The following is a 57,671-nucleotide window of genomic DNA, read 5'->3' on the forward strand; positions in this document are numbered from 1 at the left end:
GATTTAGCCGACGGAACAATAGATATCTTAGTTGGTACACACGCATTGTTACAACCGGATGTGATGTTTCATCACCTAGGTTTGGCAGTAATTGACGAACAACATCGATTTGGTGTTAATCAACGTGCAAAATTACGTGAAAATGGTGTAAACCCTGACATACTAGCGATGACGGCTACGCCGATTCCTAGAACATTATCTATCACTGCCTATGGAGAAATGGATGTATCAATAATCGATCAACTACCTAATGGCCGTAAGCAAATTCAGACACGAAAAATCAGTCATAATCAAATTGACTCGGCAATTGAATTTCTTAAACAACAACTCTCAGAGGGCGCACAAGCATACGTCGTGACGCCTTTAATTGAAGAGTCAGAAACATTAGATGTACAGAATGCTCAAGCAATGTACGAATCATTACAATTGGAGTTACCAAATAACGAAATTGGCTTACTTCATGGCCGGCTCTCGAACAACGAAAAAAAAGATTTGATGGCTAATTTTAAAAAAAATAAAATTCAGGTCTTAGTTGCTACTACAGTCATTGAAGTGGGGGTTGATGTACCCAACGCTAGTATTATGTTAATTATGGATGCGGATCGATTTGGATTGGCACAGTTACACCAATTACGTGGCCGAGTGGGTCGTGGTACGAGACAATCATACACAATTCTAGTTGCAGATCCAAAGACCGATTATGGTCGTGCTAGGCTTGATGCAATGGTTGAGACAACAGATGGTTTTCTTTTAGCACAAAGAGACTTAGAACTACGCGGTTCTGGCGATATACTAGGAACTAAACAGTCTGGTGTGCCTGAATTTGCAGTTGGCGATCCAATTAAAGACTTGAAGATGATGGAAGTTGCTCAGCAGGAAGCAATTAGCTTAGTTAGTACTGACGGCTGGGATAAATTCTCTGAAAATCAGAAACTAGTGGATTACTTATCAAGAACGATGGCGCATTATCGACACTTAGATTAAACAGTGTCAGCCAAAAAAGATTGAAAATAGAAAGGAACGTGTACAGCTAATCTCAGTTGCACACATTTAAAAAATATGAAAATCGCAATAGATGCAATGGGTGGTGATTACGCACCAATGGAAATAGTCAAAGGGGTAGAAATCGCTCGCGATCGTTATCCAGATATCGAATTTTTATTATTTGGAACAAGTGAACAGGTGAAGCCACTTGTGAAGAACTGGGCACATATTACCCTAATCCCCACAACTGAAATTATTGAGATGGGTGATGAGCCAGTTAAAGCAATGCGACATAAAAAAGATTCATCAATGGTTCGTGCCGCAAATGCTGTTAAAGCCGGCGAAGCCGATGCTTTATTTAGTGCCGGCAATACTGGAGCGCTACTATCAAGTGCTATTTTCTTAATTGGTCGTATCAAAGGTGTTGATCGTCCAGCCTTGGCCACCGCTATGCCAAGCTTTGCTGGTGAAAACGATCAATTTGTATTTATGGATTTGGGTGCAAATGCTGAAAGCAAAGCCTCACATTTGTATCAATACGGAATATTAGGGAGCTTTTATGCTTCTCATGTTTTAGGCATTCATGATGCACGCGTGCGTTTATTGAACAATGGTGCAGAAGAGGATAAAGGGGATGAGGTTCATAAAACAGCACATCAGCTGATGAAAAAATCACAATCTTTTAATTTTTTGGGTAATATTGAAGCACGTGAATTATTAGAAGGAACTGCAGATGTAGTTGTTGCTGATGGCTTTTCGGGTAATGCAGCATTGAAAGCTACGGAAGGTACTGCATTGATGATGTTGAAGCAAATTAAGCAAGCCATCATGGAAACAGGGATTCGCGGTAAGATGGGCGGTCTCTTGTTAAAACCAGCTTTTAAAGATATACAAAAGAAGTTGGACTATAATGAGGCTGGTGGGGCAGTAATCTTGGGTGTTAATGCGCCTGTCGTTAAAACGCATGGTTCTGCTAAAGCCAATGCAGTAGCTAATACAATGGGACAAATTAAAAAAATGTTTGAAAAAAATCTGGTGCCAGACATTCGAACATACATCTCAGATCATAAGGATGAGTTACAAGCTGCTAAGAATGAATTGCAATAATAAAGTGGTGAATAAGTTATGGTATAATAGTTCTTTAGATTAAAGATTCTGGGAGTAATTACTGATGGCAATTGAAAAAGAAGCAATTTATAATATGATGGCAGATGAAATTGCAGAACGATTTAATGTTAAAAGAGATACCGTTACGCCGGATTTGAATTTTTTGACAGATATCGATGCGGATTCTATTGACTTTGTTGAATTAGTATTAGAAGTAGAAGATATGTTTAATGTTGAAATTTCTGATGATGATGCTGAAAATTTGGTTACGTTGCAACAGACAGTCGACTACATTGTTGAACATCAAAATTAAATGTTTAAATACCTGTTTTCATTTATTGGACTAACAAACATTTACAATATAGATACGTTTTAATGATTACGAATATTGTTCTGAATCATGATATATTTTTGTTAAAGTAAGTCCTCACAAATTGTTATTTGCTTGGGGACTTTTTGTATGGTTATCCAAAATATTAATTGAAGCGATGTGTTAAAATGACAGATAATGAATTACAAAATCTTGTTGAGAAAATATCATATGATAGTTTTGATCGTCCATTTCAACACCATGCAACATTCAATAATCATTTACGAACAACAGGTGGTCGCTATTTTTTAAAAACTCATGACTTAGAGTTTAATCCTAAAATGGCTACTTTGGACGATTTTGACAAAATTATCAAGCATGAACTAGCGCACTATCATCTACATTTAAGTCATCAAGGGTATCAACATAAAGATAGCGACTTCAAACGGTTATTAGCACGTGTTGGTGGCATGCGATATGCACCCGATATTGGTAGAAAACAATCATCGCAGTATCAATGGTTATATCGTTGTGAAAATGGGCATAATATTATTCGAAGACGCCGCTTTAAATCAGAACGCTATCGGTGTGGTCAATGTCAAGGACGGATAAAATTTATTGGTAAATTATCGAATAAATGAACTGCTTTGTTATAATGAGTTTACAAATATAATTGGAGATTATAATGATAAAATTGATTCTTTCAGATTTAGATGAAACATTGCTCGATGATGATGGTACGATTAATGCTCAAAATGTGGCTGCTGTGCAAAATTTTGTAAAAAATGGGGGCTATTTTGTTCCTAATACTGGACGTTCTTATAAGTCTGTTTTTGGTACATTAAAAGATCTAGGCCTAAACAAACAAAACAAACAGTACGTAGTTTCATACAATGGTGGTGCAATAGTGGAAATCAATGAAGATGGTAGCGAAAAGATTATTGTCCAACACGGTATGGATTTAGAATTAGCCAAGAAAATTTTCTCTCTTGGTCAGATTCAATCAGACATTGATACGCACATCTACACGATAGATACATTATTCATTTATAATATTTCAAAAAATGATGAACAATACATGAAAGAACGCAGTGTACCGTATCAAGAAATGGCCGATGATAAGTTAGATTTTCTTTCGAATGAAAAAACGATAATGAAAGTAATTTTTGAACATAATGATCCGGATGTATTACAAAAAATCGCTAATACCGTTAATGAACAACTTGCTGATAAAGTATTGACAACATTCAGTTCCAATCGCTATGTTGAATTTAATCCCATGGGGAGTGACAAAGGCTCAGCTGGATTAGAATTAGCTGATATGTTGGGAATATCACGGAATGAAGTTGCTGCGTTGGGGGATAACTTGAATGATGCAGCTCAAATCAAAGCTGCAGGTGTAGGTGTGGCCGTGGCAAATGCTAAAACAGAAATCAAAGAAATGGCTGATTTAGTGTTGTCAAAGACAAATAATGAAGGCGCGGTTGCAGAATTCATTAATGAACATACAGGCAAATAAATGGGTAATTTAATTACGAGAGTCATACTATCGGTTGTTAGCTTTGTACTGTTTGTCTTAATATTTTTGTTGAGTGACCAGCAAAACTGGCCATTATGGGCAACGATAACGCTTGTTGCTATTTTGTTAATCGTATTTAACATTTGTTTTGTATGGTTATATTGGCAAAAGAAAAAATGCACACTAGATGAGGATGATGATGCTTGAAACGACAAATGAAGTGAAACCAAAATCTTTACTGCTCAGAATAATTAATGTTTCTCTTGTGCTGTTTTTAATTGTTGTGGCACCCATTCCTTTGATGCTTACTACCACAACAGACAATATATTTTTACAAATATTGTATGCTGAAATAATGTTCATTTTTTATATAGGTATTGGGTTCTATGCTTATAGGCTGCTCAGAAAAAATATTTCTGGTCCAGTCTTCACTAAACCAAATATTAGAAATTGGCGAGGTTTTTGGTGGCTAGTAGGTATGTGGTTCCTGATGATATTCATCGAGGTAATACTTGCTCAATTACGAGTCCGACTAACAGGGGTCACTACAACCGAAAATCAGGCAGCTATTAATGAGCTAACTTCAAATCTAAATGTGACGATGATTGCCATGGTAATATATGGTACATTTTTGGCGCCTGTAGTTGAGGAATTAGTTTTTCGTGGCCTTATTTTAAATTATTTTTTTCGCAAAAGTTGGTGGTGGGCAAATATTATTTTGTCGGGTTTAGTTTTTTCACTACCACACATGGATGCGCTTCCCACGAATATCGCAGACACCTTAAGTTTTATGATATATGCTAGCATGGGGATGGTGCTCGCCTATATTTATAAAAAAACTGGTGATTTGAAAAATAGTATTGCCGTTCATATGATGAATAATGGTATAACAATGATTCCGTTGCTGGTTATAGCAATTAGGAATGCTATACAATAAAAGACCAATGATTTGAGTCATTGGTCTTTTATTTATTTCAAAATTGTAGTAGTTCTTTGGTTGTGTGAGTATAAGGAATAAAACCTTCTTTACTCATATAACCACTGTCTTCAATACGGACACCAGCAACACCTGGAACGTAGATACCAGGTTCAATAGAAAATACCATGCCTTCTTCAATAACCATATCATTTCCCGCCATGATTGAGGGGAACTCATGCACTGATGAGCCTAATCCGTGTCCGAGTCGATGATTGAAGTATTGACCATAGCCAGATTTTGTAATGATATTTCGTGCTATAGTATCCAATTCGCTTGCTGTCATACCAATTTTAGCTTGTGATTGGGCTGTAAGTTGTGCTTCGAGCGTAATAGCATGTATTTTTTTTGCTTCATCGCTCACGTTTCCAAAAGCTACTGTCCTTGTAGCATCGGAAGCATACCCTTCAGTCATTGTTCCTAAATCAAACAGCGCCATTTCACCAGTATTGAGTGTATTTGTTGATGTTGAGCCATGTGGGTCAGCAGCATGTGCACCAAATTGAACGAGCGTTTCAAAACTCATACTAGATACGCCTGCTTTTTTGAGCTCATATTCTAATTCAGCAGCAACAGCTAACTCTGATATGCCGTTCTTTAGTGTATTAAAGCCAATTTCAAAAGCACGATCAGCATCACGACCAGCAGCCCTCATATGCGCTATTTCATCCGGTGTTTTGATTAGGCGGAGTTGATTAATTTGATCGGTAATATCAATAGAAAATTGTCCGTCAGGAAAAGCAGTTTGTAGTAAGTTAAGACGTGCAACTGTTAGGTTATCGGCCTCAATGGCAAATTTTTTTCCTGTGGTAAATGTTCTAATATGATTGGCTAATTTTAGCCAAGGATTCTCATGGTCTTCATAACCTAAAGCAGCATAGCGCCAGCCGCTTTCTTTCATACTGTTGACTTCCAGTGCTGGTCCAAACAAAAAAGGTTCACTATTTTCAAGTAGCACGAGTGCTAAAACACGTTCTATTGGATCAGATTCAAAACCGCTTAAATAGGCAACACTGTGATAATTTGTAATGATAGCGCCTGACAACTCTTGTTTGGTCAGCCAGCTCGTTAATGCACTGATTTTTTCTGCATTCATAACACTAACTCCTGTGAAATTTGATATAGGTAAATTGTATCACTTTCATCACGATGAATCTTTTCTTGTAACAGAGTGAAACAATAATGAAAACACTTATAATTAATGTTGTAAGCGTTTGCAATTTAATTCTAATTTGATATAATAGTGTAGATAACTTTTAAAAAAAATAATAATAAATGTATTAAAGAGGAATAAATTATGCAAAAAAAGCAAACGGCTACAATTTATGATGTTGCTAGCCGAGTTGGCGTATCTCTAGCTACAGTATCGCGAGTTGTGAATGGCAACAGTAATGTTCGTGAATCTACGAAACGTAAAGTATTGGATGCAATTGAAGAATTGGGTTACCACCCAAATGCTGTAGCACGCGGGCTAGCTTCGAAAAAAACAACTACCATTGGTGTTGTGATGCCAGACGTAACAGACATGTACTATTCAGAGTTAGCACGAGGAATTGATGATGTCGCTAATATGTACCATTACGATGTCTTGCTAACAAATACAGATGAAGATCCTGTGCGTGAAACGATGGCCATTAACAATCTTGCTAGCAAACAAGTTGATGGTATTATTTTTATGGGCAATGAATTAGATCGTGAAGTTTTAAAGACAATCTCATCTGTTGATGCACCAGTTGTTTTAGCTGGTTCTATTGATGCTGAAAAAGTGTTGCCAAGTGTTAACATTGACTATATTGCAGCTACTAAAGAAGCGGTTGAAATGGTAGTCAAAAATGGACATGAACGTGTGGCATTGGTTACTGGACCAATGGAGTATGCAATTAACAAACAACATCGTCTAGTTGGTTACCAAGAAGGCTTAGAAGCTGCCGGACAAGAGTTTAATGAGAAGTTGTTATTTGCCTCCCATCAGGACTATTCTGCTGGCTATCAAATCGCTGATAAAATTTTTGCTGCTAATGCAACAGCAGCTATCGTTTATGATGATGAAGTCGCATTGGGAATCATGAATTATATGCGTGATCAAGGAAAGTCAGTTCCTGAAGATTTTGAAATTATCACATCAAATGATACAAAATTTGCAATTGTGACGCGTCCAGCATTAACATCAATTGGTCAACCTAAGTACGACATTGGTGCAGTCGCAATGCGTATGTTAACTAAATTAATGAATAATGAAGTGGTCGATAATATGCAAGTCATGTTGCCACATACATTTGAAAAACGAGGAACAACAATTAGTTAAGAAATAATATTGAAACATTTGACATGTTACGTTAATAAAAGTAAAATAATAGAAATGATGTAAATTTCGTATATTTGAGATTATTGAGGGGACATAACGGTCAAAACTATGGAAAATCCAAAAAGACGTTATATCAGGGGATTTGATGGCTTACGTGCTTTAGCTGTCATTGGTGTTATTTTATTTCATTTGATGCCCACAAAATTTGTCGGTGGCTGGTTTGGTGTGCCACTTTTTTTTGTAATTTCAGGATATTTAATTACTGATCAATTAATACAAGAGTTTGATCGTAATCACAAGATTGCAATTTTTAAGTTTTACAAACGGAGAATTAAACGTTTGTATCCAGCCTTGGTAGTCATGTTGTTGATAGTGACTACGATAATTTTGCTTTTTGATCGTCAGTTAATCTACAATCTACGTCCCACTGTTGAGACTAATTTATTGTATATTTTTAACTTTTGGGCAGTTAATCATGGTTCATCCTATTTTCAACAATTTGGTGGAGCTTCACCTTTCACACATCTATGGTCACTTTCGATAGAAGGACAGTTTTATTTTATTTGGCCGCTAGTTGTTTGGGTTATTTTAAGATTAGCTTTGAAGCGAGAAAATATTGCTAGAGTACTCATACTGTTCTCATTACTTAGTGCGATATTAATGGCTGTTTTGTATGAGCCTACTGCTATTAATCGAGTATATTATGGAACTGACACACGACTATTTGCTATTCTATTAGGAACAGCCGTAGCATTTGTTTGGCCCTCTATTAAACTCACTAATTATGTTAGCAACAAGGTACGACGCTACCTTAATATTGCGGGACTCTGTTCGTTTTTACTTTGGATGTTGGGAACACTATGGTTGAATGGACAACAGCCTGCAACTTACTATGGATTGATGTACTTATTGACTATAGCAAGTACTATTTTAGTTGCTGTAACAGCTCATCCAGCTTCGCTTTTTTCCAAGGTATTGGATAATAAGATATTAAATTATTTAGGGAAGCGTTCTTACAGTATCTACTTGTATCAGTTGCCAGTTTTTGTTTTTTACGAAAAATTCATCCCACATTATCAACCTAATCTGTTGAATATACTGATTGAAATTGTCCTTGTATTGCTAGTCAGTGAAGTAAGCTACCGTTATGTTGAAAACTTTTTTCGGAATGGACAAAAGTTGCGACAGTATGGTCGGTGGATTGTGCAATCGCGAAATCGTTTTTTCTTGATTTTAACACCTACACTGATTTTTTTGCTTTTCATCGGTCATGGATTAGCAAGCCAAGATGCTGGACGCCCACAACCACAGACAGCATTACAGAAAAAATTACTTAAAAATAAATTGGCAGTAAGAAAAAGCAATAAAAAAGCACAACAAGCTAATAAACAAGCGCCCAAAAAATCAAATAATCAAAGTATGTCTACAGATGATAAAAAAATAGTTGCAACATATGATTTAAATGCCACACAATACATGAACTTCAAGAATATGTCATTTACAGCTATTGGCGATTCGGTTATGTTAGATTCAGCACCGTATCTTCAAGAGATTAATCCCAAGATATTTGTCGATGCAAAGGTCGGTCGACAAGCTTACGAAGCACCCGAGTTAGTGAAAAGTATGTCTAATAATAATGAGCTAGCACCAAACATCTTGGTAGGTTTAGGTACAAATGGTGAGATTAGAAGACAAGATTTAGATCGCATGATGAAAACCTTTGGTACAAAGCGACAGGTTTATTGGATTAATAATTTAGTACAAAGCAAACCTTGGCAAGAAGATAATAATGATATGCTGGCGAAAGCTAATAGTGATTATAAAAATCTGCATATTGTTGACTGGTATAGTCTGGCAAAAGAACATTCGGATTGGTTTGCTGATGATGGTGTCCACCAAGGCCCTCTGGGCGCACGGAACTATGTCAGATTGATTGTTGAAAAAACAGGTGAAGTGAATAAAATCAAATAAAAATTAATGTATACGGTGTTTTTCATGAAAATTTGTTCTTCAAAAGTTGAATTGCATGTTTATTTATATTAGAATGAATATAAATAATCTTTTGAGGAAAATTTATGTTTAAAAACATTAGAAAATTAACACCATTTTCACTTGCCTTATTATCGATTGCATTTATCATGTCGATTAGTCAGTCTACTATGACAACTGCTTATCCGATTCTAATGAAAAGTTTTAATGTTGATGCGAGCACCGTTCAGTGGTTAACAACGGGCTTTATGGTTGCAATGACACTTGTCATGCCACTAAGTCCTTGGCTTTTGGATAATGTGTCCTTACGTAAATTACTCAATGGTATTGTAGCCATTTTTTTACTAGGAACGTTTTTGGCTATGGTAACGCCAAGTTTTAACGGTATTATTATCGGGCGGTTGCTAGAAGGGTTAGCGGTGGGGGCTTTATTTCCGACATTTCAAAGTGTGATTATGGAAAATACTGATAAAACTCAACGTGGTGCAGCTATGGGCGTAGTTGGTTTAGTTATGGGTTCAGCATTAGCTGTTGGTCCGATTATTTCTGGTCTGGTTCTGCAGTGGATTTCTTGGCGTGCCTTATTTATGTTATTTTTTGTCATATTATTAATTTTGATTATTGTTTTACAAAATAAAATAGAAAACACGCATACTATGAAGCCATCTGAATTTGATTGGTTTTCAGCCATAACATTACTCGGATTTGGTGGTATTTTGTATGATATTTCAATCATTCCAACATCAGGAATTAACTTTTCGTGGTGGTTGATTTTAATAATTAGCATCGGCTTATTGGCCATATTCATTGTCCGTCAAATAAAATTACCGCAACCGTTTTTAGATCTAGCGGTACTCAAATATAGAGGCTATGTTCCAGCTATGTTTCTAACTGGATTATCGTACTCCGGATTGATTATTGCAACAGTTTTAATGCCTTTATTTTATCAAAAGGTTTTTCATTTCAGCCCATTGTGGTCAGGATTACTTATGGTGCCTGCGGCAATCTTTCTAAGTCAATTAAATCCAAAATCAGGGGTAATGCTCAACAGAATTGGATTAAAAAAATTAGTTTATATCGGTATGACAATGATGTTTGTAGGGTATGCAATTTTGGGTACTTTAGGGTCGATTTCATGGATAGCGTGCTTAATAGCAGCTATGTTACTTGAAGGAGGTAATGCATTCATTATGATGCCTTCAATTACTGCGGCAAATAATGCACTTCCTAAAAACCTAGTGAGTCATGGTACTGCAATTATTACCACAATGCGTCAAGTTATTGGCGCAGGTAGTGTTGTTGTTGCTTCTATTTTAATCACTGCAATTGATGTCAATTCGTCATTTGTAAATGCATTGCTAATGACAAGTCGTTGGTTTATTGTTGTGCCACTCATTGGATTATTACTGACAATCAGAATCAAGTCGGAGTAACTATTTGGTTTAAAATGTGCGATGGCGACTTGATTGCGTTCCAAAATAAAGCATGATAGTATTGAAAATAATAAATTATTAACGGTTGGGCGAAAGCTTCAAGAAGTTAACTGGTCGGGGAGCTAGTTAATTTTTTAAGCTTTTTCTTTTTGTTTGGGAGAAATAAATGATATGATAAACATTTTATTATTAATCACAATAACTCTATTGTTTGGGAAAGTGGCTATCAAGCTAGGTTTTGCAGAAGTCATAGGCCAGTTACTTGCTGGTATTGTTATAGGTATGAGCTTTTTAAACGTCGTTCATAGCACAAGTTTAGTTCATATGTTGTCTGAAATTGGTATTTTTATATTGATGCTAAGTTCTGGATTGGCGTCAGATATGAAAACAATGAAAAAATATGTCAAAGCTTCATCATTGATAGCAATCATGGGGGTTACTGTCCCGGTGATTGTATTTCCAATCGTATTTATTTTAATGGGATATAGTACATCAGTGTCTTTTTTTTCGGGTATAGTTTTTTCTGCCACATCAATATCAATTACATTAGCTGTTTTGGCTGAGCAAAAAAAGTTGGCATCAGTAGTTGGCGCAATAATATTGTCAGCTGCCATAATTGATGATGTCATCTCATTGGTAGCGGTCACTTTATTTTCGGTATTTATTGGTAATGGTGGCTTCAATATAAGTAGTCTGTTACCATTGCTTGCTTTTGTTATTGGCATTTTTCTTAGGAAAACATCGATTGCGGACCAAATATTCGAAAATACAAATCAGATTGGACAGTGGATTTTTTATCCTATTTTCTTTGGATCAATAGGCTTGAATGTTACGATAAGCCAGTTGAATAATAAAATTGTAGTGATTATCTTATTTATTTTGTTAGCGATTATCACAAAATTTATTGGCGCATGGATTGGAGCTAAAATGTCAGGATTGAAAAATACAGAAGCAAAAGCCATTGGTGCCGGTATGATATCGAGAGGGGAAATGGCGTTAGTGATTACACAGATAGGTTTATCATCACAAGTCATTAACGATACGGTATCAGGGGAGTTTATCTTGGTGATTATTTTTTCTACACTCATTGCACCAATTTTAATGAAACCATTATTTGCTAACATATAAAAGACTGAGTTTATATTTAAAAAATATAAAGACAAAATAGGTATACGAACCATTGATTAGGTTAGCCTAAATTATAATTAGTATTTGAAAGGGGTTAATTGGTATGAATAAGCAAGGTATAATTTATGGAGTTTTAAGCGCGACTTTATTTGGCATTAGTGGCATATTGGCAAGTATTTTATTTCATAATCAAAATATTAATCCGGAGTGGCTAGTTGGTGTCAGAATGATTTCGTCAGGGTTAATTTTGTTACTGTTATCATTTTGTTTTTTAGGTCGCCGGGTTTTTGAAATATGGCTGAACAAAAAAGATATTATTTTAATTATTTTATACGGCATTGTTGGTGTATTATTAGCACAATCTAGTTTCTTTTTATCTGTATACTTTGGTGATGCAGCAACAGCAACTATTTTGCAGTCACTTGGACCAACTATCATTGTTATTTTATTGAGCTTAGCAAAGAGAACGCTACCTTCACGCTTAGATACTTGGTCAATTCTGATTGCTTTAACTGGTGTATTTTTATTAATCACTAACGGTAATATTAATCAGTTAGTAGTCAATTATAAAGCCCTGTTTTGGGGTATACTATCTGCATTTGGTTTAGCTGCGTATACACTCATTCCAAAACCTTTGCTTAAAAAACGGTCACCTTTTGTTATAGTTGCTTGGGGATTATTGGTTGGCGGAATAGCTGAGAACTTTTTTCATCCTATTTGGTATATACCGTCTCAGGTAAGCACTGGAGACTGGATTATTATTATTTTTATTATTATAGCCGGTACATTACTATCTTATGCTTTATATGTGATGAGTTTGAGTCAATTAAAACCTACTACAGCAAGTTTACTATCTACCATTGAGCCGATGGTGGCGACCCTTTTGTCGGTGACACTTTTACATGTTCACTTAATGATGTTTCAAGTTGTAGGCATTATATTCATTATTTCAACAATATTTTTAATCAGCGTACCACTTGAGCGTATTTTTAAAAAAAGGATTAGTGATTCCAAAACAAATTAAGTGTTCGCTCAATATTCCTAGTTTATTTGCAATATCATACTGATAAACTTAAAATAATAGGTAAGAAGTGAGGCAAAACATGACAACAATATATCAACACGGTACATTAGCACAATTGGTAGCACGCCAAATGTCAGGGACAATAACAGTCGCTGAAATGTTGGAACATGGTGACACTGGCATCGGTACTTTTGAGGGGCTTAACGGTGAAGGTATTTTTCTAAATGGGGAAGCCTATCAAGCTGATAGCACAGGAAAAGTTCACCATATTACTGATAAACAAACAACATTACCTTTTGCATCGATTCATTTTGATCAACCTGAGGCAAGTCAAAAATTACCTTTTAAAAAAATAAAATACAGCAATTTGACCCAGAACTTGAAAGATGAACAACTATTTAACGTTTTTTCTGCCTTAAAATTTCATGGTGAGTTTGCTCACGTTCATGTTCGTATTGTAAAAAAACAACAGAAACCATACCCAAGTTTGTTACAAGTAGCTAAACAGCAACCAGAATTCAAAGCAGACAATATAACTGGTACATTGGTTGGCTATTATTCACCAAAAGTTTTTGGCGGCCCCACTGCACCAGGATGGCACTTACATTTTTTGTCAGATGATTTGACTTTTGCTGGTCATGTTTTGGACTTTGAAGCGACAGATGTGGATGGCACTTTAGAAGTATTTGATAACTTTTTGCAACATTTACCCATTGATGATGCTAACTTTAGAAGTATGAACCCCGATATAACTGATTTGGATAAAGCCATTGAAGCTAGTGAGGGTGGAAAGAATTAGTAGCATACTAGCATTTGTGGCGAATACTACGAAAAGTAATAATATCAAAAAAGGAGCTCATTGAGCTCCTTTTTAATGTGACCGTGTTTCTTCAATCACATCACGCATGGTATCAACCACACTCTGAGTATCTTGCGATAAATGTGAACCAACTAAAGTAAATAAGGTATCGATGATTGTAAGTTGTGCGATTAACGAACTCATGGATTCGCTTCGGAAATTAACTTCTTCTGCCAATGATAATAATACTAGATCCGCTAGTTTTGCTAACGGAGAATCTTTAAATGAAGTTACTGCGATGATTTTAACATGCTGTTCGTGTAATTTTTTTGCGATGAGCAGTGTGTCTTTATTTCGGCCGGAATGTGAAATAACAACAGCGGCATCACTTGAATTAAGTTTAACGGCTTGCATTAATTGAACATCGTAATCTGGGTGAGCGATGACGTCAATTGGCGTACGTAAGAACTTATGGTAAGCATTGAAAGCAACAATAGATGATCCACCGATACCAAAAAAGCCAACGCGACGAGCTGAAATTAAAGCTAATGTGGCTTCGTTTAATTGTGCTGCTGATAAGTTGCTAACGGTTGCTGCTAAAGCGTTTTCTGCACCACCAAAAACTTTTTGAGCAACCGCGATGGTATCATCTGTATCAGCTATTTCACCAAATAAATCGACGGATGTTGTCATTTGCGTTGCGGCACTAGCTAATGAAACGGAAAATTCACGAAATGATTCTAAACCAATTTTTTTGACAAATCGTGAAATGGTAGCGGTAGAAACACCAGAGAATTCAGACATTTCCTGAATATTAGCCTCGCTAGCTTCACTAACATGATTAACAATGAAATCAATTAATTTTTGTTCAGTTGTATTATATTGTTTACGTTGAGCCCGTAACTGGGCTATGATATTATTTGCCATTTTTAATGCTCCAATAAACTAATAATACAAGATTAGAAAACAATTTTCAATAATAAGGTTGCAATGTGTAAATTATTTTCATATAATAAAAGTGTATTAAAAACTCAAAAAACAAAGAGGTAAGTAGACATGAAGTTTGCAATGATCGGCCTTGGTAAGATGGGCTTGAACTTGGTAAAGAACGCCGTTGATAACGGTCACGAAGTTGTTGCGTTTGATTTAAACGCTGACTTTGTTAAGGAAGCAACTGACTATTCAGCATCAGTTGAAGCTGCTTCTGACATTGATGATATGTTGTCAAAGTTGCCATCTCCAAAGGCAGTTTGGGTTATGGTGCCAGCTGGTGTACCAACTAACTCAACAATCGATACATTGATTGAGAAGATGGACAAGGGTGACATCATTATTGATGGTGGTAACTCTAACTACAAGGATAACTTGGAACAAAACAAGCGTACATCTGCTGCTGGTATTAAGTTCTTTGATGCTGGTACTTCTGGTGGAATGAATGGTGCCCGTAACGGTGGTAACTTCATGATTGGTGGCGATGACGCCGAAGCTTGGAAGATTATCGAACCTTTGTTTAAGTCAATTTCTGAAGAAGATGGTTACTTGTACACAGGCCGTTTGGGTTCAGGTCACTACTTGAAGATGGTTCACAATGGTATCGAATACGGTATGATGCAAGCAATTGCTGAAGGATTCGAAGTATTGGAAGCTTCACAATTTGACTACGACTATGAAGCTGTTTCAAAGTTGTGGAACCATGGATCAGTTATTCGTTCATGGTTGATGGAGTTGGCTGAAGAACAATTCGCCAAGGATCCACATTTGGATGCTATCGCTGGTCGTATGCATTCTTCAGGTGAAGGTAAGTGGACAGTTCAAGAATCATTGGACTTGGACGTACCTGCACCAGTTATCTACCTATCATTAGCAATGCGTTACCGTTCATTGCAAGATGACACATTTACTGGTAAGGTTGTATCAGCTTTGCGTAACGGCTTCGGTGGTCACGCAATGGACGCAGCTAAGTAATTAATAGAAAATTTGTTCAGCTTAATGAACAAAGCTCCCGCTTAAGGGAGCTTTTTCTGTCTAGAATAGAAAATATTAAACGCATAACATCTATTGGAGGTAAATAAATGGAGTATATGATAGGCGTTGATGTCGGTACGACATCAACGAAGGCAGTGTTGTTCGATGATAAGAATGTTGTCGTAGCAAGTGCGAATAAAAGTTATACTTTGTACCGTGATTTGCCTGATATGGCTGAAGAGGATCTTGATGAACTTTTTGAGGCATTAGTTGCTGCGCTAGCAGAAGTGGTACGTGTAGCTGATTTGGATAAAGGTCATCAGATTACTGCTGTGTCATTTAGTTCAGCAATGCACTCATTAATTGCATTTGATGAAGATTGGAAACCATTGACACGTGCCATTACTTGGGCAGATACGCGTGCGGTGAAATATACCGAAGAATTAAAAGCTAATGGAATAGGTCAACAAATTTATAAAAATACAGGTACACCTATACATCCGATGGCACCATTGTCCAAATTATTATGGTTAAAATCAGAACATATTGATATTTATCAGAAAGCAGCACATTATTTGGGCATTAAGGAATACTTATTCCACCGACTTTTTGGCTCAAACAAAATGGATATTTCTATTGCTTCTGGAACTGGTTTGTTCAATATTTTTAATTTGGATTGGGATGAGCAGGCCTTGTCAGTAACCGGTGTTCAAAAAGAACAGTTGCCACAACCAGTTGAACCTTATGAGTACGAAACGAGTATGTTTGAAAAATATGCTGCGTTGATTGGGATTCCGGCCAATACACCGTTTGTTTACGGTGCAGGTGATGGGCCACTTTCAAATTTGGGTGTTAACGCAGTTAAACCAGGTGTTGCGGCTATTACAATTGGCACTTCAGGTGCTATTCGAGTTGTTTCAAAGCAACCTGTTATCGATCCTAAGGGACGTACGTTTACCTATGCTTTGGATAAAGACAATTGGGTTGTTGGTGGTCCTGTTAATAATGGCGGGGATGTGTTCCGATGGGCACGAGATAATATGTTTGATGCTGAAAAATCAACAGCTGCGCTACTTGGAAAAGATTCTTATGATTTGTTAACAGAAATTGCGGAGCGTATTCCGGCTGGATCCGAAGGCCTAATTTTCCATCCATACCTAGGCGGCGAACGTGCACCAATTTGGGATGCCAACGCTCGCGGATCATTCTTTGGTCTTAATCATGGGCATACGCGCGCGCATATGTTACGTGCAGTATTAGAGGGTATTACTTTTAATGTGTTCATGGTCAGCTTGGCACTCGAAGAGGTTGTGGGTGATTTGAAATCCATCCAAGCAACAGGTGGTTTTGCACGCTCACCATTGTGGCGGCAAATGTTTGCGGATATTTTTGAACAACCTGTCACAGTTCCGGAGGCATTTGAATCCGGTGCATTAGCTGCAGTTATTGTTGCACAAAAAGCACTGGGGAAAATTGATAGCTTATATGAAATTGAGAAATACATTGGAGCAGCTAACACGTATTTCCCCGAACCAAAAAACTTTGAAGCTTACCGAGAATTAGCACCAATCTTTATCCGATTATCTCGTCAATTGCAGACAGAATATCAAAATATTGCTAACTATCAAAGAAAGCATTCAAAATAGTTACTGAACATGAGCAGGGGAAGAATGTATTTGTAAATGAAAAGGAGATAACGGCCAGAGACCGTTAGTACAAGTAGATGGAATTTGTTATGTTAATTGTGTCAATTTTGATTTTGCTTATTTTGATTGCAAAACTAAAGTTAAACACATTTGTTTCATTAATTATTACTGCTTTTATTCTTGCCTTGTTGCTTGGCATGAAGCCCATGGAGATACCAAATGCCGTTCTTGGTAGTGAAGGAGTAGGAAATATTCTTGGTCCAAACTCGGTAATCTTTATTTTTGGTGGTATGATTGGCCGCTTAGTCGCTGATGCAGGTGGATCGTACCGTATTGCTAAAACATTGATTGATTGGTTTGGCGTTAAACGCCTACAATGGGCAGTATTAATTGCATCATTTATCATTGGTATTTCTATGATATTTGGTGTTGGTATGGTGTTGTTAATTCCAATCGTATTTGCCGTTGCTATTGAAGCTGGCGTGCCATTGCTTTACTTAGGAATCTCAATGACAGCTGCCTTAAGTTCGGCACAAGGATTTTTGCCACCACAGCCGGCACCAACAGCTGTTGCCTCAGCTTTAGGTGCTAATATTGGTATGATGTTGATTTTCGGTTTGATTGTATCAGTAATTACTGCCGTTGTTGCTGGTCCAGCATTTACAAAATTAGCACAAAAATATGCACCAGATGCTTTTCAGTTTAAAACAGAAATTGAAGCAGTTGGACCCGCAAAAAAGTATGACTTGAATGCAACACCAAATTTTGGTTTGTCCGTACTAACGTCTGTCTTTCCATTAGTATTCATGATCATTGCTACAATTTATAAGTTGATTTACACAGGTGGCGTTACGCCAAAGAACCCAAACACAGTTGATCAAATTGTTGAATTTGTAGCTAATCCAGCTGTAGCTATGACAATTGCATTAGTTTTTGCTATTTTTACAATGGGTATTTGGCAAAAGAAAACAATGGTTGAAGTAGGAAAATCATTGAATGAAGGCATGTCAGCCGTTGCTGGAATTTTGTTGATTGTTGGTGGTGGTGGTGCCTTGCGTGGTGTCTTGGTTACATCAGGATTATCTGACAAGATTGCAACAATTTTCCAAGCCGGTGGCGCCATGAGTCCGATTGCTATTGTCTTATTCGCTTGGGCTGTTGCTGCAGTCTTACGAATTTCGGTGGGTTCAGCTACTGTTGCTGGTATGACAGCAGCTGGTATTGTGACTGGAATTCTAGCAGCCAACCCTGGTAACACATTATTGCCAGTCTTCGTGGCGTTAGCTATTGGTGCTGGGTCATTAATCGCATCACACGTGAATGATGCAGGTTTTTGGATTTTTAAAGAATTTTTCGACTTATCAGTTAAGCAAACATTCCAAATTTGGACTGTTTTAGAAACAATTATTTCCGTGACTGGTTTGATTATTATTTTAATTTTGACATCTGTATTTGCTTAAATTCAAAATGCTATTCCGATTGGAGTAGCATTTTTTAATTTGGAAATTTCGTTAGAAATAACTATATTCTATGTAAACTATATCGAAGTGCTATTTTATTATTAAAATATCATGAAAATAATAATTTGATTGGCATAATCATTCCTTATATGGGAAACGTTGACAATAAAATTAGAAAATGTTAATATATTAAAGTAACTTTTATAGAGTTGAAGGGATAAACATATGTCAGAATCAAAAACAAGAACAGGATGGCTACATAAAGCGACTCCTGCTAGTTTTACTAATAGTGATCGACATCTACGTAAGACGTTAGGTGTTAAAGAAATGTTAGCTTTAGGTATTGGGACTATCGTATCTACAGCTATCTTTACCTTGCCAGGTATTGTGGCAGCTAACCATGCTGGACCAGCAGTGGCGATTTCATTCGTAATTGCGGCAATTGTTTCAGGACTTGCTGCGTTTGCCTATGCGGAGTTTGCTTCAGCATTACCATTTGCTGGATCTGCTTACTCTTGGGCCAACGTTGTCTTTGGTGAAGTATTTGGCTGGATTGCCGGTTGGGCACTTTTGGCGGAATATTTCATTGCTGTCGCTTTCGTGGCTTCCGGTTGGTCAGCAAACTTTAAGTTATTCCTTGGCTCACATAACTTAGTATTACCAAAGGCTTTGGCTGGTTCATTTGCCGCTGGAAATGGTGGCGTTATTGACATAGCTGCACTATTTGCGGTTTTGATTATTGCAGTATTATTATGGCGCGGAACAAACACCACGGCTCGTGTTGAAAATGTGTTGGTTATTGGTAAGGTATTAGTCATCTTAATCTTTATTGGGGTTGGATTAACAGCTATTCATCCTGGTAATTACGTACCATTTATTCCTGAATACAATGCTAAAACTGATTTTGGTGGTTGGCAAGGAATTTTTGCCGGTGCTTCACAAATTTTCTTAGCTTACATTGGGTTTGATTCTATTGCTGCTAGTTCAGCTGAAGCAAAGGATCCCAAGAAGACTATGCCACGTGGTATCATTGGTTCTTTAGTTATCGCAACAATTCTTTTCGTAACAGTAGCGCTTGTATTAGTTGGTATGTTCCACTATACAGAGTATAAAGACAACGCGGCTCCTGCTGCCTGGGCATTATTGCACTCAGGCCATGAATTTACATCTAATCTGTTATCAGTGGTTGCCCTAGTTGGTATGTTTACAGCAATTATTGGTATGATGTTGGCCGGTTCACGCCTGCTTTATGCTTTCGGTCGTGATGGTTTGTTGCCAAGTTTTCTAGGCAAAGTTAATGATAAAGGCTTGCCAAACAATGCTTTGTTAGTATTGTCAGTCATTGCCATCTTGATTGGATCAGTATTTAGCTTCACTGAATTAGCAGGTCTAATTTCTGCTGGGACATTGATTGCCTTTATCATTGTTTCTCTTGGTATTTATGCATTACGTCCTCGTGAAGGTAAGGATATTCAAGAACCCGGCTTCAAAATGCCATTTTATCCAGTGATGCCAGCATTGGCTGCATTGGGATCTGGATTTATTTTCTATGAGTTGGATAATCAAGCAAAAATTTATGCTTTTGGTTGGTTTGTACTCGGCATAATCATTTATGCTGTTTATGGTTCTAAGCATAGTAAGTTGTCTCAGAAATAAGCTAACAAAAAGTCCTGAATTTACAGGGCTTTTCTTGTATACAAATCTAAAATAAGTGTGAAAGCTGCTAAAAATGTCAAAAAATAAAAAAATTTTAGAAGAAGAAAAGATTTACTTGGCAAATGCAACACGGGTTAAATATTTTGATATTGTCATTGATCACGGAAAAGGTGCCATCATTACTGATGCAGATGGGCATGATTATATTGACCTATTAGCCAGTGCAAGCGCTACTAATACTGGTCATTCACATCCAAAAGTTGTGGAAGCAATTTCTAACCAAGCACAAAAGCTAATTCAGTATACGCCTGCATATTTTGCTAATACGGTAACTGCAAAATTAGCTGAACGTTTAGTAGATATGGCACCAGGAGACTTCCAAAAGCAAGTTGCTTTTGGTAATTCAGGATCGGATGCAAACGATGCGATTATCAAGTTTGCTCGTGGTTATACTGGGCGACAATATGTTGTTAGCTTTACTGGCGCTTATCATGGGTCCACATATGGTTCGCTTTCTATTTCAGGAGTTAGTTTGAATATGGCTCGAAAAATTGGACCACTCTTGCCAAACACGGTAAAGGCACCTTTTCCTGATCAGACACAGCGAATGGCCGGAGAAAGTGACTGTGATTTTTCCGAGCGTTTATTTAAACAGTTTAAATTACCATTTGAGACTTATTTACCAGCAGATGAAGTGGCGTTAGTTATTATTGAACCTATTCAAGGTGATGGTGGAATTATCAAAGCACCACAACGCTATGTTGAATTGGTTTATGAGTTCACACGCAAACATGGCATTGTTTTCGCGGTTGACGAGGTTAACCAGGGCCTTGGACGAACTGGTGAAATGTGGTCAATTGATCATTTTGGTATTGCTCCAGATTTAATGAGTATTGGTAAATCGATTGCTAGTGGATTACCTTTAAGTGCGGTTGTTGGACGTAAAGAAATTATGGATAGTTTGCAAGCACCAGCTAATGTTTACACGACTGCTGGGAATCCAGTAACCGCAGCAGCAGCACTGGCCACGCTCGACGTCATTGAAGAGGAAAAATTAGTCGAACGCTCTCGACAGCTAGGTGGTCGTGCTAAAGTATTTTTTGATTCTGCTGCTAAAAAGTATGATTTCATCGGTGACGTCCGTATATATGGCTTGAATGGTGGCATTGATATTATTAATGACAAAGGTGAACCCGATATCGAAGCAACCAATAAGTTAATCTATCGTATTTTTGAGTTAGGAGCGATAATGATTAGCTTAAGAGGGAACATATTACGCTTTCAACCGCCACTAGTCATTAAAGAAGAAGAACTACAGCACGCCTTTGAGATATTAGAACAAGCATTTTCTGATTTAGCATCGGATAAAATTTCATTACCAAAAACTGATAATCACATTGGTTGGTAATATGATATAATGATTAAGAATTCTGGACATACGAATTAGCCGTCCGTCAGCTAGAAATGTGCTGGGTGATGAAAAGCACACGTTGGTTTTTTTGTGCTACCAGACTTAATTGTGATTGAAAAATCACCGCTACTCAGCGTTATGAGAGATAAAGGTAAAGATTGTGTTTAAGATCATTACAAATTGCGGTGGTACCACGGTAGAGCGTCCGCACTTTGTTTTGGTCTTTTTATATTTTTTAAGGAGAAAAAGTTTTCATGAAAGAATTGAGTTCAGCAGAAATTCGCCAAATGTTTTTAGATTTTTTTGCTTCTAAGGGGCACGAAGTTGTACCTTCAAAAAATCTGATTCCGCAAGACGATCCAACGTTGTTATGGATTAATTCCGGTGTTGCGACTTTAAAAAAGTATTTTGATGGTACAGTAGTTCCCAATAATCCACGTATCACTAATTCTCAAAAGGCTATTCGTACTAATGATATTGAAAACGTTGGGAAAACAGCTCGGCATCATACACTTTTTGAAATGATGGGTAACTTTTCAATCGGTGATTATTTTAAAGAACAAGCAATTCCTTGGGCTTGGGAGTTATTGACTAGCCCGGATTGGTATGGCTTAGATGCTGAAAAATTGTATGTAACTGTGTATCCTAAAGATCAGGAAGCTAGAAAAATTTGGGAAGAGAAAACTAGCTTACCAGACGGCCACATCTATGAAGTTGAAGATAACTTTTGGGATATTGGTGAGGGACCTTCTGGCCCTGATTCTGAAATATTCTTTGATCGTGGTAGCGCCTTCCAAGATTTACCTGATGATGATCCAGAAATGTATCCGGGCGGTGAAAATGAACGTTATCTAGAAATTTGGAATCTTGTTTTCTCTCAGTTTAATCATTTGCCTGGACTAACGGATAATTCACAATATCCTGAGTTACCGCATAAAAACATTGATACTGGTATGGGACTTGAACGAGTTGTATCTGTTTTCCAAAATGGCCGTACTAACTTTGATACGGACTTGTTTTTACCTATCATCCGGGCTACAGAGAAATTGTCAAATCAATTTACCTATAATGATAGCGAAGATTCAGAGATTAATACGAGTTTCAAAGTAATTGCCGACCATATTCGTGCAATAACATTTGCAATTGGGGATGGTGCTTTGCCCTCAAATGAGGGACGTGGATATGTTATTCGCCGCTTGTTGCGTCGCGCAGTTTTGCATGGACAAAAATTAGGCATTAAAGGACAGTTTTTAACTAATTTGGTACCAATTGTTGGAGACATCATGGAAAGCTACTATCCAGAAGTCAAAGCCAACACTGCCAAGATTCAAAAGACTGTTGCTGCTGAAGAAAAACGCTTTAATGCAACATTAACAGGCGGACTAGCTTTGTTGAATGAGGTAATTAAAGAAGCTAAAAAAACGGGCCAGACACAAATTAGTGGTGCCGCTGCTTTCAAGTTATCTGATACTTATGGGTTCCCACTTGAATTGACGCAAGAGCAAGCTGAAGATGCTGGATTGACAGTAGATGTGGATGAATACAACGAGGAATTGCAAGCACAACGCGTTAGAGCTCGTGCTGCACGTGCTAATACTAAGTCAATGGGTGTTCAAAATGCCGTGTTAACCGATTTACATGTTGACTCAAAGTACGTTGGTTGGTCTCAAACTGAAGTCAATCATGCGGAAATCGTTGCTATTATTGGTCAAGATGAACAAGGTATTGATGCGTTATTGGATAATGTTGCTGTTAATACTACCGTACAAGTAGCTTTTGATGTAACACCCTTCTATGCCGAAATGGGTGGACAAGTGCCTGACTTTGGGGATGTTTTGAACACAAGTGGAGATGTGATTGCTCGTGTGACAGATGTTCAAATTGCTCCAAACGGACAACATATTCATACGGTTGATGTCATTTCAAGCTTTACCCTTGGAGACAAAGTCGATTTGAAGGTTGATATGGCACGTCATGTTGCTGTTTCCAAAAACCATACAGCAACGCACATGTTAGACCAATCATTGCGTAATGTACTTGGTGGAGATGTTCATCAGGCTGGTTCATTAGTAGAACCAGAATATTTAAGGTTTGATTTTAATAATGAGGGACCAGTTTCAAGTGAAGATCTTGATAAAATAGAGTCGATGATGAATCAAGAAATTACTAAGAATCTACCAGTTACTTGGCTAGAAACTGACATTGAGTCTGCAAAAAAATTAGGTGCAGTTGCCGTATTTGGTGAGAAATATGGTGATCAGGTCCGTATTGTATCAATTGGTGACTTTAACAAGGAGTTTGATGGTGGTACACATGCTAATTCTACTGCAGAGTTAGGTCTGTTTAAAATTGTTAGTGAATCAGGAATTGGTGCAGGGGTACGCCGTATTGAAGCTGTAACTGGTCTACAAGCACTTGCACAATATAAAGCTCAGGAACAAGCCTTGAAAGAAATTGCTACTGCTTTGAAGGCACAAAAGCTAACTGATGCGCCAGAGAAGGTATATGATTTGCAAACTGATTTGCGTACGGCGCAGCGAAAAGCGGAGTCCTTAGAAGCTAAGTTAGCGAATGCTACGGCAGGTGAAATTTTTAATGATGTAAAAACTATCAATGGGCATACTTATATTACTGCTCAGTTACAGGTTTCTGGCATGGATGGCTTACGACAAGTTGCGGATAACTGGAAAGAAAATTATCCATCAGATGTTTTGGTACTAGCAACCGTTGCTGATGAGAAAGTAAGTTTGATTGTTGCCGCTGCCCCAGATGCCAATCAAGCAGGTATTAAGGCCGGCGAACTCATTAAATCCATTGCCCCACACATAGGTGGTGGTGGTGGTGGACGCCCAGATATGGCTCAAGCTGGTGGAAAAAAGCCTGCAGGCATTTCAGATGCATTTGCTGCAGTTTCGGCGTTCTTATCAGATAAGTAACTTGTTTGTAACTTGATTGATGTGATTATGGCGTAGTATAATGGGTGAATAAACAAGGCAGTATGGAGATAATTTCTAGAGAAAGGAGCGTGTACTATGACAGTAGGAGATGAAACAGCAATATTTGATTTTGGTAATCAAATGCCAAAAGATATTCATGAAACACTTGAGATTGTGTATAGTTCATTGGAAGAAAAAGGGTATAATCCAATTAATCAAATAGTTGGTTACTTAATGTCTGGCGATCCGGCCTATATCCCACGTTTAAATGACGCACGAAATTTAATTAAACGTCATGAACGCGATGAAATCATTGAAGAACTTGTACACGCCTATTTGAAAAAATAATGCGCATATTAGGACTAGATGTTGGTAGTCGAACAGTTGGTGTATCGGTTAGTGATCCAATGGGATGGACAGCACAAGGTGTTGAAATCATCCGTATCAACGAGGAAGATAAAGAATTTGGTATTGAGCGTTTGGGAGAAATCATTAAAGAAAAAAACGCAACAGGTGTTGTTCTAGGTTTGCCAAAAAACATGAACAATAGTGAGGGACCACGTGCGGAAGCAGCCCGAAACTATGCCAAGTTGATTGAGGAAACATTTGGGTTACCAACTGACTTTCAAGACGAACGGTTAACTACGGTAGAAGCTGAACGTATGCTCATTGAAGAAGCTAACGTATCGCGTAAAAAGCGCAAAAAAGTTATCGATAAAATAGCTGCGGAATTTATTTTACAAAATTATTTAGATTCGAAAGGCAAGTTAACCAAGTAGAATAAAAGCCCTGTCCCTATACGGAACAAGGCTTTTATTGTATAATGAACTTATAATATTTGATAAGGAAAAGAAAATGAGCGAAAATAACTCAGAAGTACAAAAAATTACGTTAATTGATGAAAGTGGTGATGAAGCATTATATGAAGTGTTATTCACATTCCATTCAGATGAGTACAATAAAGATTATATTTTGTTAGTACCAGAAGGTATTGAAGACGATGAAGAAGTTGATATTCAAGCATATATCTTCAATCCGGATGAAAACGGCGACGCTACAGAGGAAGAATTAATTCAAATTGAAGATGATAAAGAATGGGATATGGTTGAAGAAGTTCTAAATACTTTCCTTGAAGATGATTCTAACTTCAACTAATACTATGTAGCAACAATAATTACTGATATTCATGATGTAACTATCATGGATATTTTTATTTTGTATTAAAATGGTCAAATCGCTTTCAACGTAGTTTATCAAGTGATAAACTAATAAAGGTAGAAACTACTTAATTTAGAGTTAGTTTAAATATTTAAGATAGACATGTCAAAAATTTAGTCGTGTCTTTTGGAGGAGCTATTATGGTTACGTTAGTGGGCATACTTGATTTAGCACGTTTTCAGTTTGCGATGACCACGATTTTTCATTTTTTCTTTGTACCGATGTCAATTGGTTTAGCCGTCGTCGTTGCATGTATGGAAACAATGTATGTGATTAAAAAAGAAGAAGTATATAAGAAAATGGCCCAATTCTGGAGCAAAATTTTCTTACTCAGTTTCGCTGTTGGTGTTGTAACTGGTATTATTCAAGAGTTCCAGTTCGGCATGAATTGGTCAGAGTATTCGCGGTATGTGGGGGACATATTTGGTGCACCATTAGCGATAGAAGCATTAGTTGCTTTTTTTGCTGAATCAACATTTATTGGCTTATGGTCATTCACATGGGATCGTTTCAAGCCGGCAGTTCATGTTCTTTTTATTTGGATTGTAGCGATTGCTTCTAGTTTATCAGCATTATGGATTTTAGCTGCTAATTCATTTATGCAAAATCCTGTTGGGTATGCTATTGATAATAATATGGGGCGGGCAGAGTTGACAAATATTTTTGCATTGTTGACTAATAAACAACTATGGATTGAATTTCCGCACGTCTTAATGGGCACTTTCGTAGCAGGTGGTTTTATCATTGCAGGAATGTCAGCATTTAAATTATTAAAGCTGAAAAAGAATGACGTGCAGGTTGACTTTTTCCGCAAATCAATAAATATTGCTTTGTTTGTTGGTTTAATAGGAGTTGGCGGAGCCTTATATACAGGTGATCAGCATGCTTTTGAATTGCAATCTATGCAGCCAATGAAATATGCAGCAATGGAAGGGGTTGATGAAACGATTGATTCGTCAAAGCGTGCTGACAAAGCACAACCATGGTCATTGATTTCCGTGACCAATCCAAAGACACATAAGGTGGTTGCAAGAATCGAAATACCATATGCTTTGTCTATTTTAGGAAACCATTCGTTGACAGGTGGTAAAACTGTCGGAACCACAGAGTTGAACAAAAAATTTGAAAAAAAATATGGTAAAACGCATGATGGCATTAAAAACTATTACGTTCCAGAGAATACATTGTTTTATGCCTTTCGCGTGATGGCGATGGGAGCCGGGTTACTGGGGTTGGTTGCTGTTGTAGCGCTTTGGTTCAATCGTAAAAAAACAAATTTAATTTTGACTCAGCGTTGGTTTTTATGGATTTTAGGAATTATGACGTTTTTCCCATTTGTTATAAATACCGCGGGGTGGTTAGTAACAGAATTAGGACGATATCCTTGGGTTGTTTATGGATTAATGACAATTGCTGATGCTGTATCACCTAATGTTTCGGCTGCTTCATTGCTTATTTCAAATATTATTTACTTCTTAACATTTGCAACACTCGGTGGTGTAATGATTTGGTTATCTCGTCGCGTATTACATGCAGGTCCTGATGCTGAAAAAGAAGCAGAATTATCACCAAGAGATCCATACGAGGATTTAGCAGGAAGTGAGGGAACAGCAAGATGAGTTTCTTACAAATTTTATGGTTTATTTTAATTGCCGTATTGTGGTCAGGTTTCTTCTTTCTAGAAGGATATGATTTTGGTATTGGTATGCAGTTTATTTTTAATTCTCGTAACCAGGATGATCGGGAAGCACTGTATGAATCTATTGGACCCCATTGGGATGCCAATGAGGTTTGGTTAATTACCGCTGGTGGTGCAATGTTTGCAGCTTTTCCTTACTGGTATGCATCGCTCTTTTCTGGCTTTTATCTACCATTGTTTATTGTATTGATGGCATTGATTTATCGTGGCGTTGCCTTTGAATTTCGTGAACATATGCCTACCATTCAAGGGTCACAATTGTGGGAACGATTTATCGCAATCAGCTCGTTTATCGCACCATTTTTCTTAGGAATGATTTTTACTGCCATGGTATCAGGTATGCCAATGGATGCTAAGGGAAATTTGTCGGCCGGATTGTTTGACTATGTCACACCATTTACACTTGTGGGCGGTATTGCCGTCACATTAATGAGTTATGTACATGGCTTAAACTACACACGCCTACGTATTATCGGTGATATTCGTACAAGGGCAATGACGCAATTGAAAGTATTTTATCCAATTTTGTTGGCTGGAGAAGCGTTATTTGCAATTCTACTGTTCTTCTACACGGATTTTTTCCAAACTAAATTGTTGTGGACATTAGTTATATTAGTGGCGATTGTCCTCTCCACTGTTATTGGCTGGTATTTAACGGTTAATCTGAAAAAAGAAGTTGTCCCATTTATTTTATCGGGTTTGACCTTGGTTGAAGTAGTTATCTTACTATTTGTTGGCCTATTCCCTCGTTTAATGGTAGCTGACAATCCATTACACAGTTTAAAAATTATTAATGCATCGTCATCGCCATATACATTAACAGTGATGTCATTTGTTGTATTAACAGCTTTACCATTGACATTAGGATACCAAATATGGAGTTTCTGGGTTTTCCGTAAGCGTATTATAGCTGATAAAGTGGTTGAATAATAAATCTAAAAACGTTTACAATTGATTGTAGGCGTTTTTTATTTTAAGGAGCATGTTTGGCAAGGTATTGTTATTTAGATGGCAATACTCTTGTTTAACAAATATAAAAATATGATAGACAAAAGACTTTTTTCGTTACCAGGTATCATTAGTACTTTAATAATCTTAGTTATTTTGACAGGAATTCAAGCATTTTCGATTATATTCCAAGGTGTTTTCTTGGCCCAATCAGTTACTGATTTATGGCAAGGTAAAAGTATTGATCAAACATTCATCAATGTGTTACTTTTTGCTTTTTCTTTTGTGATGAGACAATTATTGATTGTGTTAAAAAATAACTATATGTCGAAGTTTGCTGACCATACAGTGGAAAATTATCGTAAACAATTGTTAGCTAAGTATGCCGAAATTGGTCCTAGTATTATTAAACAGTCTGGTACAGGGAATGCAGTCACAACACTAGGAGCGGGGCTGGATAATGTTAAAAACTATTTCCAACTACTACTGATTAAAGTTTTTGATTTGGGTATTATTCCGTGGTTAATTTTGATATATATCGCTTATCTTAAGTGGGAACAGGGACTATTTTTGTTGCTCGTATTTCCGGTGGTGATTTTATTCTTCATCATTTTGGGTTTGGCAGCACAAAGTAAAGCTGATGCAGAGTTTGCAAATTTTAAGAATTTAAATAATCGATTTGTAGATGCTCTGCGCGGTCTGCCAACCTTGAAGCAATTAGGCCTGTCCCAGTCATATGGAGACGAAATTTATAGTATTTCAGAAGATTATCGAAAAACAACTATGCGAACACTAAAAATTGCGATTACATCAACGTTTGCACTTGATTTTTTCACAACATTATCAGTTGCAATAGTTGCTGTGTTTTTGGGGATGGATTTAATGAACGCCAGAATGACGCTTTTTCCGGCGTTGACTATCTTGATCTTAGCGCCAGAATATTTTCTTCCTTTGCGTAATTTTGCTGATGATTATCATGCCACTTTGAATGGTAAAAATTCACTCACTGATGTTTTGAAAGTAATTGACACCAAAATTGTCAACCAACAAGATGAATTCCAATCAAATGAGTGGCAAGCAGATAGCGAATTAGTATTGAACGATGTGCAGTTTTCTTATGATTCAAAAGTCACCTTGAAAGAGATTTCGCTACATGCTAAAGGTTATCAAAAAATTGCTTTGGTTGGTGAAAGTGGTTCTGGCAAATCTACACTACTTAGTATTTTGGGAGGCTTCTTAAAACCTGAGCAAGGAACAATCAATATCAATGGACAGGAGATGAAGCATTTAACACAACAGCAATGGCAGAAACAGTTTTTTTATATGCCACAAACGCCTTATATTTTTCATGAATCGTTACGTGATAATATCAGATTTTACGCACCAAGTGCTAGTGACGAAGCAATCAACGAAGCTGTTGAAAAAGCCGGTTTATCTGGTTTAATTGATGAATTACCAGACGGGTTAAATACTGTAATTGGTGAAAGTGGGCGTCAATTATCTGGCGGGCAGGCGCAGCGTGTAGCCTTAGCAAGAATGTTGCTAGATTCATCTCGTAAAGTGCTCTTGTTTGATGAACCCACAGCTCATTTAGACATTGAAACTGAAATTGACTTAAAGAAAACGATGTCAACTATTTTGAATAATCACTTAGTTTTTTTCGCAACACACCGGTTACATTGGTTAGATCAAATGGATTTAGTTATTGTAATACGTGATGGGCGCATTGTGGAAACGGGTGTACCTAGTGTTTTGCTAGCTGATACTAATAGTGCTTTGAATAAGCTGCGTCATGAAATGCATAAAGGTGGTCTGAAATGAAGCGATTAAAAAAAATATTGTTACAAGACAGATGGATTCTTCCATTCTTACGTCAACAAAAATCTGGTCTCTTTTGGTCGATATTTTTAAATTTTATGATAACCTTCGCCGCCGGTGCCTTAATGTTTGTGTCTGGCTTTTTAATTTCACGTTCTGCTCAACATCCTTCTAATATTCTCATTATTTATGTGCCAATTGTTCTGACACGTGCATTTGGTATTGCTCGTCCAGTTTTTCGTTATGCACAGCGTTTGGTGTCACACAATTGGGTATTGCGTGTCGTTTCGAAAACACGTAAACGGTTATACGAAAGTGCTGCTAGTACGGCTAGTAGCATTCGAGGACAACTTCAAACAGGTGAAGTGCTTAGTTTGCTTGCTGACGATTTAGATCGTTTACAAAATCTCTACCTTAGAACACTTTTCCCATTGGGTTCTGGTATGGTGTTGTACCTTTTCCTCACAATAGCAATTGGCGCAATTAATTGGCTATTCATGTTGTGGTGGTTTGTAATGTTGGCTATTATCTTAGTTGTTGTGCCATTATTGAGTTTGACAGTGAACTATAAAGGGGTGCGGCAACAAAAAGCATTACAGCAAAGCCTTTATACAGATGCAACTGATGCTATTTTAGGATTGCAAGATTGGGTGCTATCAGGAAGACAAGAAGATCTAGTACAAAATCAAGGCGAAACAATGTCAAAGTTGGCGCATGTTAAAAATCAAAGTATGAAATTTGGCTGGTGGCGTGATTTTGCCATCCAAGTGTTAGCATTGATATTGGCTATAACAACTTTAATATGGGCAACAAATCAGTTTTCTGGTAATTTAAGTACAGTTAATTATATTGCAGCTTTCACACTTGCAATATTTCCTCTAATTGATAGCTTTATTGCTGTAAATCAAGGTGTAAGTGAATCTTCATTTTACGAAGATAGCATTATGCGTTTAAATAATTTACCAGAACCAGCATTGCTACAGGAGAATCGACACACAATCAACTCAGCAGTAATTAATTTTAATCAAGTTACATTTAAGTATGGAGACAAAACAATTGTTGATAATTTGTCATTTAAAGTTCAACCTAAAGAAAAAATTGCGTTACTTGGTCGTTCAGGTGCAGGTAAAACAACGTTACTCAAGCTTTTGGCAGGTGATATCCAATCATCGTTGGGTGAAGTAACAATCAATGAAATGCCAGTCCAGAACTTACAAGGTAACATGTCTAGTTTAGTAGCTGTATTAGATCAACAGACATATTTGTTTGATACAACGATTATGAACAACGTACGTATGGGGAATATTCATGCTACTGATGAACAGGTTCAACAAGCAGTTGAAAAGGCTGGCTTACAGCCACTAATTAATTCTTTATCCAACGGATACAATACACAGATGCAGGAAGCAGGAACACGATTTTCTGGTGGAGAGCGACAAAGATTTGCCTTAGCACGAATCATGCTGCAAGATGCGCCAATTGTCGTGTTAGATGAACCAACAGTATCACTAGATCCTAAAACAGAGTACGAGGTTTTGTCCCAAATATTTTCAGTTCTCAAAGACCGAACGATTATTTGGGTCACTCATCATTTGACAGGAATCGAAAATGTTGATAAAGTTTACTTTTTAGAGAATGGAAAATTCACGTTGAGCGGTTCACCGGCTGAGTTGCAGCAAACTTCAGCAAGGTTTAAACAATTATTACTCATGGATCAATATTAATGGCAAAAAAAAAGCGAAGAAAATCAAAAAAAGGATTACAGAAACAGCGATTACGTTTACTGTGTGGCTTGCTAGTTACATTGGTTATTTTAGCTACCATCACATCAAACACTGCGATTTACAAAAGGCCTCAAAACAATCAAATCAGTACAAATAGTGAAGAATCAAAAAAGGTGGCTTGGATTAATGAGTTAGCACCATACGCGCGTGAATTGCAAGAAGAATATGGAGTTCTTGCATCAATTAGCATTGCACAAGCTATCTTAGAGTCCGACTGGCACACAAGTACGTTGTCAACAAAGTATAATAATTTATATGGTATCAAAGCGGATGCAGGACAAAAAAGTGCTGTATTACCAACGCAAGAGTATGTTAATGGTGAATGGATTACCATTCAAGGACGTTTTGCGGCTTATGATAGTTGGCAAGAAAGTATGAAGGCACATGCAAAACTACTACATGGTGGTACGAGTTGGAATGCAAAACAATATCAACATGTACTGGATGCAGACGATTACGCTTCAGCTGCCAAAGCACTGACACAGGACGGTTATGCGACTGATCCTAATTACGCTAAAAAGTTAATTACAATTATTCAAACTTGGCATTTGGAAAGGTTTGATGCAACAAAAAAGTAGACGTTAGTCTACTTTTTTGTGTTTTAAAATGTAAATTCATGTGAGAAGATACCCATCATTAAACTGTCATGGTATTCTCCTTCAGCAAAAAAGTGTTGACGAAGGGTCCCTTCAGGAATGAAACCAATTTTTTTATAGATGTGGATAGCAGCTGAATTATTCACATCAACATACAAATAGACTTTATGCATATTCAACACCGTGAAAGCATACTCTATTCCTGATCTCATAGCAGCTTGTGCATACCCGTGACCTTGGAACTCTGAATGGATAATGATTTGAATTTCTGTATGTCTATGTAGCGTATCGATATCCATTAATTCAACGACGCCGATAAAACGATCATTCTCTTCCACAACAAAACGACGTTCTGTTTGGTCTAAAATATGACGATCGTAAAGAATTTGTAATTCATCAAAAGAGGTATAAGGTTCTTCGAACCATAACGCCATCACTTTGCGTGAGTTTTCTTGTTCATAAATATATGGGAGATCTCTTTTTTCAAGTGGTCTTAATTTCATAGAATCCTTTTTTCTTTCAATATGATTTTACTGTTGATTACCCTTATTATTTTATCATTGATATAGGGCTATATGCATAGAAATGTCAGAATATTGACGGGTGCATGTCTCGACGAGCCATTAGAGTTATTACATGAAAAATGGTAAAATAAAGGAAGTTATTTTTACAAGTAAGGATATAAAAATGCCAATTGAAACCCTAATTCAAGGAATGAATGAAAAGCAGTCAGAGGCTGTTCAAACCACTGAAGGACCACTATTAATTATGGCTGGTGCTGGTTCTGGTAAGACGCGCGTCTTGACACATCGTATTGCCCATTTGGTGCAAGATAAAAATGTATACCCATGGCGCATTTTGGCAATTACATTTACCAACAAAGCAGCTCGTGAAATGCGTGAACGTATTGCGCAACTAGTTGATCCAGAAATAGCAAGAGAAATTTGGGTCTCAACATTCCATGCTATGGCTGTTCGAATTTTACGTCGAGATGGTGAGAGAATTGGCCTAGCACGTAATTTTACAATTATCGATACAAGCGCACAACGCACGTTAATGAAGCGGGTTATTAATGATTTGAACTTAGATACGAATCAATATGACCCACGCACAATTTTAGGCACGGTTTCTAATGCGAAGAATGATATGTTGACAGCTAAGGCTTATGCTAAGCAGGCTGGCAATGTATATGAAGAGACTGTCGCCGAAGTGTATGCCGCATATCAGGCAGAGCTACGTCGCGCTCAGAGTGTTGATTTTGATGACTTAATTATGTCAACAATTGATTTATTCAAACAAGCACCAGACGTTCTGGAACGGTATCAAAACCAATTTGAATACCTGCATGTCGATGAATATCAAGATACCAATGATGCACAATATACAATTGTTAATTTACTGGCGAAACGTTCACGTAATTTAGCTGTTGTGGGTGATGCAGATCAGTCTATTTATGGTTGGCGTGGTGCTAACATGAATAATATTTTAAATTTCGAAAAAGACTATCCAGATGCACACACTGTTTTGCTTGAACAAAACTATCGTTCAACTCAGAATATTTTAGATGCAGCGAATGCAGTTATCAATAATAATAATGAGCGCATAGATAAGAGACTTTGGACCGAAAATGGCAAAGGCGATAAGATTACCTACTATCGTGCGCAAACAGAACGAGACGAAGCTAACTTTGTCTTGGCCAACATTCAAAAATCACGCCAAGATAAGAATACCGCATACAGTGATTTTGCAGTATTGTATCGCACGAACGCTCAGTCACGTGGTATTGAAGAAGCTCTTGTGAAAGCTAATATGCCGTACACTATGGTTGGCGGACATAAGTTTTATGAGCGTAAAGAAATTCTTGATATCATGTCATACATGAATTTGATGACAAATCCTGCTGATAATGCAGCGTTTGAACGAGTAGTTAATGAACCTAAACGTGGTATTGGTGCAACATCAATTAATCGGTTACGGGATTTTGCCAATCGAATGAATTTGTCTTATATGGGTGCAATTGAAAATATTGAATTAGCACCAGAAATTACAGCTAAGGCAGCTTCAAAATTAATTCAGTTTGCTGAAATGATGCACAATTTACGTCAACAGACTGAATTTTTAACTGTGACTGAACTTGCTGAATTGGTGATGACCAAATCTGGCTATCGCCAAAAGTTAGCTGAAAAAAATGATCCTGAAAGTCAAGGTCGTCTAGAAAACTTGGAAGAATTTTTGTCAGTTACAAAAGAATTCGACTCAAAGTATAATCCGGACGATCCTGAATCTGTTGATCCGATGACTGATTTTTTGAGTTCAACTGCATTAATGAGCGATTTGGACGATTTTGAAGAAGGTGATGGTGCAGTTACCTTAATGACCTTACACGCAGCTAAAGGTTTAGAGTTTCCTGTTGTCTTTTTAGTAGGTATGGAGGAAGGTATTTTTCCTTTGTCACGGTCTATGATGGATGATGATCAATTGGAAGAAGAACGTCGCTTAGCTTATGTTGGTATTACAAGAGCGATGAAAAAATTATATCTAACTAATGCTTTTTCACGCTTATTGTATGGTCGTACGCAAGCAAATGAACCTTCGAGATTCATTGATGAAATTTCAAACGAATTATTGGATACGCAATATGGTGGCATCTCATCTTCTTCAAATGACCGTGCTTTCCCATTTGATAAGAAAATGCAGCGAGCCACAGCCACAACTTACAAGACGGCTAGTCCGGTAACCAAAACTACTTCAGGACAAACTGGTGCTGATAGTATGGTTTGGCAGCCTGGTGATAAGGTGTCTCATAAAAAATGGGGTATTGGTACGATTGTTTCTGTGTCGGGATCTGCACAAGATCAAGAATTAAAAGTTGCTTTCCCATCAGAAGGGGTCAAGCAGTTATTAGCTGCTTTTGCACCAATTAAACGAGCAGAATGACAACGCTAGTTATTATACGTGGTAATTCTGGTAGTGGTAAAACAACATTAGCTCGTCAATTACATCATGTTTTAACAGATAGTCTGCTAATATCTCAAGACATTGTTCGTCGGGAAATGCTTAATGTTAAAGATGAAGTGGGTAATTTATCAATATCGTTAATTAAAAATTTACTTGAGTTTGGTAATCAACAAGAACAGTTTGTTATACTAGAGGGTATTTTAAAAAGCAGTGTTTATGGCCCAATGATGCGTGAACAAATCCAAGACTTTGATCAAGTGGTTACGGTTTATTATCGCTTATCCTTGAACGAGACAGTACGACGTCATTATACTAAACCAATCACTGAGTTTACTGCTATTGATTTAACGCGTTGGTATCAAAGTGATGACTCACTTCACATAGAAGGTGAAATGATTTTTGATGAGTCTGTGAGTTTGCTGATGGCGGAAAAACAAATACTTACTAAAATAAATGAATATTGAGGTTGAGAATGTTACCAGATTTTACGCCAATTGAAAAATTAACAACAAAAGACGCGCAGCAAGAAACCGCGCGATTACAAAAGCAACTAGTACAATATGGCACAGCCTATTATGAAGAAGATGCACCACTAGTTGAGGACTACATTTACGATGCATTATATGCGCGATTAGCTGCGTTAGAAGAAAAATTCCCACAATATGTGACCCCGGATTCACCGACACAGAATGTTGGTAGCGCAGATACCAAGGCTGAATTACAAAAAGTAGTACATCCTGCACCGATGTTATCGTTAGGTGATGTATTTAGCTTGGATGAACTTAATGACTGGGATGCAAGAACAACCAAGTCGCTTGGAAACCAAGCATCTTATAATTTAGAGTTGAAAATTGATGGATTAGCAGTTGCCTTGACCTATGTTGATGGGGAACTTGTACAAGCTTCTACACGTGGGAATGGTATCGTTGGTGAGGATGTTACAGCGAATGTAAAAACAATTAAGGCAATACCCAAAAAGTTGACTGAACCATTAACCATCGAGGTACGTGGAGAAATCTATATGCCTAAAGCTAGTTTTGCTGCTCTAAATAAGCAGCGGGAGGCTGATGGTCTAGAACCATTTGCTAACCCTCGTAATGCTGCCGCCGGTTCCTTGCGTCAATTAAACGTTAAAATTACTAAGTCACGAAACTTATCAGCTTTTGTATACTATACAGCTGAACCTGAAATACTCGGAGTAACAACTCAAAGTGGTGCGTTAGAGCGATTTGCAGAATTAGGTCTGCCAACAGACACACACAATCGTGTCATTCATAAAATGGCAGATATAGCTGACTATATTGCTAAGTATACCTCGGAGCGTGAAAGCTTGTCTTATGGTATCGATGGTGTCGTCGTCAAAGTGAATCAACTAGACTTACAGTTTGACTTAGGACATACAGTTAAAATTCCACGTTGGGCTATCGCTTATAAATTCCCTCCGGAAGAAGCCTTAACAATCGTTCGTGACATTGAATGGACTGTCGGACGAACTGGGGCGGTAACACCTACTGCAGTTATGGATCCAGTTTTGTTAGCAGGTACCACTGTGCAACGCGCTAGCCTGCATAATCCTGATTATTTAATGGAAAAGGATATTCAAATTGGTGATACGGTTACGCTACACAAAGCAGGTGATATCATTCCAGAAATCGGACAAGTCATTTTAGACAAACGTCCTACAGACAGTGAAACTTATCATATTCCGACAAAATGTCCTGCCTGTGACTCCAATTTAGTTCATATTGAAGGTGAGGTAGCACTCCGCTGTATTAATCCATTCTGTTCAGCTCAAATTCAAGAAGGATTAACACATTTTGCATCAAGAAATGCGATGAATATTGATGGCATGGGACCAAGGGTTGTCGGTCAACTATTAAAGGCAGGCTATATTAAAGACGTAGCTGCCATTTATCGCATAACGGTTGAACAATTACTAACGTTAGATAAGTTTCAAGAAAAATCAGCTGTGAAGTTAATTGATGCAATTAATAATTCAAAGGAAAATTCTCTTGAACGCTTATTATTTGGTTTAGGAATTCGCATGGTTGGTGCAAAAGCGGCTCGCTTGATAGCAGAAAAGTTCAGGACCTTATCAGCTGTTTCAAAGGCCTCGGTTGAAGATATCGCAAATATCAATGGGATTGGTCAGACAATTGCCGAGTCAATTGTACAATACTTTAGTACACCAGAATCTCAGCAACTACTTGTCGAACTAGATTCTTCTGGTGTTAATCAATTATATTTATCTGACACAGTGATTGACGAAAATTCATTTTTTTATGGTAAAAAGGTAGTCTTAACTGGTAAACTAGAACAAAGTAGTCGCCCTGCTGCAACAAAATGGTTGCAAGATCATGGCGCTAATGTCGCCGGATCGGTGTCAGTAAAAACAGACTTAGTTATTGCAGGAGAAGCTGCAGGTAGTAAACTGGATAAAGCCAATCAATTAGGTATTACAGTTTGGACCGAACAACAGTTTGTTGATGAACAAGTAAAAGAGGACGGAAAATAATGAAGCGGATTGGTTTTCGTGGTTATACAGCGATTATAGTTGGTATTTTGATTATCGCTGTTGGCATTTTATATTTTTTTAATGTGAATCGTGTCACACTAACAACAAGTAAAAAAACAAGTGGGGTCCAGTTGACCCAGAGCACGCCGGGTCAGTACCAAACAGTAATCAAAGATGGTCGTTATTTAGTGAGTGCAGCTCGTGGTATCACGTCAACTTCTGAAACAAATAATCTTGATGTGAAAAACTTTGAGTCATCACTGCTTGATTTGGCCAAAACACATTTCAAAACAAGCAGCTATATTTTTCAGGAGGGACAATATTTGAGTTCGTCTACTGTTACTTCATTACTTGAACGTAAAAGTAACAGTAATAGTAATGGATTAAATCCGGAAGATAACGGTAAAACAGATAGCTCACGTAATCCGATTTATATTCAAACACTGACCGAACAGGATTTTATGACTAAAAATGGTGACGACCTTAAGTTAGCTGGTATGGTTATCGGTGTAGCGATGAACACGCAGGATGAATACCAAAAAGAAGAGTATGGTGCTACCTATACACAAAATATTTTAGATGCTGATCGCATAGCTTATGGTGAAAAAATTGCACCAGAAATCATCAAAAAAGTGCGAGAACAAAAGGGAGTTGATTCAGATACGCCTATTGTCATTGCTATGTATGCTAATTCCAAAACAGATTCATTAGCATCAGGAAACTTCTATGCAGAATCTACCAGCAGTAACGGGATTAACTTGAAAGAATGGACTAATATTAATCAAAAGTCTATTGTTTTGCCTAAGGAATCAACTGATACATCAAGCTTAGGTTCAGAAGCTAACACATCTTTTGCTAATTTTAAAAATGATGTTTCGAATTTCTTTCCTAACATAGCTGGTGCTACGGCAGTCGCTAATTTTAAATCAGGTACGCTTTCTAGTATGAAGGTCACAGTCACAACACAATTTTACAGTCAAACTGAGATTGAAAGTTTTGCGACATATGTATCTCAATCAGCACTAAAATTCTTACCAACTAATGTACCGATTCGAATAATTATTAAAGCTGCCAACGAAATGCAAGCAATTCTAGTTCGTAATTCAGGGGAAAAAACATTTACAACAACAATATTAGATTAAAAAAAATCGACCAACTTGGTCGATTTTTTTATAGCTTATTAATATAGATACTGTTAATCCATCCTTTGGTAGCTATTTTATACCAAACAATATTGTTATCATGGACTTCTTCCGCGATTGCCACAAAGTCACCATCGGAGAGACTTCCGATTGGTAACCCATATGGTTCAGCATAAACTTCTATAGATTGATTAGGAAGGAAATTAACAACCGCGTTAGGCTGATTGCTTTTACTCTTTTCTGTATCATTAAAATAGTTAATATTTTCAACTTCTGGCGCTGAGTCTGATAATTTCATTTGTGTAGCATCATAACGAATCCAGTGGTGGTCACCAATTTGATACCAAAATTGACCATTGCCAGAAATAGCGCGTAATTGTGTTGCCCAAAAAGTATTTGGATTTAAGTTTGTCGTAACGTTTGATAAATTATCTGGTTCTAGAAAAACTTGTACACTAGTCACTGTTTCAATAAACATGTTAATACGGTGTACAGCTTGCCATACTTGAGGCCGATAGTAAAGCTCTAATGATTGAGGTAGGTTACCAAACAAACCTGTCAAAGATCCTGAATTGTCAATATACTGATAATTATCGATATCGAAAATTTCGATTTCGTAAGGTGTGCCTGCTTTGCCATCTAATCTTGTTGGTTCGTGTAACTCATCACCAGTTGCTATATTTTTATAATAAACCCATACGGGCGATGTATTTGCCATAATATCCCCTTTGAATATACCTACATATTATATCATAAACAAAAAACGACTCGAAAGTCGTTTCACATCACACGTAAATTAAATTTTATTTACAGTAGCTGGTTCTGGCTTAACTTCACTAATAATAAATTCGTCATTTATAATATCAGCTTGTAAATGATGAACATCTGGGTGTTCTAAATAGAAATCGGCGATACCATCCGCAATTTTATCTTGCATGACACGACGAAGAGGTCGAGCACCCATCGCAGGATCATAACCAAGTTCCACTAATTTCTTTTTAGCATCAGTACTTAAATCAATGTGCAACCCGTTGTCGGATAAATTATCATTCATGTCAGTCAATAACAAGTCGACAATATCTAGCAAATGATCTTGTGACAATGGTTGGAAATCAATGATATCATCTAATCGATTCAAGAATTCTGGACGGAAATAATTTTCTAAACGTTGCATCAAACGATTTTGTTGATCAACTTGAGCGAATCCCACAGGTGTATTTCCTGTATCTGTCGAACCAGCATTAGAAGTCATAATAATAACAGTGTCTTTGAAGCTCACTATGTGACCTTGTGCATCAGTTAGGCGACCATCATCAAGAATTTGCAAGAACATATTCATTACATCTGGGTGCGCTTTTTCTACTTCATCAAAGAGGACTAAGGAGTAGGGGCGACGACGAACTTGCTCTGTTAATTGACCAGCTTCTTCATAACCGACATAACCGGCAGGAGCACCAATCATTTTAGAAACAGTATGTTTTTCCATGTACTCTGACATGTCAAAACGAATCATAGCATCTTTGCTACCAAACATTTCCTTAGCTAATTGCTTGGCAGTTTCAGTTTTACCAACACCGGTTGGCCCGACAAATAGGAATGAGCCAATTGGACGGCCAGATTTTGTTAGGCCAATACGATTACGGCGAATTGCCTTAGCTACTTTCTCTACTGCCTCATCTTGACCAATAACATGTTTGGATAAGTTTTTATCCAAATCCTTCAGTTGATTAGCCTCGTTTTCTTTTAGAGCTCCGACAGGAATGTCGGTTTTATCTTCAACAATCTTTAAGATATCTTGCTCTGTTACTGTTTGTGGCTTTGACATCTCGGGGTGAGCCTCGACTTGTGCCTTCTGTGACTCAAGTTGGTTTACCTGATCACGCCAGTAGCTGGCTTTCTCAAAATCCTCTTTATCAATAGCTTCTTGCTTTAATTTATCAGCTGATTCGATATTTACTTGAATAGTTTTGGGATCTGCAACTTTCATTGTCAAATTTTTACGTGATCCAGCTTCATCAAGTAAATCAATTGCCTTATCTGGTAGAAATCTTTCTGGAATGTAACGATCAGAAAGCTCAACAGCTGCTTGAAGAGCAGAATCACTAAATGTGACATAGTGATACTTTTCATATCGTTCACTAATTCCTTCTAAAATTGTGATAGTTTCTTCTTTAGAAGGTTCTTCAACTTGTACTGGTTGGAAACGACGGGCAATGGCACCATCTTTTTCAATCTTTCGATACTCATTTAAGGTTGTTGCACCAATTAATTGGAACTCACCACGAGCTAGGGCAGGCTTCAAAATATTACCTGCATCCATGCCGCCTTCAGCATTTCCGGCACCCATGATTTCATGGATTTCGTCAATGAACAAGATGACATCGTCGCTGTTTGTAACTTCTTTCATTAATTCACGCATCCGTGCTTCGAATTGACCACGCATGCTCGTACCTTGAACTAAGGCAGACATTTCTAAACGAATAACTTCTTTATGCTGTAACTTTTCAGGTACCTTTCCAGTTACGATAGCTTGAGCTAGTCCTTCAACAATAGCTGTCTTACCAACACCAGGTTCACCAATGAGTACTGGATTATTCTTTGTACGACGATTTAAAATTTCAATTGTGCGAGCAACTTCGTTATCTCGACCAATAACAGGATCGAGCTTACCGTCGCGAGCTTGTTTGGTCAAATTAATACCGAACTCATCAAGTAAGCGTCTTTTTTTATTACCGTTATTATTTTTTTGTGCTTGTGTATTTTGTTGTCCTTGTGCTTGCGCCATTTGTTCATTCATTGCGCGAAACATTTCATCTAAATTACCAAAACCAAACGAATCTTGTTGTGCCATATTTTTACTTAGTGTGAAGCACCATGGAATACAGTTATTGCATTTCACCACAGTATTGCACACGATTCCTTTCTGTAGGTTATGCTTTAATTATAACATGATTTGAGAAAAATACAATTTAAATTAGCACTCTTTTAATTAGAGTGCTAATTTAAAAAATGTTACAATATTAGTGAGGTGAGTGATGGATTATACACAAGCATTGAATGATTTACGTGATGGAAAAATAGATGAGCTTCAGGTGACACCAGCAGTGTTTCCAGAATTTCAAAGAGCATGGGCGAATTTTGCATATCAGAATACTATACGTGGTATTGCTCATGCTCATGGTAAAGTAACATACGTTCGCTCAAATTGATGTGCGAATTAACTCATTTTTATGCTACAATACTATAAGTTAAGTAAAATTTAAATGTGTTGCAATTGCAGTAGTAACACGATAAGGGGCAGTACAGTGGCATTTTCATTTGGACAAAAAAATGTTGGTATCGATCTGGGTACCGCTAACACATATGTATATATCGAAGGTCGGGGCATCATATTACGTGAACCATCAGTAGTTGCGCGTAATACACAAACCAATGAAGTCGTTGCTGTAGGTTCTGAAGCTAAAGACATGTTAGGTCGGACGCCTGCAAGTATCGCTGCTATCCGTCCAATGCGTGATGGTGTTATTGCCGATTACGATACAACTGTTGAAATGATTCGCTATTATTTGCAAAAAGCACTTGGCGGACGTATTGGTAAACCTTATGTAACGATTGGTGTACCTTCGGGAGTAACAGCGGTTGAAAGACGTGCTGTTATTGATGCTGCTCGTGTTGCTGGTGCGCGTGATGCTTATGTTATAGAGGAACCATTTGCCGCAGCGGTTGGTGCTGGATTACCGGTTATGGACCCTACTGGATCAATGGTTGTTGACATGGGCGGTGGAACAACTGATGTTGCGACAATTTCATTGGGCGGGATTGTTTCAAGTCGTTCAATTCGTATAGCCGGAGATAAGCTAGACGAGGCAATAGCTAATTTTGTGCGTAACAAATATAACGTTACCATTGGTGAGCCAACAGCTGAAAGGCTCAAAATCGAAATTGGTGCTGCGTCACTTGCTTTAGCAAGAACTTTACCAAATGCTACGGTTAGAGGTCGGGACTTATTGACTGGTTTACCTAAAACTATTGATGTCACCGCCGAAGATGTTGCCACATCAATTCAAGAACCAGTGCAAGAAATCGTGGCAGCTATTCGTGAGACGTTAGAATCGACACAGCCTGAGCTAGCTGCAGATGTTATTGATCACGGTATGATTTTGACTGGTGGTGGGGCTTTATTACGCGACATTGAAAAAATTATTCAAGATGCAACTAAAGTGCCAGTCTTAATAGCTAACGAGCCATTAGATGCAGTTGCTATTGGTACTGGTGAGGCGTTGAAATCTATTGATGTCATGCGACAAAAGTAAGGGTAGTTTAAAATAGCGTGGCGCTTGCGCTACGCTTTTATTTATTTTTAAGATTTAATGTCAAATAAAAGTTTCTAAATTAAAACAAAGTAACGTACCATTAGAATAGATGAAACTGTCAACTGTTTGTAGAAGTGGTAACTGGCTTTTTGGGGAAATACATGAAGAAAATATTTTCATCACGCACTTTGGTATCAATAATTGTTGCGTTTATAGTAATTGTAAGTTTGATTGCAGGATCTAATTGGTGGGCCAAAAGAACGAATACACCACCTTTTTTACAGCGTTTTGGAAATGATTTAGCCGGCGGTGTCAGCCGTATTATTGCTGTTCCAACGACTGCAGTTGGGCGTACAGCAAATAGTATTAGTAATCTGTTAGATACATTTGAAGAAAACAAACGGTTGAAATCTAAGATTGATGAATTTGCCCAAGACAAGGTTCACTTACAAACAGTTGAAGAAGAGAACAAATCTCTGAAGCAACAATTAAAACTAAAAGCCACATTGACGGACTATAAAACAGTCTCAGCTGTAACCATCAGTCGTTCACCTACTACCTGGCAGTCACAATTAGTTATTGATGAAGGATCCAATTCAGGTTTGAAAAAAGGGATGCCTGTACTTGCTGGTGCCGGAATTATTGGACGCATTAGTGAAGTAAACACAACTAATTCAAAAGTGGCTTTGATTTCTGACACTAGTTCTGACGCCAATAGGTTTGCGATTAAAATTAAAGGTGATGATGGTGATGTTAACGGCATTGTAACAAGTTTTAATCGTGAAAAAAATCAACTAATTATGGGACAAGTGACATCAAATAATAAAATCAGTAAAGGTGACTTAGTTGAAACTTCTGGTCTCGGCGGTGTCATTCCAGCAGGCTTGTATGTTGGTAAGGTGGCTAGTGTCACGACGGATGATTATGGTTTATCCAAGAAAATATATATTGAACCTGCAGCTGATCTAGGCAATATCACCACAGTCATGGTTGCAATTTCACAGATAGGAGCAAATTAATGGCATTTTGGCAATTGACGAGATTGCGTGTAATTTATCCTGTGTTATTATTTTTGATACTGTTTGTTGATGGAACATTCATGTCTAGCATGGGGGGGTTATTTACACAATTTCCTTGGCACATTTTACCTACTTTGACACTTGGTTGGCTCTTTCTAGGTGTCCAATTTGATGTTGAAAATGAACTGCCGTTATGGTTTTATGTTGTAGTCATTGGTATATTGTTTGATATGTATTATACTGGTATTTTCGGTACATATACTTTTGCGTTTATTGCTGCGGTAGCCGTGATGAAGCAACTACACCTAGTTCTAGATGAACGTTTAGTCAGTGGCTTACTTTTATATTTATCCGGATTGCTTATTTACCTAATAATTTCTTATGTTAGTGGATTTGTTACAGGAATCGCTAATGTTAGCATATCGTCATTTTTATTGTACGAGGTATTGCCAACAGTAATTTTAAATCTAGTTTTTGCTGCTTTATCATATTATCCCGTATGGTCTCTATTTCAGTTTCTGCGTTGACAAGTTATCTTTTTATAGTTATAATTATGAGTATATATTAAAACGTTGATTAGAAGAGTAGTTCATTTTAATTTGAAAGAGAATTTGCGGTCGCTGTGAGCAAATAATTAAATTGGACGAAACACATCTATGAGTATAGAGCTGAAAAAAGTAAGCTTTGTCGGAAGTGTCCGTTATCACATAACAGTCTTTGACTTATTGAGATGCTACTAGTGATAGTAGGATAACAAAGAGGTGGAACCGCGATTAAACGCCCTCTAAATACATTTATTGTATTTGGGGCGTTTTTAATTGGTTAGAAGACTGGTCGAGAGCTTTTGTGTGAACAAAAGTTGAATTCGAGGTGGAACCACGCTTTCGCGTCCTCTTGCAGTAGCAATATTGTAAGAGGATTTTTTCGTTTTATAAATATGATTTTTGTATTGTTAAAATATATGAGTTATAAGCGCAATTTAATAAAGGAGTTTCAATTATGAGTTATCTAACTACAATTCTTCCCAGTTTATTGGCTGGATTAAAAACAACGCTAGGTGTGTTCTTTCTAACAATCGTTGGATCTGTACCATTAGGGATATTGGTTTCCTTAGGGATGAAATCACCTTACTTTACAATACGTTGGTTGATTAACGGTTATATCTGGATTATGCGTGGTACGCCACTACTTTTACAATTGATTTTTATCTACTATGGTCTTGGAATGATGGGTATAGCATTTCCACGATTTGAAGCTGCTGTTATAGCGTTTGTTATTAATTATGCAGCCTATCTGGCTGAAATTTTCCGTGGTGGACTACAATCAGTTCCAAGAGGACAATATGATGCTGCTAAAGTACTCGGTTTTAGTAAAATACAAACATTCTTCAAAATAATCTTGCCACAAGTAATAAAAATTGTTGTTCCCTCATTTGGTAACGAAGTAATTAACCTGGTCAAGGACACCTCTTTAGTTTATGTTATTGGCTTAGGAGATATATTGCGAGCAGGAAATATTGCAGCTAGTCGTGACGTCACTTTGATGCCATATTTATTGGTTGGATTAATATATTTGGTCATGACAGCAATTGTCACATTGTTATTGCGTCGTAGTGAAACAGTTCTGAATACTTGGAGGTAATTTAATGTTAGAAATCAAAAACTTAACTAAAAAATACAATCAAAATGTGATTTTTAAATCCCTTAATCTAACAGTGCATGATGGTGAAGTATTAAGCATTGTCGGACCTTCTGGTATTGGTAAAACAACCTTAATTAAAATCATGGCGGGACTAGAAACGGCAGACGATGGCGAAATTATTTTAAATGGTAAAAATATTGATATAAAAGGTGAAAGTTCCAATACAAATATTGGCATGATTTTCCAAGACTTCAATTTATTTCCAAACTACACAGTCATTGACAATATCACGTTAGCACCGATTAATGTTAATAAACAGTCTCCGTCAAAGGCTGTTAAACAAGGACATGAAATTTTGGAATCATTGGGTATGTTAAATAAAGCGAACTTATTTCCCTATCAATTATCTGGTGGTCAAAAGCAGCGCGCAGCTATTGCACGTGCGTTGGCCATGAATCCGAAGATTTTGGCATATGATGAACCTACAAGTGGACTAGATGAAGAATCGACACACCAAGTCGCTGATGTTGTTAAAACGCTTAAAGAGCGTGGTGTAACGCAAGTCATAATTACGCATGATCAGCCATTTGCTGAGATAGTTTCTGATCGCGTATTTGATTTCGCAACGGAGGTAAAACGCTAATGCCAAGCATGAAAAAGAAGATTATTGTCAATAGTATTGTTGGTATTTTATTTATCTTATTGGTTGTTATGGCAGGCCTCTCTTTATCTAATAATTCCCAAAAAAGCAAAAGTACAGAACAGACAGTGGTGAAAACGGATCAGTGGTCACGAATCAAGAGAGAAAAGCAAATTACGATTGGTTTAGATGATACATTTGTTCCAATGGGATTTCGTGATAAATCGGGTAAATTAGTAGGGTTTGATGTCGATTTGGCAACTGCTGTGTTCAAGAGTTTGGGTATTAAGGTAAAATGGCAACCCATCGATTGGTCAATGAAAGAAACAGAATTAAATACCGGAAACATTGATGCTATCTGGAACGGCTATACAGTTACAGATGACCGAAAAAAGAAAGTTGCTTTTTCAATACCTTACCATAAGGCAACACAAGTGCTGGTTACTTTAAAGAAAAGTAACATAAATCAGTTTTCTGATATGCAAGATAAAGTATTGGGCGATCAAACAGCTTCAAGTGGTGATCAAACTTTTGCACAATATCCTAAAGTTTTGAAACAATATGTTAAAGATCAAAAGGTTATTGGCTATGATACTTTTGATAAAGCATTCAATGATCTGAATGCGAATCGCATTGATGGGCTGTTGATTGATGAAGACTATGCACGTTATTATGTTGCGCACCAATCTAACCCGAATGATTATACAATTACAACAGGTGGTTACCCGGTGAATGACAATGCAGTTGGCTTCCGCAAAGCAGATAAAAAATTACGACAAGCAGTAAATAAAGAATTAACAACTTATGAAAAGGATGGTCGTTTACAAAAATATAGTACGAAATGGTTTGGTAATTGATACATACTTTAGCAGCACCGTAATGGTGCTGCTTTTATGTTAGAATAGTATTAATAGTTTTTGCGCTGGGGAGGGCAGTATGCTTAGGATATCTTTTTGGATTGTTATATTAATCGCGTTGGTTATCAATACAATTATTTCATTTATTGCTGTTTTTCGGCAAAAACGTGAAATTGCTACAATTTGGGCATGGATGCTTGTGCTTATGCTGTTACCTGTTGTAGGATTTGCCATCTTCTTTTTAGCAGGTAGTCGTATTTCTAGTAAAAAAATATTTCGCTTGCGAACCCAAGAACAACGTGGTTTAGACCAGATTGCTTTAAATCAAAAAAAACAGTTACAAGATATTGAGAATTTACTTCCTATTCCCTACAGTGCAACAGAATTATTGAAATTATTTTTATCATCCGATCGTGCAGTTTTGACACGTGGTAATAAAATTACAATTTTAAACGATGGACAAGAGAAGTTTGATAAGCTTTTTTCAGATATTAGGGCTGCCAAGGAGCATATACATTTAGAATACTTTTCTATTTTTGATGATAATATAGGGCATCAGCTAGTTGACCTATTAACTGAAAAAGCTAATGAAGGTGTTGAAGTTCACGTGATTTACGATCAGTTTGGTTCTCATGGACAACATCATAAAATGTATAGACCATTACGCGCAGCTGGTGGTGTTGCTGTACCATTCTTAATGCGACGTTTTCAGTTATTAACTTTGCGTTTTAACTTTAGGAATCACCGTAAAATTGCGATTATTGATGGTAAGATTGGATATATCGGCGGATTTAATGTAGGTGATCAATATATTGGTGAATCTAAAAAATTTGGATATTGGCGCGATACTCATATCCGAATTATTGGGGATGCCGTATTATCATTGCAAAGTCGATTTTTAATGGATTGGAATGCTACCGCTGAAGGCAGAGAGCTATTGACCCAGACAACAAAGTACTTTCCTGAGAACTTCTCGTTACCAGGCAAGTCTATGGTTCAAATTGTTTCCAGTGGTCCTGATGACGATATGAAGCAAATTAAACAAGGGTACATGAGAATGTTTTCTTCTGCTCGTGAGAGTATAAGTATCCAAACCCCTTATTTCATTCCAGACGGTCCTGTTTTAGAAACACTTGAAGTTGCTATATTATCTGGGGTTAAGGTAAAATTAATGATACCTAATAAGCCCGATCATCCTTTGGTTTATCGGGCAACAGAGTATTATGCTCAAGAATTAATTGATTTTGGCGCCACAGTTTACCGCTATGATGGTGGCTTTTTACATAGCAAGGTTGTGACTATTGATAATGAGGTAGCAACTGTCGGGTCAGCTAATATGGACATTCGTTCATTTTCTCTTAATTTTGAAGGCAACGCATTTATATATGATCCAGACTTTGCAGCTGACTTAGAAGATTTATTTGAGCAAGATGTACTAAAGTCCACAAAATTGACAATGGAATATTTTGAGAAACAGTCTGCTTGGATGAAGTTTAAGCAAAAATTCAGTAGACTTTTCTCACCAATACTATGAAAAAAACAATTATTAATCATGGCGCGAATCTTGTTATTCTGCCAACGACACAATTTAAAACATTGCATATTGCAGTTGATTTTTCAACATCAGTTGATCCTAAGCACATTAGTGCACGTACATTAGTGTCTTATTTAGCTGGCGTTAGCTCGGCGCGTTATAAAACGCAGCAACAAGTGGCACAAAAAACAATTGATTTGTATGGTGCACATTATCAAACTGATGTTTTTCGCATTGGACAAACCCATCATGTACGCTTTACTTTGCAAGTACCTGCACCTACTTATATCATGGGTGGCAAACAGCTCTTAACCGAAGCTTTTGATTTTTTAAGTGAGATGATATTTAATCCCTTGGTGGATAATCATGCATTCAATGAACGAGTATTTGCAAATGAGCAGCAAAGTCTAATGAATGAACTAGCCAGTGTTAAAGATGATAAAAGTCGTTATTCGATGGCGAAACTTCGTGAAATAACTTATGATAAGCCCGGCATGTGTGTATCCGCTAGTGGGAATGAAGAGGCCGTTGCTAATTTAAATCCATCTGACGTTTATCAAACGTATCAAAATATGATCAACGAAGATACTATGAATATCGTTGTGCTTGGTGATATTAATCAACAGCAAATTATTTCACTATTACAGAAGTGGCCGATTGGACCACATCAAGCTAAGGAAGACAAAGAGCCTTTTTATAGGCAGGTTCCTCGAGTACAGCTTAGGGAAGTAGTTGAGCATAAAGCGGCAATTAATCAGGCTATGTTGACCATGGCTTACCAAATAAATGTTGAACCATTTGATGACCAGCGTTTTGCTGTTATGGTCATGAATGCTTTGTTAGGTGGTACGCCTCTATCAAAACTATTTATGAATGTGCGTGAGAAGGAATCATTAGCATATAGCATTTATTCTCGTTGGCAGCATGATACTGGATTTTTAACTATTGCGGCTGGCCTGGATGCTGCAAAAGTGCGTCAGACTGACATGATGATACAAGAACAAATTAAAGCTATTCAAGAGGGCGATTTTGACAATCAAACAGTTGATGCGATTAAGATGAGCTTAATTAGTGATTACTTGAGTCAACGTGACTCACCATCAAGCCAAATGGAAGTTGCTTTTTCTCGATTACTCACAAGAAGAGAAACGAGTGAACAGGAGTGGATTGATCGCGTTAGGTCTGTGACTGCTGACGATATTCAAAATGCTGCGCAAAAGATGTCACTTCAAAGTCGTTATATATTATTACCCGAGGTCTAATATGAAAACAAAACATTATCTAAAGTTAAAAGAAGATGTGATTACAGAAACGTTAGATAATGGCCTATCAATAGTGATGGTTCCGAAGTCTAATTACCATAAAACTTTTGCTGTATTAACAACGGCTTATGGTGCGTTAGATCAAGAATTTGCTATCGATGATGCACAGCCAATTAAGATTCCTGCTGGAACAGCACATTTTCTGGAGCACAAGCTATTTGAAAAAGAAAATGAAGATGCATTCGCAAAATTTGGTGAATTAGGGGCTGATGCTAATGCATTTACCAATGCCTATCAAACAAGTTATCTATTCTCAACTACGCAAAACTTAATACCTGCCATAACACATTTATTGGACTTTGTTCAAACGCCGTATTTTTCAAAGCAAACAGTAGAAAAAGAACAGGGAATTATTGGACAAGAAATACAAATGTATGATGATGACCCTAATTGGGCCCTTTATATGGGATTGTTAAATACACTATATCCAGACTCATCGATTGCTAAAGATATCGCTGGAACCCGTGAAACTATTGCAACCATCACACCTGAACTGCTTTATGCTATTCATTCCGCATTTTATCAACCCACTCAGCTGACATTACAAATTGTGGGGCATTTTAATCCTAAAGAAATATTAGCAGTCGTTAAAGAAAATCAAGTTAAAAAAAGTTTAAAGCTTAGTAAGTTAACCCGTTTCTCGGAAAAACTCTTACCAACAAAAGAACAACAAGCGGAACGCTACTTTAATGTTTCACGTCCTAAAGTTGCATTTGGAATCCGATTGGATCAGAATCAAGTCGTTGGTATAGAAGCAGCCAAACGTATATTAATTGCTGATATTTTGAATGATTTATTGTTTGGTGAGCAAACAGATTGGTATCAGAATTTATATAGTCATGGTATTATTGATACAGAATTTGAAACAGCATTTGATATTATAAAAGATTATCAGTATGTGAGCTTTTTTGCGGAAACGGAAGATTATGAAATTCTGACGCAAGAAATTCAAAGTCAAATTGACAATTATCAAAATGTTTTAAAAAACCAACAAAATGCTTTTGAATCACTACAACGAGCTACGGTGGGGGAAGGAATCCAAAAATTGAATTCCTTAGAAAGTATGGCCTTGCAAGGTGATGATGTCTTGTTTGGAACCAATCTTTTTGATAAGATAGAGTTGTTACAAGATTTAACATTTGATGACATTCTTGTAACAGCAGATAAAATATATCGAAATGCTACGTTGCAACGATTTGTGTTGCATAAGTAGTCTTGTGGGCTATTATGAATGAAACTTTAACAAATCAAATAGGCGAACAACTGAAAGCGGCTCGCTTAGACAAACAATTATCATTAGATGATATTCAAGAAATTACAAAAATCCAACGCCGGTATTTATTAGCTATTGAAGAAAACAATCTTAGCGTTTTACCTGGTGATTTTTATGTTCGTGCTTTTATTCGGCAATATGCATTAGCTGTAGGGTTACATCCTGATGAACTATTAGGGGAAGCAAAACCAATGTCTATGTCTCGAACTAGCGATTTGAGCCGAGCTCACAGGGATAATGATGGCATTGTTCGTGCAGGAATAGATAATACACCAACGGCAAAATCGAGGTTGGCAAATTCTATGCCAACAATTGGTTTAGGGCTATTGATTCTCGTAGCTTTAATAGTTATTTGGTTTGTACTGACACATATAGGAACTAATTCTCAACAGACATCTAATAGCGGTAATATCTCTGTTTCTACCTCTGAGGTTTCTCAATCTTCGCGTAAATCATCAGCACCAAAGTCATCTGAGTCTAGCGCCAGTGAGAAATCTGCGACACTTGATTTAGGTACACCTGAAATAAATACAAGCTTGCAGACGACAATCTATAACTTGTCTAATGAAAATACTAAAAAGCATACAGTTGTTATAACAGCGAAGAACACAGGTACTTCGGTTAAGGTTAATGATGCTAATAGTAATATTTTGCTAAATGAAACATTGGCTAGTGGCAGTAAAACAGTAGAAATTCCAACGGGAACAACGGCATTTAACCTACAGTTTTCTAATATTAATAATGCTTCAGTTACGGTTGACGGACAAAATGTTGAAATAAGTGGGACAACAACAACATTTTGGAATGTGCTTTTTAATCTCAATAAATAAAGGATGTATCATGAATTTACCCAATAAACTAACGGTTTTCAGAATTATTTTAATCCCAGTATTTATTTTATTACTGACAGTACCATATGCTTGGTCTAATATTAGTTTTTTAGGATCAACTATACCTATTAACTGGTTGATTGCCGCTTTCGTCTTTGCAGTAGCTTCTGCAACGGATTTCTTGGACGGTCAGATAGCTCGTAAACAGCATTTAGTTACTAATTTTGGAAAGTTTGCGGATCCTTTGGCTGACAAACTTTTGGTTATGACAGCATTAATTTTCTTAACGAGTTTCAATGTTGTGCCAGCCTGGATGACTGCGGTTATTGTTATTCGAGAGTTAGCCGTTACAGGCTTACGTACACTAATTGTTGAAAACAATGGTCAAGTTTTGGCAGCACAGATGCCAGGAAAGATAAAAACATTTTCACAAATGTTTGCTATTTTCTTCTTATATATTCGTAACGCCCCATTTTCTAGTATTAATTTTCCGATTGGGGATGTCCTGTTGTGGGTTGCAGTTATCTTTACAATCTATTCCGGTATCGATTATTTTTGGCAAAATAGAAATGTCTTTTCTGACGGCATGTAAGAGACTAAAAGCGCTTTTAGCGCTTTTTTCGTATAATCAAAAAGAAAGCAAACAGAAACGAACAAATGTTCGAAAAACACTTGCTTTTGACCCACGAAAAAGGTACACTAATCAAGTAAGATAAAAGGAGTTAGCCGCAATGGTAGCAAAAAAAACGACTAAAAAAGATGATCAAGCAAAAAAAGATGGTCGTCGAGCCGCGCTAGATGAAGCGTTAAAGAAAATTGAAAAGAACTTTGGGAAAGGTTCAGTGATGACGTTAGGCGATAATGCGCTAACGCAAATTGAAACGATTCCTTCTGGTTCTGTTAAAATTGATGTTGCCCTGGGTGTTGGTGGCTATCCCAAGGGTCGTATTATTGAAGTATACGGTCCAGAATCATCAGGTAAAACAACCATCGCACTTCATGCAGTTGCTGAAGTTCAAAAACAAGGTGGAACAGCAGCCTATATTGATGCCGAAAACGCTTTAGATGTCAAATATGCTGAAGCTCTTGGTGTTAAAAAAGACGAATTACTTTTGTCACAACCGGATACAGGCGAACAAGGATTAGAAATTGCTGATGCTTTGGTACAATCAGGTGCCGTAGATATGATTGTTGTTGACTCAGTTGCTGCATTAGTACCTCGTGCTGAAATTGAAGGTGAGATGGGTGATGCACACGTTGGATTGCAAGCTCGTTTAATGAGTCAGGCACTGCGTAAGTTAGCAGGAACTTTAAACAGAACGGGAACAATCGCTATTTTCATCAATCAAATTCGTGAAAAAGTCGGCGTAATGTTTGGAAACCCAGAAACTACACCCGGTGGTCGTGCATTAAAGTTTTATTCGACAGTGCGTTTAGAAGTTAGACGTTCAACACAAATTAAAGATGGTACGGATGTCACTGGTAATTTAACAAAAGTTAAAATTGTTAAAAATAAAGTGGCTCCACCATTCAAAGTTGCTGAAGTTGATATTATGTATGGACATGGTATCTCACAGACAGGTGAAATTCTTGACCTCGCTGTTGATCAAGATATTATCGACAAAGCAGGTGCATGGTACGCCTACGAAGGAGAACGAATTGGTCAAGGACGTGAGAAAGCCAAAGATTATCTAGATGATCCTGAGCATGCCGAACTGCGACAAGAACTTTATGTCAAGGTACGTCAAGCATATGGTATTGATTCTAATGCGAATGGTACTGCCGTTTCAAATACAGAAGCTCAAGCAGAAAAATCTGATGAACAAATCAATTTATCGGATGTGGATACATCGAGTGATGATGCTTTAACGGACGAACCAATTGTATAAATTATGTAAATATTGAGAAAAACGTTAGGTCGTTTTTCTTTTTTTTGTTACAATTCAAGTATACAAATGCATGGAGATGGACATGACTAATATACTTGTTGTTGATGATGAAACGGCAATTTCAACACTGTTGCAATACAATTTGCAGCAGAACGGTTACGAAGTGACAGTTGCATCGGATGGCTTATTCGCTTATCAAAAGGCAAAAGAGCAACAATTTGATGCAATATTGCTGGATCTAATGTTGCCAGAGATGGATGGCATGACCGTTTTAAAACAGTTACGTCAAGATAAAGTTAGCACACCAATAATTTTGGTGACTGCAAAAGGCGATGAGTTTGATCGTGTGCTTGGGTTAGAATTAGGTGCAGATGACTATATCACTAAACCCTTTAGCCCTCGGGAGGTTGTGGCAAGATTAAAAGCAGTACTACGTCGTTCGCAAGTTACTACAGATAGCAACGAAACCGATGAAATGGTTATTTCTATACAAGATTTGCTTATTAACGATAGTAAAAAAACAGTGATGAAAGAAAATATTGTTCTGTCCTTGACACCACGGGAATATGATTTATTATTATATTTTGCACAACGATTGGGTCGTGTAATTGATCGTGAAACAATTTTGACGGCTGTATGGGGATATGAATATACTGGTGAAAGCCGTATGGTAGATATGCACATTAGTAACTTGCGTGATAAGATTGAGTCAAATCCAAAGGCACCTAAAATATTGAAAACAGTTCGCGGATTTGGCTACACTATGACCAATTAGTGTTTTCATAGATATATTATTATCATAGTAAATGGCAAGCTTTGGACATAGCGTCAAAAGAGAGCCATTTTTGTTTTGTAAATTTTTCTTTACACGCATTTACAAGAATTCGACCAAATTGTGGCGTGTTTCATAACATAACTCTCGTAATATATAAGTTGTAAACAAGGAGTGGCACCCAAGAGCCTCTACTACAACCTTGTTTCATTACATATTTCTAAGGGAGAAACCTTCATGAACAAAAAGATTGTAGGAATTATTGGTGGTATAGTGGTCATTGTGGCTGGAATTGCCTTGTATACTTCTGCTAATGATAAGTCCAGCAATAGCAAAACAAGTACAACGTCATCTTCTAAAGTAAGTGGCAAAGTGTTATCGTTAGGATCAACGGCATTACAGCCTTTAGCAGAGCAAGTTGCTAAGTCATTTCAGGAGAAAAATCCTAATGTAACAATTACGGTACAAGGGGGTGGGTCGGGTGCTGGGCTAAGTCAAGTATCTGATGGTTCAGCACAAATTGGGAACTCAGATGTATTTGCTGAAGAAAAAGATGGTATTGACGCTACTAAACTAGTAGATCATAAAGTAGCTGTAGTTGGTATTGCGCCGGTTGTGAATAGTGATGTGCAGATTACGAGTTTAACAAAGGAACAATTACGTAATATTTTTACTGGCAAAGTAACAAATTGGAAAGAAGTTGGTGGTAACGATGAAAAAATTGTTGTTATCAATCGTGCAACTGGTTCGGGAACACGTGCTGTTTTTGAAAAAAATGTTTTGGACGGTCAGGATGCTGTACAAGCGACGGAACAAGATTCCAATGGTACAGTACAAAAAATTGTCAAAACGACACCAGGATCAATTTCGTACTTGGCATTTGCCTACCTCGACTCTGACGGTATCAAGGCATTGGACTTAAATAAAGTTCATCCTAACAAACAAAATGTTGAAGATAATTCATGGCCAATATGGGCTTACGAACACATGTACACTAAGGGAAATCCAACTGGTGCTACTAAGTCCTTCTTAGATTACTTTACAACCAAAGAAGTTCAAAAAAATATTGTACCTAAGCTAGGATACATTGGATTAACAGATATGAAAGTCACTCGTGATGCAAGTGGCAAAGTAACAGATAAATAAACCTACTATATAAACAAGCATTAAGCTTGTTTTTTTGTGTTAAAGTTATGCAAATTTAAAACCATGATAGAATAAACTTATGAAGAAAAAAATTGGTAAAATAACCAGCGTATTCAGTATAAATATTTTATTATTATTTATAGTAACTCGAGTAATCCATGTACCTCATAATCAACTCTACATATTAATTATTATATTTTTTGTAGTAACTATTTTTGAGATTTGGTTTTTAAATTTTTGGCAGAATAAAGAAACAGCAGAATTAACTATTATGAAGAATAGAATGATTGCTACTTCAGCTGGAAAAACACCACGGGGTGTTTTAGCAGAACCAACATCTCCATACTATGAATTATTAGAACAGTTCAATGAATTACAAAGCTATGTTCGCCACTCACAATATAGTGCTAATCGTGAAATAAATAATTACCAGACACTATTAGCCAGTCTACCAGTTGGGGTTATTAATGTTAGTCGTCATCATATGATAGATGTTTTCAATCAATCGGCAGCCGATATGCTTGGTGTAGAAGTGCCAGAATTACCAACTTTAGATAGTTTAGTGATTCGTCAGTTTACGTTGTCAGAAATCATTAGTCATACCTTCAACACGAATCAAAGACAGCACTCCATTTTGAACTTGACGGTTGATGGCGAGGCACGGCAGTATGATGTTAGCACATCATTTCATCAATCTGGATCAAATTCAGAAGTGATGGTTATGTTGTATGATTTGACGGAAGTATTGAAATTAGAACGCATGCAAGCCGATTTTTTGGCCAATGCTTCGCATGAGTTTAAAACACCTTTGACTGCGATAACTGGATTTGTTGAGACATTACAAGGTGATGCAGGAGCGGACGAAGAAACGAGAACTCAATTTTTGCAAATTGTGGCAGATGAGGCGAGACGTTTATCAGCACTGGTTAATGACATATTGTCTTTGTCACGTATGCAACATAAAGTAGATGAAAAAATTTCTCAGTTGCAAATTTCAGCTATCGTTGAACAGCAATTAGAAAAAATCGATACTAAAACGGTTACGGTACACAATGATATTGCATCAGACTTCAGCGTATCAGGAGTTGCTAGTGATGTGTCCACCATCA

The 57,671-nt window shown here is 37.2% G+C and carries 51 protein-coding genes and 1 other annotated feature (2 of these 52 only partly in view); of the genes, 46 read left to right on the forward strand and 5 right to left on the reverse strand.

The window, feature by feature from the left end:
* From recG to GJV51_05175, 7 genes are all read left to right on the forward strand, one after another.
* A protein-coding gene (recG, locus tag GJV51_05145) for an ATP-dependent DNA helicase RecG (protein QGM25383.1) crosses the window boundary here: on the forward strand, window positions 1–984 show its end. It extends 1,047 nt beyond the left edge of the window; only the last 984 of its 2,031 coding nucleotides appear in the window; its start codon lies off the left edge, out of view; the stop codon is at window positions 982–984.
* 75 nt (window positions 985–1,059) lie between these two features.
* Window positions 1,060–2,091: a phosphate acyltransferase PlsX gene (gene plsX / locus GJV51_05150; protein ID QGM25384.1), complete on the forward strand. Its 1,032-nt coding sequence runs from the start codon at window positions 1,060–1,062 to the stop codon at window positions 2,089–2,091.
* Window positions 2,092–2,155: 64 nt separating this feature from the next.
* Window positions 2,156–2,404 (forward strand): acyl carrier protein, encoded by a 249-nt coding sequence (acpP, locus tag GJV51_05155; protein ID QGM25385.1) that lies wholly within the window; start codon window positions 2,156–2,158, stop codon window positions 2,402–2,404.
* A 185-nt stretch (window positions 2,405–2,589) separates the two neighbouring features.
* Complete coding sequence (locus GJV51_05160) at window positions 2,590–3,042, forward strand: SprT family protein (GenBank protein ID QGM25386.1); 453 nt, start codon at window positions 2,590–2,592, stop codon at window positions 3,040–3,042.
* Between the two features lie 44 nt (window positions 3,043–3,086).
* The gene (locus GJV51_05165) at window positions 3,087–3,920 is read left to right on the forward strand and encodes a Cof-type HAD-IIB family hydrolase (protein QGM25387.1); all 834 of its coding nucleotides are present in this window, start codon (window positions 3,087–3,089) and stop codon (window positions 3,918–3,920) included.
* Window positions 3,921–4,127 carry a hypothetical protein gene (locus GJV51_05170; protein QGM25388.1) on the forward strand — a complete coding sequence of 69 codons (207 nt, stop codon included), beginning with the start codon at window positions 3,921–3,923 and terminating at the stop codon, window positions 4,125–4,127. It begins immediately after the preceding gene.
* Window positions 4,120–4,857 carry a CPBP family intramembrane metalloprotease gene (locus GJV51_05175; GenBank protein ID QGM25389.1) on the forward strand — a complete coding sequence of 246 codons (738 nt, stop codon included), beginning with the start codon at window positions 4,120–4,122 and terminating at the stop codon, window positions 4,855–4,857. Before GJV51_05170 ends, GJV51_05175 begins: the two co-directional genes overlap by 8 nt.
* 37 nt (window positions 4,858–4,894) lie before the next feature.
* On the opposite strand, the gene GJV51_05180 is transcribed toward GJV51_05175, so the two are convergent.
* Window positions 4,895–5,992, reverse strand: a complete 1,098-nt coding sequence (locus GJV51_05180) for a M24 family metallopeptidase (protein QGM25390.1) — start codon at window positions 5,990–5,992, stop codon at window positions 4,895–4,897.
* 201 nt (window positions 5,993–6,193) lie between these two features.
* On the opposite strand from GJV51_05180, the gene ccpA reads away from it, so the two are divergent.
* The 6 genes from ccpA to budA all read left to right on the forward strand — a co-directional run bounded on the left by ccpA (window position 6,194) and on the right by budA (window position 13,574).
* Window positions 6,194–7,201, forward strand: coding sequence for a catabolite control protein A (gene ccpA, locus GJV51_05185; GenBank protein QGM25391.1), 1,008 nt, complete (start codon window positions 6,194–6,196; stop codon window positions 7,199–7,201).
* Between the two features lie 108 nt (window positions 7,202–7,309).
* Complete coding sequence (locus tag GJV51_05190) at window positions 7,310–9,172, forward strand: acyltransferase family protein (protein QGM25392.1); 1,863 nt, start codon at window positions 7,310–7,312, stop codon at window positions 9,170–9,172.
* Window positions 9,173–9,276: 104 nt separating this feature from the next.
* Window positions 9,277–10,623 carry an MFS transporter gene (locus tag GJV51_05195; protein ID QGM25393.1) on the forward strand — a complete coding sequence of 449 codons (1,347 nt, stop codon included), beginning with the start codon at window positions 9,277–9,279 and terminating at the stop codon, window positions 10,621–10,623.
* Between the two features lie 171 nt (window positions 10,624–10,794).
* The gene (locus tag GJV51_05200) at window positions 10,795–11,751 is read left to right on the forward strand and encodes a cation:proton antiporter (GenBank protein QGM25394.1); all 957 of its coding nucleotides are present in this window, start codon (window positions 10,795–10,797) and stop codon (window positions 11,749–11,751) included.
* A gap of 103 nt (window positions 11,752–11,854) precedes the next feature.
* Window positions 11,855–12,775, forward strand: a complete 921-nt coding sequence (locus tag GJV51_05205; protein QGM25395.1) for an EamA family transporter — start codon at window positions 11,855–11,857, stop codon at window positions 12,773–12,775.
* 79 nt (window positions 12,776–12,854) lie between these two features.
* Window positions 12,855–13,574 carry an acetolactate decarboxylase gene (budA, locus tag GJV51_05210; GenBank protein ID QGM25396.1) on the forward strand — a complete coding sequence of 240 codons (720 nt, stop codon included), beginning with the start codon at window positions 12,855–12,857 and terminating at the stop codon, window positions 13,572–13,574.
* A gap of 72 nt (window positions 13,575–13,646) precedes the next feature.
* Here the strand turns inward: budA and GJV51_05215 are convergent, their stop codons facing one another.
* A complete protein-coding gene (locus tag GJV51_05215; protein QGM25397.1) occupies window positions 13,647–14,501 on the reverse strand; it encodes an SIS domain-containing protein in 855 nt (284 codons plus the stop codon).
* A 129-nt stretch (window positions 14,502–14,630) separates the two neighbouring features.
* Between GJV51_05215 and gnd the strand changes: the two genes are divergently transcribed.
* From gnd to GJV51_05285, 14 genes are all read left to right on the forward strand, one after another.
* On the forward strand, window positions 14,631–15,539 hold the full coding sequence (gene gnd, locus GJV51_05220) for a decarboxylating 6-phosphogluconate dehydrogenase (GenBank protein QGM25398.1): 909 nt from the start codon (window positions 14,631–14,633) through the stop codon (window positions 15,537–15,539).
* 107 nt (window positions 15,540–15,646) lie between these two features.
* Window positions 15,647–17,185, forward strand: a complete 1,539-nt coding sequence (gene gntK, locus GJV51_05225; GenBank protein QGM25399.1) for a gluconokinase — start codon at window positions 15,647–15,649, stop codon at window positions 17,183–17,185.
* A 77-nt stretch (window positions 17,186–17,262) separates the two neighbouring features.
* A complete protein-coding gene (locus GJV51_05230; protein QGM25400.1) occupies window positions 17,263–18,645 on the forward strand; it encodes a gluconate permease in 1,383 nt (460 codons plus the stop codon).
* Between the two features lie 225 nt (window positions 18,646–18,870).
* Window positions 18,871–20,301: an amino acid permease gene (locus tag GJV51_05235; protein QGM25401.1), complete on the forward strand. Its 1,431-nt coding sequence runs from the start codon at window positions 18,871–18,873 to the stop codon at window positions 20,299–20,301.
* 73 nt (window positions 20,302–20,374) lie between these two features.
* Window positions 20,375–21,709 (forward strand): aspartate aminotransferase family protein, encoded by a 1,335-nt coding sequence (locus GJV51_05240; GenBank protein QGM25402.1) that lies wholly within the window; start codon window positions 20,375–20,377, stop codon window positions 21,707–21,709.
* Window positions 21,710–21,966: 257 nt separating this feature from the next.
* Window positions 21,967–24,648 (forward strand): alanine--tRNA ligase, encoded by a 2,682-nt coding sequence (gene alaS / locus GJV51_05245; protein ID QGM25403.1) that lies wholly within the window; start codon window positions 21,967–21,969, stop codon window positions 24,646–24,648.
* A 96-nt stretch (window positions 24,649–24,744) separates the two neighbouring features.
* The gene (locus GJV51_05250) at window positions 24,745–24,996 is read left to right on the forward strand and encodes an IreB family regulatory phosphoprotein (GenBank protein QGM25404.1); all 252 of its coding nucleotides are present in this window, start codon (window positions 24,745–24,747) and stop codon (window positions 24,994–24,996) included.
* On the forward strand, window positions 24,996–25,427 hold the full coding sequence (gene ruvX, locus GJV51_05255; protein ID QGM25405.1) for a Holliday junction resolvase RuvX: 432 nt from the start codon (window positions 24,996–24,998) through the stop codon (window positions 25,425–25,427). The genes GJV51_05250 and ruvX overlap by 1 nt, the downstream gene beginning before the upstream one ends.
* A gap of 76 nt (window positions 25,428–25,503) precedes the next feature.
* Window positions 25,504–25,803 carry a DUF1292 domain-containing protein gene (locus GJV51_05260; protein QGM25406.1) on the forward strand — a complete coding sequence of 100 codons (300 nt, stop codon included), beginning with the start codon at window positions 25,504–25,506 and terminating at the stop codon, window positions 25,801–25,803.
* Window positions 25,804–26,006: 203 nt separating this feature from the next.
* The gene (locus GJV51_05265) at window positions 26,007–27,485 is read left to right on the forward strand and encodes a cytochrome ubiquinol oxidase subunit I (GenBank protein QGM25407.1); all 1,479 of its coding nucleotides are present in this window, start codon (window positions 26,007–26,009) and stop codon (window positions 27,483–27,485) included.
* Window positions 27,482–28,495 (forward strand): cytochrome d ubiquinol oxidase subunit II, encoded by a 1,014-nt coding sequence (cydB, locus tag GJV51_05270; GenBank protein ID QGM25408.1) that lies wholly within the window; start codon window positions 27,482–27,484, stop codon window positions 28,493–28,495. The genes GJV51_05265 and cydB overlap by 4 nt, the downstream gene beginning before the upstream one ends.
* 111 nt (window positions 28,496–28,606) lie before the next feature.
* A complete protein-coding gene (gene cydD / locus GJV51_05275; protein ID QGM25409.1) occupies window positions 28,607–30,334 on the forward strand; it encodes a thiol reductant ABC exporter subunit CydD in 1,728 nt (575 codons plus the stop codon).
* On the forward strand, window positions 30,331–32,055 hold the full coding sequence (gene cydC / locus GJV51_05280) for a thiol reductant ABC exporter subunit CydC (GenBank protein QGM25410.1): 1,725 nt from the start codon (window positions 30,331–30,333) through the stop codon (window positions 32,053–32,055). The genes cydD and cydC overlap by 4 nt, the downstream gene beginning before the upstream one ends.
* On the forward strand, window positions 32,055–32,693 hold the full coding sequence (locus GJV51_05285) for an N-acetylmuramidase (GenBank protein QGM25411.1): 639 nt from the start codon (window positions 32,055–32,057) through the stop codon (window positions 32,691–32,693). The genes cydC and GJV51_05285 overlap by 1 nt, the downstream gene beginning before the upstream one ends.
* A 23-nt stretch (window positions 32,694–32,716) precedes the next feature.
* Here the strand turns inward: GJV51_05285 and GJV51_05290 are convergent, their stop codons facing one another.
* Window positions 32,717–33,214 carry a GNAT family N-acetyltransferase gene (locus GJV51_05290; protein ID QGM25412.1) on the reverse strand — a complete coding sequence of 166 codons (498 nt, stop codon included), beginning with the start codon at window positions 33,212–33,214 and terminating at the stop codon, window positions 32,717–32,719.
* Between the two features lie 184 nt (window positions 33,215–33,398).
* Here GJV51_05290 and pcrA point away from each other — a divergent pair, with 184 nt between their 5' ends.
* From pcrA to GJV51_05310, 4 genes are read left to right on the forward strand one after another with little or no spacing between them, the layout of a single operon-like run.
* Window positions 33,399–35,648 carry a DNA helicase PcrA gene (pcrA, locus tag GJV51_05295; GenBank protein ID QGM25413.1) on the forward strand — a complete coding sequence of 750 codons (2,250 nt, stop codon included), beginning with the start codon at window positions 33,399–33,401 and terminating at the stop codon, window positions 35,646–35,648.
* A complete protein-coding gene (locus GJV51_05300) occupies window positions 35,645–36,133 on the forward strand; it encodes an AAA family ATPase (protein QGM25414.1) in 489 nt (162 codons plus the stop codon). Before pcrA ends, GJV51_05300 begins: the two co-directional genes overlap by 4 nt.
* A gap of 8 nt (window positions 36,134–36,141) precedes the next feature.
* Window positions 36,142–38,184: an NAD-dependent DNA ligase LigA gene (gene ligA, locus GJV51_05305; protein ID QGM25415.1), complete on the forward strand. Its 2,043-nt coding sequence runs from the start codon at window positions 36,142–36,144 to the stop codon at window positions 38,182–38,184.
* A complete protein-coding gene (locus GJV51_05310) occupies window positions 38,184–39,326 on the forward strand; it encodes a CamS family sex pheromone protein (GenBank protein ID QGM25416.1) in 1,143 nt (380 codons plus the stop codon). Before ligA ends, GJV51_05310 begins: the two co-directional genes overlap by 1 nt.
* Window positions 39,327–39,354: 28 nt before the next feature.
* On the opposite strand, the gene GJV51_05315 is transcribed toward GJV51_05310, so the two are convergent.
* Together GJV51_05315 and GJV51_05320 are read right to left on the reverse strand one after the other, a co-directional pair.
* A complete protein-coding gene (locus tag GJV51_05315) occupies window positions 39,355–40,044 on the reverse strand; it encodes a hypothetical protein (GenBank protein QGM25417.1) in 690 nt (229 codons plus the stop codon).
* Between the two features lie 78 nt (window positions 40,045–40,122).
* Window positions 40,123–42,177 (reverse strand): AAA domain-containing protein, encoded by a 2,055-nt coding sequence (locus GJV51_05320; protein QGM25418.1) that lies wholly within the window; start codon window positions 42,175–42,177, stop codon window positions 40,123–40,125.
* A 454-nt stretch (window positions 42,178–42,631) separates the two neighbouring features.
* On the opposite strand from GJV51_05320, the gene GJV51_05325 reads away from it, so the two are divergent.
* The 15 genes from GJV51_05325 to GJV51_05395 form a co-directional block, all read left to right on the forward strand.
* Window positions 42,632–43,639, forward strand: coding sequence for an MreB/Mrl family cell shape determining protein (locus tag GJV51_05325; protein ID QGM25419.1), 1,008 nt, complete (start codon window positions 42,632–42,634; stop codon window positions 43,637–43,639).
* A gap of 161 nt (window positions 43,640–43,800) precedes the next feature.
* The gene (gene mreC / locus GJV51_05330; protein ID QGM25420.1) at window positions 43,801–44,658 is read left to right on the forward strand and encodes a rod shape-determining protein MreC; all 858 of its coding nucleotides are present in this window, start codon (window positions 43,801–43,803) and stop codon (window positions 44,656–44,658) included.
* A complete protein-coding gene (mreD, locus tag GJV51_05335; GenBank protein QGM25421.1) occupies window positions 44,658–45,185 on the forward strand; it encodes a rod shape-determining protein MreD in 528 nt (175 codons plus the stop codon). Before mreC ends, mreD begins: the two co-directional genes overlap by 1 nt.
* A gap of 36 nt (window positions 45,186–45,221) precedes the next feature.
* Window positions 45,222–45,446, forward strand: a binding site (T-box leader).
* A gap of 211 nt (window positions 45,447–45,657) precedes the next feature.
* Window positions 45,658–46,299: an ABC transporter permease subunit gene (locus tag GJV51_05340; GenBank protein QGM25422.1), complete on the forward strand. Its 642-nt coding sequence runs from the start codon at window positions 45,658–45,660 to the stop codon at window positions 46,297–46,299.
* A gap of 4 nt (window positions 46,300–46,303) precedes the next feature.
* Entirely contained in the window at window positions 46,304–46,942 is a 639-nt protein-coding gene (locus GJV51_05345; GenBank protein ID QGM25423.1) for an ATP-binding cassette domain-containing protein, read from the forward strand.
* Window positions 46,942–47,796: a transporter substrate-binding domain-containing protein gene (locus GJV51_05350; GenBank protein QGM25424.1), complete on the forward strand. Its 855-nt coding sequence runs from the start codon at window positions 46,942–46,944 to the stop codon at window positions 47,794–47,796. Before GJV51_05345 ends, GJV51_05350 begins: the two co-directional genes overlap by 1 nt.
* A 79-nt stretch (window positions 47,797–47,875) precedes the next feature.
* Window positions 47,876–49,330, forward strand: coding sequence for a cardiolipin synthase (gene cls, locus GJV51_05355; protein QGM25425.1), 1,455 nt, complete (start codon window positions 47,876–47,878; stop codon window positions 49,328–49,330).
* Entirely contained in the window at window positions 49,327–50,592 is a 1,266-nt protein-coding gene (locus GJV51_05360) for an insulinase family protein (GenBank protein ID QGM25426.1), read from the forward strand. The genes cls and GJV51_05360 overlap by 4 nt, the downstream gene beginning before the upstream one ends.
* Before the next feature lies 1 nt (window position 50,593).
* Window positions 50,594–51,865, forward strand: coding sequence for an insulinase family protein (locus tag GJV51_05365; protein QGM25427.1), 1,272 nt, complete (start codon window positions 50,594–50,596; stop codon window positions 51,863–51,865).
* Between the two features lie 14 nt (window positions 51,866–51,879).
* Window positions 51,880–52,755, forward strand: a complete 876-nt coding sequence (locus GJV51_05370) for a helix-turn-helix domain-containing protein (GenBank protein QGM25428.1) — start codon at window positions 51,880–51,882, stop codon at window positions 52,753–52,755.
* A gap of 10 nt (window positions 52,756–52,765) precedes the next feature.
* Window positions 52,766–53,347 (forward strand): CDP-diacylglycerol--glycerol-3-phosphate 3-phosphatidyltransferase, encoded by a 582-nt coding sequence (pgsA, locus tag GJV51_05375; GenBank protein QGM25429.1) that lies wholly within the window; start codon window positions 52,766–52,768, stop codon window positions 53,345–53,347.
* Between the two features lie 139 nt (window positions 53,348–53,486).
* Window positions 53,487–54,644 (forward strand): recombinase RecA, encoded by a 1,158-nt coding sequence (recA, locus tag GJV51_05380; GenBank protein ID QGM25430.1) that lies wholly within the window; start codon window positions 53,487–53,489, stop codon window positions 54,642–54,644.
* Between the two features lie 82 nt (window positions 54,645–54,726).
* A complete protein-coding gene (locus GJV51_05385) occupies window positions 54,727–55,419 on the forward strand; it encodes a response regulator (protein QGM25431.1) in 693 nt (230 codons plus the stop codon).
* A 234-nt stretch (window positions 55,420–55,653) separates the two neighbouring features.
* Window positions 55,654–56,562: a phosphate ABC transporter substrate-binding protein PstS family protein gene (pstS, locus tag GJV51_05390; GenBank protein ID QGM25432.1), complete on the forward strand. Its 909-nt coding sequence runs from the start codon at window positions 55,654–55,656 to the stop codon at window positions 56,560–56,562.
* A gap of 79 nt (window positions 56,563–56,641) precedes the next feature.
* On the forward strand, window positions 56,642–57,671 hold the 5' portion of the coding sequence (locus tag GJV51_05395; protein QGM25433.1) for a histidine kinase. Its footprint extends 311 nt past the window's final position; 1,030 of the gene's 1,341 nt are visible here — the first part of the coding sequence; its start codon is at window positions 56,642–56,644; the stop codon falls past the right edge of the window.

The organism is Leuconostoc mesenteroides subsp. mesenteroides, from assembly GCA_009676745.1.
GTDB classification, from domain to species: domain Bacteria; phylum Bacillota; class Bacilli; order Lactobacillales; family Lactobacillaceae; genus Leuconostoc; species Leuconostoc koreense.

Excerpts from the sequence above, each read along its gene's own strand:
- GJV51_05385 (QGM25431.1), top strand. The coding sequence starts at position 54,727 with ATGACTAATATACTTGTTGTTGATGATGAAACGGCAATTTCAACACTG.
- alaS (QGM25403.1), top strand. The coding sequence starts at position 21,967 with ATGAAAGAATTGAGTTCAGCAGAAATTCGCCAAATGTTTTTAGATTTT.
- GJV51_05265 (QGM25407.1), top strand. The coding sequence starts at position 26,007 with ATGGTTACGTTAGTGGGCATACTTGATTTAGCACGTTTTCAGTTTGCG.
- GJV51_05230 (QGM25400.1), top strand. The coding sequence starts at position 17,263 with ATGGAATTTGTTATGTTAATTGTGTCAATTTTGATTTTGCTTATTTTG.
- pstS (QGM25432.1), top strand. The coding sequence starts at position 55,654 with ATGAACAAAAAGATTGTAGGAATTATTGGTGGTATAGTGGTCATTGTG.
- GJV51_05290 (QGM25412.1), bottom strand. The coding sequence starts at position 33,214 with ATGAAATTAAGACCACTTGAAAAAAGAGATCTCCCATATATTTATGAA.
- GJV51_05215 (QGM25397.1), bottom strand. The coding sequence starts at position 14,501 with ATGGCAAATAATATCATAGCCCAGTTACGGGCTCAACGTAAACAATAT.
- cydB (QGM25408.1), top strand. The coding sequence starts at position 27,482 with ATGAGTTTCTTACAAATTTTATGGTTTATTTTAATTGCCGTATTGTGG.
- GJV51_05175 (QGM25389.1), top strand. The coding sequence starts at position 4,120 with ATGCTTGAAACGACAAATGAAGTGAAACCAAAATCTTTACTGCTCAGA.
- gnd (QGM25398.1), top strand. The coding sequence starts at position 14,631 with ATGAAGTTTGCAATGATCGGCCTTGGTAAGATGGGCTTGAACTTGGTA.
- GJV51_05240 (QGM25402.1), top strand. The coding sequence starts at position 20,375 with ATGTCAAAAAATAAAAAAATTTTAGAAGAAGAAAAGATTTACTTGGCA.
- GJV51_05360 (QGM25426.1), top strand. The coding sequence starts at position 49,327 with ATGAAAAAAACAATTATTAATCATGGCGCGAATCTTGTTATTCTGCCA.
- GJV51_05315 (QGM25417.1), bottom strand. The coding sequence starts at position 40,044 with ATGGCAAATACATCGCCCGTATGGGTTTATTATAAAAATATAGCAACT.
- GJV51_05320 (QGM25418.1), bottom strand. The coding sequence starts at position 42,177 with ATGGCACAACAAGATTCGTTTGGTTTTGGTAATTTAGATGAAATGTTT.
- GJV51_05370 (QGM25428.1), top strand. The coding sequence starts at position 51,880 with ATGAATGAAACTTTAACAAATCAAATAGGCGAACAACTGAAAGCGGCT.
- GJV51_05200 (QGM25394.1), top strand. The coding sequence starts at position 10,795 with ATGATAAACATTTTATTATTAATCACAATAACTCTATTGTTTGGGAAA.
- GJV51_05365 (QGM25427.1), top strand. The coding sequence starts at position 50,594 with ATGAAAACAAAACATTATCTAAAGTTAAAAGAAGATGTGATTACAGAA.
- mreC (QGM25420.1), top strand. The coding sequence starts at position 43,801 with ATGAAGAAAATATTTTCATCACGCACTTTGGTATCAATAATTGTTGCG.
- acpP (QGM25385.1), top strand. The coding sequence starts at position 2,156 with ATGGCAATTGAAAAAGAAGCAATTTATAATATGATGGCAGATGAAATT.
- budA (QGM25396.1), top strand. The coding sequence starts at position 12,855 with ATGACAACAATATATCAACACGGTACATTAGCACAATTGGTAGCACGC.
- GJV51_05170 (QGM25388.1), top strand. The coding sequence starts at position 3,921 with ATGGGTAATTTAATTACGAGAGTCATACTATCGGTTGTTAGCTTTGTA.
- GJV51_05345 (QGM25423.1), top strand. The coding sequence starts at position 46,304 with ATGTTAGAAATCAAAAACTTAACTAAAAAATACAATCAAAATGTGATT.
- pgsA (QGM25429.1), top strand. The coding sequence starts at position 52,766 with ATGAATTTACCCAATAAACTAACGGTTTTCAGAATTATTTTAATCCCA.
- ccpA (QGM25391.1), top strand. The coding sequence starts at position 6,194 with ATGCAAAAAAAGCAAACGGCTACAATTTATGATGTTGCTAGCCGAGTT.
- GJV51_05310 (QGM25416.1), top strand. The coding sequence starts at position 38,184 with ATGAAGCGGATTGGTTTTCGTGGTTATACAGCGATTATAGTTGGTATT.
- recA (QGM25430.1), top strand. The coding sequence starts at position 53,487 with ATGGTAGCAAAAAAAACGACTAAAAAAGATGATCAAGCAAAAAAAGAT.
- GJV51_05195 (QGM25393.1), top strand. The coding sequence starts at position 9,277 with ATGTTTAAAAACATTAGAAAATTAACACCATTTTCACTTGCCTTATTA.
- GJV51_05350 (QGM25424.1), top strand. The coding sequence starts at position 46,942 with ATGCCAAGCATGAAAAAGAAGATTATTGTCAATAGTATTGTTGGTATT.
- GJV51_05260 (QGM25406.1), top strand. The coding sequence starts at position 25,504 with ATGAGCGAAAATAACTCAGAAGTACAAAAAATTACGTTAATTGATGAA.
- gntK (QGM25399.1), top strand. The coding sequence starts at position 15,647 with ATGGAGTATATGATAGGCGTTGATGTCGGTACGACATCAACGAAGGCA.
- cls (QGM25425.1), top strand. The coding sequence starts at position 47,876 with ATGCTTAGGATATCTTTTTGGATTGTTATATTAATCGCGTTGGTTATC.
- cydC (QGM25410.1), top strand. The coding sequence starts at position 30,331 with ATGAAGCGATTAAAAAAAATATTGTTACAAGACAGATGGATTCTTCCA.
- GJV51_05160 (QGM25386.1), top strand. The coding sequence starts at position 2,590 with ATGACAGATAATGAATTACAAAATCTTGTTGAGAAAATATCATATGAT.
- GJV51_05300 (QGM25414.1), top strand. The coding sequence starts at position 35,645 with ATGACAACGCTAGTTATTATACGTGGTAATTCTGGTAGTGGTAAAACA.
- GJV51_05205 (QGM25395.1), top strand. The coding sequence starts at position 11,855 with ATGAATAAGCAAGGTATAATTTATGGAGTTTTAAGCGCGACTTTATTT.
- ruvX (QGM25405.1), top strand. The coding sequence starts at position 24,996 with ATGCGCATATTAGGACTAGATGTTGGTAGTCGAACAGTTGGTGTATCG.
- GJV51_05235 (QGM25401.1), top strand. The coding sequence starts at position 18,871 with ATGTCAGAATCAAAAACAAGAACAGGATGGCTACATAAAGCGACTCCT.
- GJV51_05180 (QGM25390.1), bottom strand. The coding sequence starts at position 5,992 with ATGAATGCAGAAAAAATCAGTGCATTAACGAGCTGGCTGACCAAACAA.
- plsX (QGM25384.1), top strand. The coding sequence starts at position 1,060 with ATGAAAATCGCAATAGATGCAATGGGTGGTGATTACGCACCAATGGAA.
- GJV51_05340 (QGM25422.1), top strand. The coding sequence starts at position 45,658 with ATGAGTTATCTAACTACAATTCTTCCCAGTTTATTGGCTGGATTAAAA.
- mreD (QGM25421.1), top strand. The coding sequence starts at position 44,658 with ATGGCATTTTGGCAATTGACGAGATTGCGTGTAATTTATCCTGTGTTA.
- pcrA (QGM25413.1), top strand. The coding sequence starts at position 33,399 with ATGCCAATTGAAACCCTAATTCAAGGAATGAATGAAAAGCAGTCAGAG.
- GJV51_05285 (QGM25411.1), top strand. The coding sequence starts at position 32,055 with ATGGCAAAAAAAAAGCGAAGAAAATCAAAAAAAGGATTACAGAAACAG.
- ligA (QGM25415.1), top strand. The coding sequence starts at position 36,142 with ATGTTACCAGATTTTACGCCAATTGAAAAATTAACAACAAAAGACGCG.
- GJV51_05250 (QGM25404.1), top strand. The coding sequence starts at position 24,745 with ATGACAGTAGGAGATGAAACAGCAATATTTGATTTTGGTAATCAAATG.
- cydD (QGM25409.1), top strand. The coding sequence starts at position 28,607 with ATGATAGACAAAAGACTTTTTTCGTTACCAGGTATCATTAGTACTTTA.
- GJV51_05165 (QGM25387.1), top strand. The coding sequence starts at position 3,087 with ATGATAAAATTGATTCTTTCAGATTTAGATGAAACATTGCTCGATGAT.
- GJV51_05190 (QGM25392.1), top strand. The coding sequence starts at position 7,310 with ATGGAAAATCCAAAAAGACGTTATATCAGGGGATTTGATGGCTTACGT.